The organism is Massilia agilis (genome assembly GCF_024756255.1).
Lineage (GTDB): Bacteria > Pseudomonadota > Gammaproteobacteria > Burkholderiales > Burkholderiaceae_D > Telluria > Telluria agilis.
This window is the reverse complement of sequence record NZ_JANUHB010000002.1, coordinates 1,131,505-1,186,915: the sequence shown is the minus strand read 5'-3', so window position 1 is coordinate 1,186,915 and position 55,411 is coordinate 1,131,505. Positions and strand designations below refer to the sequence as shown.

Annotated in this window: 59 protein-coding genes (2 of these 59 running past the window's edge); 19 read left to right on the top strand and 40 right to left on the bottom strand. The window is 64.5% G+C overall.

What is annotated here, in order from left to right:
• Positions 1–1,053, top strand: partial view of a methyl-accepting chemotaxis protein gene (locus NX774_RS12435; protein WP_258822490.1) — the 3' portion only. Its footprint begins 618 nt before the window's first position; the window shows 1,053 of its 1,671 coding nt (coding positions 619–1,671); the start codon falls outside the window, past its left edge; the stop codon is at positions 1,051–1,053.
• A gap of 697 nt (positions 1,054–1,750) precedes the next feature.
• On the opposite strand, the gene NX774_RS12430 is transcribed toward NX774_RS12435, so the two are convergent.
• From NX774_RS12430 to NX774_RS12415, 4 genes are all read right to left on the bottom strand, one after another.
• Positions 1,751–2,740: a putative phage abortive infection protein gene (locus tag NX774_RS12430; RefSeq protein ID WP_258822489.1), complete on the bottom strand. Its 990-nt coding sequence runs from the start codon at positions 2,738–2,740 to the stop codon at positions 1,751–1,753.
• A 75-nt stretch (positions 2,741–2,815) separates the two neighbouring features.
• Positions 2,816–5,035, bottom strand: a complete 2,220-nt coding sequence (locus tag NX774_RS12425) for a S9 family peptidase (RefSeq protein WP_258822488.1) — start codon at positions 5,033–5,035, stop codon at positions 2,816–2,818.
• 162 nt (positions 5,036–5,197) lie between these two features.
• Positions 5,198–6,598: an MATE family efflux transporter gene (locus NX774_RS12420; RefSeq protein WP_258822487.1), complete on the bottom strand. Its 1,401-nt coding sequence runs from the start codon at positions 6,596–6,598 to the stop codon at positions 5,198–5,200.
• Positions 6,599–6,770: 172 nt separating this feature from the next.
• Positions 6,771–7,661, bottom strand: coding sequence for a c-type cytochrome (locus NX774_RS12415; protein WP_258822486.1), 891 nt, complete (start codon positions 7,659–7,661; stop codon positions 6,771–6,773).
• A 201-nt stretch (positions 7,662–7,862) separates the two neighbouring features.
• Here NX774_RS12415 and NX774_RS12410 point away from each other — a divergent pair, with 201 nt between their 5' ends.
• The 10 genes from NX774_RS12410 (at position 7,863) to NX774_RS12365 (ending at position 17,357) form a co-directional block, all read left to right on the top strand.
• Complete coding sequence (locus tag NX774_RS12410; RefSeq protein ID WP_258822485.1) at positions 7,863–8,777, top strand: DnaJ C-terminal domain-containing protein; 915 nt, start codon at positions 7,863–7,865, stop codon at positions 8,775–8,777.
• Positions 8,778–8,789: 12 nt separating this feature from the next.
• On the top strand, positions 8,790–9,101 hold the full coding sequence (locus NX774_RS12405) for a chaperone modulator CbpM (protein ID WP_258822484.1): 312 nt from the start codon (positions 8,790–8,792) through the stop codon (positions 9,099–9,101).
• A gap of 90 nt (positions 9,102–9,191) precedes the next feature.
• Positions 9,192–9,788, top strand: coding sequence for a type 1 glutamine amidotransferase domain-containing protein (locus NX774_RS12400; protein ID WP_258822483.1), 597 nt, complete (start codon positions 9,192–9,194; stop codon positions 9,786–9,788).
• Positions 9,789–10,010: 222 nt separating this feature from the next.
• Positions 10,011–10,880 carry a F0F1 ATP synthase subunit gamma gene (atpG, locus tag NX774_RS12395; protein WP_258822482.1) on the top strand — a complete coding sequence of 290 codons (870 nt, stop codon included), beginning with the start codon at positions 10,011–10,013 and terminating at the stop codon, positions 10,878–10,880.
• 17 nt (positions 10,881–10,897) lie between these two features.
• Complete coding sequence (locus NX774_RS12390) at positions 10,898–11,332, top strand: F0F1 ATP synthase subunit epsilon (protein WP_258822481.1); 435 nt, start codon at positions 10,898–10,900, stop codon at positions 11,330–11,332.
• 79 nt (positions 11,333–11,411) lie between these two features.
• Entirely contained in the window at positions 11,412–11,774 is a 363-nt protein-coding gene (locus NX774_RS12385; protein WP_258822480.1) for a hypothetical protein, read from the top strand.
• Between the two features lie 201 nt (positions 11,775–11,975).
• The gene (dxs, locus tag NX774_RS12380; RefSeq protein WP_258822479.1) at positions 11,976–13,841 is read left to right on the top strand and encodes a 1-deoxy-D-xylulose-5-phosphate synthase; all 1,866 of its coding nucleotides are present in this window, start codon (positions 11,976–11,978) and stop codon (positions 13,839–13,841) included.
• A 22-nt stretch (positions 13,842–13,863) separates the two neighbouring features.
• Complete coding sequence (gene hpnD / locus NX774_RS12375; protein WP_258822478.1) at positions 13,864–14,691, top strand: presqualene diphosphate synthase HpnD; 828 nt, start codon at positions 13,864–13,866, stop codon at positions 14,689–14,691.
• 30 nt (positions 14,692–14,721) lie between these two features.
• A complete protein-coding gene (gene shc / locus NX774_RS12370; RefSeq protein WP_258822477.1) occupies positions 14,722–16,686 on the top strand; it encodes a squalene--hopene cyclase in 1,965 nt (654 codons plus the stop codon).
• Positions 16,683–17,357, top strand: coding sequence for a phosphorylase family protein (locus NX774_RS12365; RefSeq protein ID WP_258822476.1), 675 nt, complete (start codon positions 16,683–16,685; stop codon positions 17,355–17,357). Before shc ends, NX774_RS12365 begins: the two co-directional genes overlap by 4 nt.
• Here NX774_RS12365 and NX774_RS12360 read toward each other — a convergent pair.
• Both NX774_RS12360 and hpnN read right to left on the bottom strand, forming a co-directional pair.
• Complete coding sequence (locus NX774_RS12360) at positions 17,345–18,085, bottom strand: MlaA family lipoprotein (RefSeq protein ID WP_258822475.1); 741 nt, start codon at positions 18,083–18,085, stop codon at positions 17,345–17,347. The genes NX774_RS12365 and NX774_RS12360 overlap by 13 nt on opposite strands.
• A gap of 2 nt (positions 18,086–18,087) precedes the next feature.
• Positions 18,088–20,694 (bottom strand): hopanoid transporter HpnN, encoded by a 2,607-nt coding sequence (gene hpnN, locus NX774_RS12355; protein WP_258822474.1) that lies wholly within the window; start codon positions 20,692–20,694, stop codon positions 18,088–18,090.
• 108 nt (positions 20,695–20,802) lie between these two features.
• On the opposite strand from hpnN, the gene NX774_RS12350 reads away from it, so the two are divergent.
• Entirely contained in the window at positions 20,803–21,420 is a 618-nt protein-coding gene (locus NX774_RS12350) for an MlaC/ttg2D family ABC transporter substrate-binding protein (RefSeq protein ID WP_258822473.1), read from the top strand.
• Between the two features lie 102 nt (positions 21,421–21,522).
• On the opposite strand, the gene NX774_RS12345 is transcribed toward NX774_RS12350, so the two are convergent.
• Genes NX774_RS12345 through ispH form a run of 6 tightly spaced genes read right to left on the bottom strand, consistent with a single transcriptional unit; the run spans position 21,523 to position 27,988 of the window.
• Positions 21,523–22,515 carry a lysylphosphatidylglycerol synthase domain-containing protein gene (locus NX774_RS12345; protein ID WP_258822472.1) on the bottom strand — a complete coding sequence of 331 codons (993 nt, stop codon included), beginning with the start codon at positions 22,513–22,515 and terminating at the stop codon, positions 21,523–21,525.
• Positions 22,512–23,351, bottom strand: coding sequence for a hopanoid biosynthesis-associated protein HpnK (gene hpnK / locus NX774_RS12340; protein ID WP_258822471.1), 840 nt, complete (start codon positions 23,349–23,351; stop codon positions 22,512–22,514). The genes NX774_RS12345 and hpnK overlap by 4 nt, the downstream gene beginning before the upstream one ends.
• A gap of 7 nt (positions 23,352–23,358) precedes the next feature.
• Positions 23,359–24,789, bottom strand: a complete 1,431-nt coding sequence (hpnJ, locus tag NX774_RS12335; protein ID WP_258822470.1) for a hopanoid biosynthesis associated radical SAM protein HpnJ — start codon at positions 24,787–24,789, stop codon at positions 23,359–23,361.
• A complete protein-coding gene (hpnI, locus tag NX774_RS12330; protein ID WP_258822469.1) occupies positions 24,786–25,886 on the bottom strand; it encodes a bacteriohopanetetrol glucosamine biosynthesis glycosyltransferase HpnI in 1,101 nt (366 codons plus the stop codon). The genes hpnJ and hpnI overlap by 4 nt, the downstream gene beginning before the upstream one ends.
• 15 nt (positions 25,887–25,901) lie before the next feature.
• On the bottom strand, positions 25,902–27,032 hold the full coding sequence (gene hpnH / locus NX774_RS12325; RefSeq protein WP_258822468.1) for an adenosyl-hopene transferase HpnH: 1,131 nt from the start codon (positions 27,030–27,032) through the stop codon (positions 25,902–25,904).
• An 11-nt stretch (positions 27,033–27,043) separates the two neighbouring features.
• Complete coding sequence (gene ispH / locus NX774_RS12320) at positions 27,044–27,988, bottom strand: 4-hydroxy-3-methylbut-2-enyl diphosphate reductase (RefSeq protein ID WP_258822751.1); 945 nt, start codon at positions 27,986–27,988, stop codon at positions 27,044–27,046.
• A 169-nt stretch (positions 27,989–28,157) separates the two neighbouring features.
• Between ispH and hpnA the strand changes: the two genes are divergently transcribed.
• Positions 28,158–29,159, top strand: a complete 1,002-nt coding sequence (gene hpnA, locus NX774_RS12315; RefSeq protein WP_258822467.1) for a hopanoid-associated sugar epimerase — start codon at positions 28,158–28,160, stop codon at positions 29,157–29,159.
• 50 nt (positions 29,160–29,209) lie between these two features.
• Here hpnA and NX774_RS12310 read toward each other — a convergent pair whose 3' ends face one another.
• A complete protein-coding gene (locus NX774_RS12310; protein ID WP_258822466.1) occupies positions 29,210–30,199 on the bottom strand; it encodes a ferritin-like domain-containing protein in 990 nt (329 codons plus the stop codon).
• A gap of 124 nt (positions 30,200–30,323) precedes the next feature.
• Here NX774_RS12310 and NX774_RS12305 point away from each other — a divergent pair, with 124 nt between their 5' ends.
• The 5 genes from NX774_RS12305 (at position 30,324) to NX774_RS12285 (ending at position 34,837) form a co-directional block, all read left to right on the top strand.
• Positions 30,324–31,826 (top strand): amidase, encoded by a 1,503-nt coding sequence (locus NX774_RS12305; protein ID WP_258822465.1) that lies wholly within the window; start codon positions 30,324–30,326, stop codon positions 31,824–31,826.
• A 65-nt stretch (positions 31,827–31,891) separates the two neighbouring features.
• Complete coding sequence (locus NX774_RS12300) at positions 31,892–32,428, top strand: dihydrofolate reductase family protein (protein ID WP_258822464.1); 537 nt, start codon at positions 31,892–31,894, stop codon at positions 32,426–32,428.
• 35 nt (positions 32,429–32,463) lie between these two features.
• A complete protein-coding gene (locus NX774_RS12295) occupies positions 32,464–32,982 on the top strand; it encodes a TetR/AcrR family transcriptional regulator (protein WP_258822463.1) in 519 nt (172 codons plus the stop codon).
• Between the two features lie 998 nt (positions 32,983–33,980).
• Positions 33,981–34,364: a Rap1a/Tai family immunity protein gene (locus NX774_RS12290; protein WP_258822462.1), complete on the top strand. Its 384-nt coding sequence runs from the start codon at positions 33,981–33,983 to the stop codon at positions 34,362–34,364.
• Entirely contained in the window at positions 34,361–34,837 is a 477-nt protein-coding gene (locus NX774_RS12285) for a T6SS effector amidase Tae4 family protein (RefSeq protein WP_258822461.1), read from the top strand. Before NX774_RS12290 ends, NX774_RS12285 begins: the two co-directional genes overlap by 4 nt.
• Here the strand turns inward: NX774_RS12285 and NX774_RS12280 are convergent.
• The 27 genes from NX774_RS12280 to NX774_RS12150 form a co-directional block, all read right to left on the bottom strand.
• On the bottom strand, positions 34,834–35,316 hold the full coding sequence (locus NX774_RS12280; RefSeq protein ID WP_258822460.1) for a lysozyme: 483 nt from the start codon (positions 35,314–35,316) through the stop codon (positions 34,834–34,836). The two genes, NX774_RS12285 and NX774_RS12280, sit on opposite strands and share 4 nt — an antisense overlap.
• On the bottom strand, positions 35,313–35,789 hold the full coding sequence (locus NX774_RS12275; protein ID WP_258822459.1) for a hypothetical protein: 477 nt from the start codon (positions 35,787–35,789) through the stop codon (positions 35,313–35,315). The genes NX774_RS12280 and NX774_RS12275 overlap by 4 nt, the downstream gene beginning before the upstream one ends.
• Position 35,790: 1 nt before the next feature.
• Positions 35,791–35,991 carry a phage holin family protein gene (locus tag NX774_RS12270; protein WP_258822458.1) on the bottom strand — a complete coding sequence of 67 codons (201 nt, stop codon included), beginning with the start codon at positions 35,989–35,991 and terminating at the stop codon, positions 35,791–35,793.
• A gap of 11 nt (positions 35,992–36,002) precedes the next feature.
• Positions 36,003–36,458 (bottom strand): hypothetical protein, encoded by a 456-nt coding sequence (locus NX774_RS12265; protein ID WP_258822457.1) that lies wholly within the window; start codon positions 36,456–36,458, stop codon positions 36,003–36,005.
• Positions 36,459–36,926: a hypothetical protein gene (locus tag NX774_RS12260; protein WP_258822456.1), complete on the bottom strand. Its 468-nt coding sequence runs from the start codon at positions 36,924–36,926 to the stop codon at positions 36,459–36,461.
• The gene (locus NX774_RS12255) at positions 36,923–37,909 is read right to left on the bottom strand and encodes a hypothetical protein (protein WP_258822455.1); all 987 of its coding nucleotides are present in this window, start codon (positions 37,907–37,909) and stop codon (positions 36,923–36,925) included. Before NX774_RS12255 ends, NX774_RS12260 begins: the two co-directional genes overlap by 4 nt.
• Positions 37,906–38,967: a hypothetical protein gene (locus tag NX774_RS12250; protein ID WP_258822454.1), complete on the bottom strand. Its 1,062-nt coding sequence runs from the start codon at positions 38,965–38,967 to the stop codon at positions 37,906–37,908. The genes NX774_RS12255 and NX774_RS12250 overlap by 4 nt, the downstream gene beginning before the upstream one ends.
• Complete coding sequence (locus NX774_RS12245; protein WP_258822453.1) at positions 38,964–43,637, bottom strand: phage tail length tape measure family protein; 4,674 nt, start codon at positions 43,635–43,637, stop codon at positions 38,964–38,966. The genes NX774_RS12250 and NX774_RS12245 overlap by 4 nt, the downstream gene beginning before the upstream one ends.
• A 6-nt stretch (positions 43,638–43,643) precedes the next feature.
• A complete protein-coding gene (locus NX774_RS12240) occupies positions 43,644–43,808 on the bottom strand; it encodes a hypothetical protein (RefSeq protein ID WP_258822452.1) in 165 nt (54 codons plus the stop codon).
• Between the two features lie 82 nt (positions 43,809–43,890).
• A complete protein-coding gene (locus NX774_RS12235) occupies positions 43,891–44,139 on the bottom strand; it encodes a DUF1799 domain-containing protein (protein ID WP_258822749.1) in 249 nt (82 codons plus the stop codon).
• Positions 44,140–44,201: 62 nt separating this feature from the next.
• Positions 44,202–44,639, bottom strand: a complete 438-nt coding sequence (locus NX774_RS12230; protein WP_258822451.1) for a phage tail assembly chaperone — start codon at positions 44,637–44,639, stop codon at positions 44,202–44,204.
• A gap of 102 nt (positions 44,640–44,741) precedes the next feature.
• The gene (locus tag NX774_RS12225; protein ID WP_258822450.1) at positions 44,742–45,389 is read right to left on the bottom strand and encodes a phage tail protein; all 648 of its coding nucleotides are present in this window, start codon (positions 45,387–45,389) and stop codon (positions 44,742–44,744) included.
• Between the two features lie 109 nt (positions 45,390–45,498).
• A complete protein-coding gene (gene gp17, locus NX774_RS12220) occupies positions 45,499–45,852 on the bottom strand; it encodes a tail completion protein gp17 (protein WP_258822449.1) in 354 nt (117 codons plus the stop codon).
• Positions 45,849–46,370, bottom strand: a complete 522-nt coding sequence (locus NX774_RS12215; protein WP_258822448.1) for an HK97 gp10 family phage protein — start codon at positions 46,368–46,370, stop codon at positions 45,849–45,851. Before NX774_RS12215 ends, gp17 begins: the two co-directional genes overlap by 4 nt.
• Positions 46,367–46,666 carry a phage head closure protein gene (locus NX774_RS12210; protein ID WP_258822748.1) on the bottom strand — a complete coding sequence of 100 codons (300 nt, stop codon included), beginning with the start codon at positions 46,664–46,666 and terminating at the stop codon, positions 46,367–46,369. The genes NX774_RS12215 and NX774_RS12210 overlap by 4 nt, the downstream gene beginning before the upstream one ends.
• Positions 46,667–46,680: 14 nt before the next feature.
• Complete coding sequence (locus tag NX774_RS12205; RefSeq protein ID WP_258822447.1) at positions 46,681–47,289, bottom strand: head-tail connector protein; 609 nt, start codon at positions 47,287–47,289, stop codon at positions 46,681–46,683.
• 57 nt (positions 47,290–47,346) lie between these two features.
• Positions 47,347–47,769, bottom strand: coding sequence for a hypothetical protein (locus NX774_RS12200; RefSeq protein ID WP_258822446.1), 423 nt, complete (start codon positions 47,767–47,769; stop codon positions 47,347–47,349).
• 69 nt (positions 47,770–47,838) lie between these two features.
• Positions 47,839–49,290 carry a phage major capsid protein gene (locus tag NX774_RS12195; RefSeq protein ID WP_258822445.1) on the bottom strand — a complete coding sequence of 484 codons (1,452 nt, stop codon included), beginning with the start codon at positions 49,288–49,290 and terminating at the stop codon, positions 47,839–47,841.
• Positions 49,291–49,301: 11 nt separating this feature from the next.
• Positions 49,302–49,961 (bottom strand): HK97 family phage prohead protease, encoded by a 660-nt coding sequence (locus tag NX774_RS12190; protein ID WP_258822444.1) that lies wholly within the window; start codon positions 49,959–49,961, stop codon positions 49,302–49,304.
• Between the two features lie 9 nt (positions 49,962–49,970).
• Positions 49,971–51,194, bottom strand: coding sequence for a phage portal protein (locus NX774_RS12185; RefSeq protein ID WP_258822443.1), 1,224 nt, complete (start codon positions 51,192–51,194; stop codon positions 49,971–49,973).
• Complete coding sequence (locus NX774_RS12180) at positions 51,194–51,352, bottom strand: hypothetical protein (protein WP_258822442.1); 159 nt, start codon at positions 51,350–51,352, stop codon at positions 51,194–51,196. Before NX774_RS12180 ends, NX774_RS12185 begins: the two co-directional genes overlap by 1 nt.
• 2 nt (positions 51,353–51,354) lie before the next feature.
• On the bottom strand, positions 51,355–53,025 hold the full coding sequence (locus NX774_RS12175) for a terminase large subunit (RefSeq protein ID WP_258822441.1): 1,671 nt from the start codon (positions 53,023–53,025) through the stop codon (positions 51,355–51,357).
• Entirely contained in the window at positions 53,022–53,330 is a 309-nt protein-coding gene (locus NX774_RS12170) for a hypothetical protein (RefSeq protein WP_258822440.1), read from the bottom strand. The genes NX774_RS12175 and NX774_RS12170 overlap by 4 nt, the downstream gene beginning before the upstream one ends.
• 94 nt (positions 53,331–53,424) lie before the next feature.
• Complete coding sequence (locus NX774_RS12165; RefSeq protein WP_258822439.1) at positions 53,425–53,739, bottom strand: HNH endonuclease; 315 nt, start codon at positions 53,737–53,739, stop codon at positions 53,425–53,427.
• A gap of 6 nt (positions 53,740–53,745) precedes the next feature.
• Positions 53,746–53,946, bottom strand: a complete 201-nt coding sequence (locus tag NX774_RS12160; RefSeq protein ID WP_258822438.1) for a hypothetical protein — start codon at positions 53,944–53,946, stop codon at positions 53,746–53,748.
• A complete protein-coding gene (locus tag NX774_RS12155) occupies positions 53,933–54,148 on the bottom strand; it encodes a hypothetical protein (protein WP_258822437.1) in 216 nt (71 codons plus the stop codon). Before NX774_RS12155 ends, NX774_RS12160 begins: the two co-directional genes overlap by 14 nt.
• Before the next feature lie 481 nt (positions 54,149–54,629).
• Positions 54,630–55,229 carry a hypothetical protein gene (locus tag NX774_RS12150; RefSeq protein ID WP_258822436.1) on the bottom strand — a complete coding sequence of 200 codons (600 nt, stop codon included), beginning with the start codon at positions 55,227–55,229 and terminating at the stop codon, positions 54,630–54,632.
• 131 nt (positions 55,230–55,360) lie between these two features.
• On the opposite strand from NX774_RS12150, the gene NX774_RS12145 reads away from it, so the two are divergent.
• On the top strand, positions 55,361–55,411 hold the start of the coding sequence (locus tag NX774_RS12145; RefSeq protein WP_370660423.1) for a type II toxin-antitoxin system HicA family toxin. It continues 129 nt past the right edge of the window; only the first 51 of its 180 coding nucleotides appear in the window; it begins with the start codon at positions 55,361–55,363; its stop codon lies beyond the right edge, outside the window.

The following is a 55,411-nucleotide window of genomic DNA, read 5'->3' as shown; positions in this document are numbered from 1 at the left end:
GGCTATGTGGTTGCACGCTCCATTACGACGCCGGTTGCAACGGCTGTCGAGGTAGCAGAAGCGGTTGCCCAGGGCGACCTGACGCGGCAAATCCAGGTCAACAGCAAGGACGAAATCGGACAGTTGCTCGCCGCACTCAAGCACATGAACGAGAGCCTGGTGCAAATCGTGTCCGAGGTCCGTACCGGTACCGATACCATTGCCACGGCATCTGGCGAGATCGCTGCCGGCAACCAGGACCTGTCGTCGCGCACGGAAGAACAGGCCAGCTCGCTGGAAGAAACGGCGTCGTCGATGGAAGAGCTCACCTCGACCGTCAGGCAGAGCGCGGAGAATGCACACCAGGCCAACCAGCTTGCCGCTGCCGCATCCCAGATTGCCGGCAAGGGCGGGGAGGTGGTGGGCCAGGTCGTCCAGACGATGGCATCGATCAATGACTCTTCGTCCAAGATCCAGGAGATCATTGGTGTGATCGATGGGATCGCGTTCCAGACCAACATTCTCGCGCTCAACGCTGCCGTGGAAGCGGCGCGCGCCGGTGAGCAGGGCCGCGGCTTCGCTGTCGTCGCGTCCGAGGTGCGCAATCTGGCGCAGCGCTCGGCTGCTGCCGCGAAGGAAATCAAGGAGCTGATCAACGATTCCGTGGAACGGGTCGAGGACGGCACCAAGCTGGTGGGGCAGGCTGGCGCGACCATGCAGGAAATCGTCCAGAGCGTGCAGCGCGTCACGGACATCATGACCGAAATGACGGCCGCGACCCGCGAGCAGACCGCCGGCATCGAGCAGATCAACCTGGCGATCAGCCAGATGGATCAAGTGACCCAGCAAAACGCTTCACTCGTCGAGGAAGCAGCTGCGGCGTCGGAGGCCATGCAGGAGCAAGCCGGCAGCCTGGCGCGCTCGGTGAGCGTGTTCCGGCTGAATCAGGCAGCGGCGGTAACGCCCCGGCCAGCGGCCACCCGCACGCGTATTGCACCCCCGGTCTCCGCCCAGCCAGCAAAGCGGATCGCCGTCGCGCGGACTTCGAGGGACGAGGAGTGGGCCGAATCTTGAACCAACGGTAAGGAATCAAGCGCGGATCGATCTAAGCCGAGGACGGCCCCCAATAGCGACGAAAAATCCGCGAACCGTGACAGCCGATGTCAGCTCCAGGTCCAATGCCGCCGGCCTGCTTAACTGCAGCCGGCGGGCTTAACTGCAGCTTCTGATCCGAAGCGGCCGTTGGATGCTTCCTTCAGGTGCCCGGTCTGCGTGACTTCTTCTTGGCGAAACCCGGTCCTAACCGACGCTGACACAAGTTGCTGATAGATTTCCAACGATATTGGAAGCGCCATCGCAGGCTGGGGATGTTCTCTTTGCATACCGGCCTCACTTTCGCACGATATTGATCGAATCGGCCCGATACCAGCGCGCGACCGGGCGGTTTTCAAGCGAAACCGCTCGCTCGCATTCCGAAATCAGCCGAACCCTTCACGCTTTCTCGCGATTCGTTCGCTACACAAGAGTTAGATTCGGGCACCGAGTGTATCGTTCAATTTCGGCGCCGGGTCGTCTGTTTTCGCGCAAAGAGCGAGAGGAATCGCGCGGGAATCGTATGGTTTAGCAGCGATAACGGGCCAAATCGTGCGGTATCGTGCGTTAGTGGAGCTATTAGGAAAAACCCTATGCGCCCCTGCTATTAAGACGACCCGAGTGCATCGGAGCGGCACGGAGCAAGGGGCGCCGGGAATGCGCCAAATCCTGAACCCGGTTAATTTTTCACTGGCAGGATGGGCAACTGGGCATCCAGAAGATATTCGTGCACCTTCGGGTTCGTACCGAACGCCCCGGGTGCCAGCGGTGCGGGGACCCGGTGTTTGGCGGTTTCGCCAGGCGGGACGACGACGAGGTATTCACGAAAATATTTCCACTCGGTCGGCAGGTTCTCGTGATACAGCTCCTTCGTCGAGCGATCGTAGCGCAGGGGCAGGTGTTCCAGTAACCTGTAGTCGATGACGAGCTGCTTGAACTCGCCCCTGTCCACCATCCCGTCAAGGCAGTTATAGAAGAGCAGGGCAAGTTCGTTTGCCGACAATTGCGCTCGTACGATCGCCGTATAGGTCTGGATTGTCGACGCGTCGATCGATTCATGTTTCAGCCGGTCCGCCAAACGCAGAATCTGGTAGAGGTTACGGAAATAGTGGCCGAGCACATGGTTGTTCTCGACCTGCAGCCTTTCCCGGTAAATCTCGACGCGCGACGTCGTGTTCGTTTCGGCTTTGGCTATCCGCTCAAGGATCACGGCGAAGACGGCCCGTCCGTGCGCTTTCTCCGGCTCCTCTGGCGTGACACCCGCAATGCGCAGTAATTCGCGTTGCGCGGCGCTGTCAGGAATGATCTTTGGATCGAATACCAGCTCATCGACGATCTTGTTGTGCAGGTCGAGCAGGTTGAAAAACGTGGTCTCAAACCGCTGCAAGGTGGAGGTCGAGATAGTGGCTCGCTGCATCACGATGGTGACGGCGAGCCCGATCACCGTGAGGAACGCGAGAATCGGATTGAGCACCCCGCCGAAGAAATCGCCGAAGGTGCCCAACGGAGTAGTCACTCCCCAATGCCCGGCAACGTCAACGACGATCAAGGCCGCGATAAAAACGATAACGCCGATTGCGACGTAGAACAGCACGCTGGCAAGACGTTTCGTCGTGGGGTCGAGATTGTCGATCTTGCCGTTTGTGAAGAGCTTGTAGATTGCGTCCATCGAATAGTGAGATTGCGTTGATGCCGAGAAAACGGCCGCTCGAGGCGGCCGTTCAGGGGAAGGCAAGAAGCCTGCTTACTTTGCCTCGGTTCCTCCGAGGTTCTTCTTGAAGAACGCCTCGATCAGCCCATACACGTGCCGCTGCCCGGCGCGCGACGAAATGCCGTGCTTGGCGCCGGGGTAGGTCATCAGGTCGAACTTCACGTTGCGGTTGACGAGCGAATCGATCAATCGCGTGCTGTTGGTGAACAGCACGTTATCGTCGGCCATGCCGTGCACCAGCAGCAGCGGCGACTTGAGCCCGTCCAGGTGCGCGAACACGCCGCTTTGCTGGTACGCCTCGGGCACCGCCTTGGGCGTGCCACCCACGAACTGCTCGGTGTAGTGGGTGTCGTACAGCGCCCAGTCCGTCACCGGGGCCACCGACACGCCCATCGCGATCTTGTCCGACGCCGCCGCCAGCATGCGCAGCGTCATGAAGCCGCCGTAGCTCCAGCCGAACACGCCCACGCGCTTGGGATCGACGAAACTTTGCTTGGTCAGCCAGTCGATGCCGGTCAGCTGGTCCTCGACTTCGTGCTTGCCGAGCTGGCCGTAGATCACGTCGGTGAACTGGCGCTCACGGCGCGACGAGCCGCGGTTGTCCAGCGTGAACACGATGAAGCCCTGCTGCGCCATGTACTGGTTGAACAGCGAGCCCCACTGGCGCGTCACGCGTTGCGAGTGCGGGCCGCCATACACGAACAGGAACACCGGATAGCGCTTGTTCGGATCGAAACCGGCTGGCTTGATCATCGAGTAGTGCATCGTCTGCCCGTCGTGCGCCTTGATCGTGCCGAACTCGGTCGGCAGGTGGCTGGCCACGTACGGCGCGTACGGATGCTTGGCGTTGAGCTCGTTGTGTTCCAGCCACTCGACCATGCTGCCGTCCGGCTTGCGGATCGACACTTGCGGCGGCGTGGCCGGGTCCGAGAAGGTATCGACGAACAGCTTGCCGTTCTGCGCGAAGCTGTCCTCGTGCCAGCCGTCGGCCTTGGTGATGCGCACAGGCTTGTCGGCATTGCTGCCGTCCAGGTTCAGCGCGTAGGCTTGCTTGTCGATCACGGCGTCGCGGTTCGATGCCACGTACACCTTGCCGGCCTGCTCGTCCACGGCCAGCACGTTGTCCACGCCCCACTCGCCGCGCGAGATCGGGTGCAGCAGCTTGCCGTTCAGGTCGTACAGGTACAGGTGGTTGCGGCCGGTGCGCTCCGAGGCCCAGATGAAGGCCGGGCGGTTTTTCAGGAAGCGCAGGTCGTCATGGATGCTCACCCAGGTCTTGGACGTTTCGGTGAGCAGCGGACGCTGGGCAAGAGTGGCGGCGTCCACCGCCACCAGGTCCAGGCGCTTCTGGTCGCGCGTCTGGCGCTGGTACACGAGGGTCTTGCTGTCGGCGCTCCAGTCGGCGCGCACGAGGTAGATGTCCTTCTCGGGGCCGAGGTCCACTTTCTTCTGCTCGCCTGTTGCGGGCGAGACGATCATCAGGTCCACCAGCACGTTGGGGTCGCCGGCGGCCGGATAGCGCTGGTCGATCACGTCGGTGCGGTCGGCGTAGATCTCGAAGCGGCGCGCCACCGGCACCTGGGATTCATCGAAGCGCTTGTAGGCGAGCGCGGAATCGTCCGGCGCCCAGTAGTAGCCGGTGCGCTGGCCCATTTCTTCCTGCGCCACGAATTCGGCCTCGCCGTTGTGGATGGTGCCCTTGCCATCCGTGGTGAGCTGGCGCTCCTTTCCGGTGGACAGGTCGATCACGTACAGGTTCTGGTCGCGCACGTAAGAGACATAGCGGCCCTTCGGCGAGATCTTTGGATCGGTGACATTGCCCGACGCAACCTTGCGCGCCTGGTCCGGGTTGGCCACGTCCACCAGGTACAGGTCGCCCGCGATCGGCACCAGCAGCTGCTTGCCGCTGGGCGACCAGCTGTAGCTGATGATGCCCGACAGGCTGGCCACGCGCGCGCGTTCGCGGCGGGCGCGTTCTTCCGGCGACAGGTTTTCGTTGGGGACCAGTTTCTTGGAGTCGACCAGGCGGTGCATGGTCTTGTCCTTCATGTTGAATTCCCACAGGTCCATCTGGAACTGGTTGTCCTCGCGGCCGCGCAGGAAGGTCACCCGCTCGCCGTCCGGTGACACGCGCAGGTTACGCACGCCCGGGCCGGACAGGGACGGGTCGGCGTAGATGCGGTCGAGGGTCAGTTTTTCGGCGGAAGCGGGCAGGGCCGCGATGGCGGCCAGCAGGCAGAGAAGAAGGCGCATTGGCAGTGTCTCTTTAGTTAGTTTTGTGCAACCACGAGACGATACCAGAGAAGAGGTCGCAAAGCTGTAAATATGGATGCCGCGCAGCAGCAAAGTAGGGTGGGCACTTGTGCCCACGCGTTACCTGCTGCGTGACGAACGGCGTGGGCTCGAGAGCCCACCCTACGATATCGCCTCGGCCGCCTTGCGGGCCGACAGCCGCGCCAGGAACCACGTCAGCAACACTGCCGCGACCGTGAGCCCGATGACCAATGCGATCCAGAATCCCTTTGCTGCCAGCGGCGCGGCGGGTGCGGCCGGCGCCCATTGCGGGGCCAGGCCCAGCAGGCAACCCAGCGGCAGCGCAAACACCCAGAACGCGAGCATGTGGATCAGCATTGGCGGCCGGGTGACCTTGTAGCCGCGGATGGCCGAGGCGGCGGCGACTTGCGTGGAGTCCGACAGCTGGAACAGCGCGGCAAACAGCAGCAGGGTGACGGTGGTCGCCTGCACCGCGGGATCGGAGGTGTAGGCGCGTGCGATCTCCCAGCGGAACACCGAAATGAACGCCGCCGAAAGGAAGCCGAACGCAACGCACATGCCCACGCCCACCCAGGCGACGAAGCGCGCGCGCTGCGGATTGCCTTCGCCCATTGCCTGCCCCACGCGCGTGAGTACGCCGATGCCAAAACTGAGCGGCACCATGAATACCAGCGACACGAAGTTAAGCGCAATTTGGTGCGCCGACACCTGCACCACCCCGAAGCGCGCCACCAGCAGGCTGATCAGGCCGAAGGCGCTGACCTCGGCAAAATAGGTGATGCCGATCGGAATGCCGAGCTTGAGCATGGCGCCAATTTCTTCCCAGTCCGGCCCGTCCCATTGGGCAAACGGATAAGTCATGCGGTAGGCGGGCGCGGTGCGGATCCACCACACCATGGCGCCCAGCATCAGCCACATGCCGCTTGCCGTGGACACCGCGCAGCCGATCGCGCCCAGGCGCGGCAGGCCGAAGTGGCCGAACACGAGCAGCCAGTTGAGCACCACGTTGTAGAGCAGGCCAAAGATGGCGATCATCATCACCGGCTTGGTCTGGTTGATGCTGGTGGTGTAGCCATACAGCGCGCGGTAGCAGGCAAAGGCCGGCATGCCCACGCTGATCACATGCAGGAAGGTGGAGGCGCGGTCGGCGACGTCGCGTTCGAGCCCGATGTGGTCGAACAGCAGGGTACACAGGTTGGCGAACGCGCAGGCAATGAGGCCGATGAACAGGCCCTTCCACATGCTCTGGCGTACCGAGTGCGGGATCTTGTCGTAGCGCGCGCCGCCGATCTCGTGTGCGACCACGGTGTTAATCGCCATCATCGTGCCCATGACGGTGACCAGCACGATCGACCAGACGGATGCGCCGAGCGAGACGGCGGCCAGTTCCTTGGCGTTGACGTGGCCGGTCATCGCCACGTCGGCCACACCCATGCCCACCGTCGCAAGCTGGCCGACCAGCATTGGCCAGGACAGCTTCCAGAGCGTGGCCATTTCGGTGCGGATGGGTGTGGCTGGGGTGGTGATGGCGGTGTCGTTCATGACCGGTTCGGCGGGACGAAAGCCGCGATTTTACTGATTAATTGCTAAGGCTGCGTGACCAAGGCGGAACCCATAGTCCGGTTGCATAGCCGGCCGGTGTTTTCGACGCCGCCAGCCGGGAGGCGCAGCATGGGTCCCGGCGGTCGCCGGGACGACGTGCTTACAAAAGTGGCTAGCGTTGCCCGGCCTCGCGCGCCGGCACGCTCTTGACGTATGCATACAGCGCGCGCAGCTCCGTTTCGTTCATCTTCCCCAGCGAGCCGAACGGCATCACGGAGCTGATTGCGGTCCCGTCCGGACGGCGCCCCGTGCGCAGCATCGTGATGAACAGTTCCGGCGTGGCATACCGGGTCATCGCGCTACCCTTGCCGGGCGTCAGGTTCGCCGCCGCCGGCCAGGTTGGCGCGCCGCCCGGGATCTTGCCGCCGGAAAGTTGCGGGCCGTGGCAGCCGATGCAGGTGTTGGCCACGTAGGCGCCGTATTCCACCGTCACGTCGGCCGGAACCGGCTGCGGGGGCTGCTTCAGGTGGTCGATCTTTTCGGCCGCGTCCTCGATCACGCCAAAGCCGTACAGCACTTTCACCGGCATCGGCACGTCGATGCGCGCGCGCTCGCCGGCCATGGCGGGCATTTGCTGGAGGAAAGAGACGAGCGCGGCCATGTCTTCGTCCGTCAGGCGGTTGTAATCCTCGCTCGGCATCATCTGGACGGGATTGCCGTTGGGCTTCACGCCGTGGCGCACCACGCGGACCCAGTCGTCCAGTTTGTAGGCGCGGGTGACGCTGTTCTCGCCGCCGGTGATGTTGGGCGCCACCACGTACATGCCGCCGTCGCGCACCACCACCTTGCCGGCGCCATTGATGCCGTGGCACTCGGCGCAGCCGCGCGTGTTGTACAGGTAACGGCCCTGTTCGATGCGCGAGGCGTCGGCCGGCACCGACAGCGGTGGCAGCGGAAACGCCACCACGCGCGCCATTTTGCGCTCGCCGATGGCTTTGCCGACCACGGCGGTTACGACGCCCAACAAGGCCAGCCCGACCAGCAGGAAGCTGGTGCGTTTCACCCATTTGCTCATCTTGAAATTTCCCTGTTGGGACAAAATATTGATGACAGAAATTTATCACCTGTTTGCTGTTTGTTGATAGATAAAAGTAGACGACTTATCATTTTCGGTAGCTGGACTGCAACATCCCGGGCATGAACCGTGCGTAGGGGTGAGGCCGCCCGGCGTTACCATCAAGAGCACCGGATCGGGAGCGCGCGCGTGGAATACAAGGACTATTACAAGATTCTTGGCGTAGAACGGACGGCGTCGGCCGACGACATCAAGAAGGCGTACCGCAAGCTGGTGCGCAAATACCACCCTGATGTCAGCAAGCACAAGGACGCGGACGAAAAAACCAAGGAAATCAACGAGGCCTATGGCGTGCTGGGCGACGCGGAAAAACGCACCGCGTACGACCAGCTTGGCCAGGGTTTCCAGCAGGGACAGGAGTTCCGTCCGCCGCCGGACTGGGGCGCGCAACACGATTTTTCGGGCGCCAATACCGAGGACATCTTCGCCGACCTGTTTGCCAACCTGGGCCGGCGGGGCAGGGCGGGGCGCGCCGGCGGGCATACCTTCCAGATGCCGGGCGAGGACATCCACGCCGCCATCACCATCGACCTGGGCGATGCCTACAGCGGCGCCACCCGCGCCATCGGCCTGCGCGTGCCCGAGGCCGATGCGCAAGGCCGCATGGTGATGCGCGAGAAAACCCTGAGCGTGAACATTCCCAAGGGCGTCACGCCGGGGCAGCAGCTGCGCCTGTCCGGCCAGGGGCACCCCGGCATCGGCGGCGGGCCGCCGGGCAACCTGTACCTGGAAATCCAGTTCAACCCCGATCCGCGCTACCGGATCGAGGGCGCGGACGTGTACCAGAACGTGCCGGTCACGCCGTGGGAGGCCGCGCTTGGCGCGGGCATCGCCGTGCAGACCCCGTCCGGCCAGGTGGAGGTGACGGTGCCGCCCAACTCGCAGCCGGGCCGCAAGCTCCGGCTCAAAGGGCGCGGCATCCCGTCCGCCACGCCGGGCGACCTGTACCTGATCCTGGAAGTCGTGCTGCCGCCGGCAAACACCGAGCGTGCGCGCGAGCTGTACCAGCAAATGGCGCGTGACCTGGCCTTCAACCCGCGCTAAGGAGCAATGACGATGCAACCGAACCAACCGATCAGCGGGGTGCTGCTCGACGAAGTCGCCCTCACCCTGGAAGAGCTGGCGCATGCCGTCAACGTGGAACCGGAGTGGGTGGTGCGCCACGTGCAGGCGGGCGTGCTGGGCGGCGAGATTTCCGTGCAGGTGACCAGCTGGCGCTTTCGCAGCGGCGACCTGGACCGTGCGCGCCGGCTGCTGCGCATCGAGCGCGATTTCGACGCCAACGAAGAGCTGGCCGCGCTGGTGATCGACCTGGGCGACGAGATCCGCCGGCTGCGTGCGCGCATGCGCGCGCTGGGCGTGGAGTAAGCAGCCCAGCCGTTCCCATGCGCGCGCCGCGGCCGCGACTCACCTCCTAGAATTTGTCGAAGCGATTACCGACAACAATGGGAGGGTGACATGGAACAGCAACAAGCCAACGGCCAGGAACTGCAGGGCAAGCACGTCGCGATGCTGCTCACCGACGGGGTGGAGCAGGTTGAGTACACCGAGCCACGCAAGTTCCTGGAGCAGCACGGCGCGCAGGTCACGCTGGTGTCGCCAAAGGGCACGGGCAACGAGATCCAGGGCTTTAACCACCTCACGCCCGGCGACAAGTTCAGGGTCGAGATGGACGTGCGCGACGCGCGTCCGGCCGACTTCGACATGCTGGTGCTGCCGGGTGGCGTGGCCAACCCGGACCAGCTGCGCCTGTCCGAAGAGGCGATCAACTTCATCCGCGACTTTGGCGAGGAAGACAAACCGATCGCCGCGATCTGCCACGGGCCGTGGACACTGATCGACGCGGGCCTGGCACAAGCCAAACACATGACGAGCTGGCCGACGCTGCGCCAGGACCTGTCCAATGCCGGCGCCGAGTGGACCGACGAGCAGGTGGTGGTGGACGGCAGGCTGATCACCAGCCGCAAGCCGGACGACATCCCGGCCTTCAACGATGCCATGCTCAAGGAGCTGGTGGCGGTGACGGAAAACGCCAATACCGGCGCGCAGGCGTAGGGTGGGCAGCTGTGCTGCCCACGCGTCCAGACAGAGCTGGCGTATCGGACTGCTGGCGTAGGGTGGGAACTTGTGCCCACCCATGCATGCGCCGTGTGACCAACCGCGTGGGCTCGAGAGCCCACCCTACGCGTTATAGGACTTTGGTCCCATTGCGCCTAACCCCGATCGGCATGACGATGGCGCCAAGCCGCGCGGCACGCGGCGCTGAGGAGGCGCGTCATGGCTGGCTTCAAGGACATCCGGACCAAGATCCGGAGCGTCGAGAACACCCGCAAGATCACCAAGGCGATGGAGATGGTCGCCGCGTCCAAGATGCGCAGGGCGCAGGAGCGGATGCGCTCGGCGCGGCCGTATGCCGACAAGGTGCGCCGCATCGCCGGCCACCTGGCCGAGGCCAACCCCGAGTACCGCCACCCGTTCATCATCCGCCGCGACGAGGTGAAGAATGCCGGGCTGGTGGTGGTCACCACCGACAAGGGCCTGTGCGGCGGCATGAACACGAACATCCTGCGCAACCTGGTGGCCAGGATGCGCGAGCTGGATGCGGCGCACGTGGGCGTGTCGACGGTCGCGATCGGTAACAAGGGCCTGGGCTTCCTGAACCGGATCGGCGCGCGCGTGGTGGCGCAGGCCGCCCAGCTGGGCGACACGCCGCACCTGAGCCGCCTGATCGGCCCGATCAAGGTGCTGCTGGACGCCTACTTCGCCGGTGAGATCGACGAGGTGCACATCTTCTACACCCGCTTTGTGAACAGCATGACGCAGGTGCCGGTGGCCGAGCAGCTGGTGCCGCTCACGCCCGAAAAGCTGCGGCCCGAGCTGACCACCCACAGCTGGGAATACATCTACGAGCCCGACCCGCAGACCGTCATCGACGACCTGCTGCAGCGCTATGTGGAGGCGATGATCTACCGCGCGGTGGCCGAGAACATGGCGTCCGAGCAGTCGGCGCGGCGCATGGCGATGAAGGCCGCGAGCGACAATGCCGGCAACGTGATCGGGGAGCTCAACCTCCTGTACAACAAGAACCGCCAGGCCGCGATAACCAAGGAGATCTCCGAGATCGTGTCCGGCGCGGCGGCGGTCTGAACCTGCGGGAGGATGCGATGGCAACCGAAGCGAGAACGCTGCACGTCGATGTCGTGTCGGCCGAACAGGAGATCTTTTCCGGCGACGCCGAGTTCGTGGCGCTGCCCGGCGAGGCTGGTGAACTGGGCATCTACCCGATGCACACGCCGCTCATCACGCGCATCCGGCCCGGCTCGGTGCGCATCAAGCTGGCCGGCAGCGGCGAGGAGGAGCTGGTGTTCGTCGCCGGCGGCATCCTGGACGTGCAGCCGACCGCGGTGACGGTGCTGGCCGAGACCGCGATCCGCGGGCGCGACCTGGACGAGGCCAAGGCGAACGAGGCGCGCAAGCAGGCCGAGGAGACGCTGGCGAACCGTACCGCGACGGTGGACTACGCCAAGGCGCAGGCCGAGCTGGCCGAAGCAATCGCGCAGCTGGCGGCCATTTCGCGCCTGCGCGAGCAGCGCCGCTGAGCCATGCGGTGACGACCGGCGGTGACGACCGGCGGTGGCAGCGGTCCAAGCCTTATTGCCACTTGAAAGGGAAGTCATCATGACCACGACCGTCGTCGGCGTGTTCGAGGAGTTCGGCCCTGCGTTCTCGGCCAAGAACGAATTGATCGCGTCCGGTTTTTCATGGACCGCGGTCCAGCTCGTGCCCGACCACGAGATACCGCTGAGAGAGCGCAGCGCCACGCCGCACACCGATCCGAACTCGGTCAGCTTCAAGATGCAGACCCTGTTCACCGGACTGTTCGGCGCGCGCGATACCTCGCACAGCAATCTCTACGCCGAAGCGGTGCGCCGCGGCGGCTACGTGGTGACGGTCGATACGCATGACGACGCCGAGCGCGCGCGCGCCGAGGAAGGGCTGCGGCGCTTCAACCCGGCCATCGTCGAGGCGCGCGCCACCTGAGCGGCATATGGTGTGCTTGTTTCCCGCGTGCTTTTGCGTGCACGCTTGGGCTGGCGCGCGATGCCCGCATCGTGTGATCGTTCTAGAATGGGTGCTTGACTGGCCAGCACGCCCGCGGCATGCCGCCACATCCATTCCGGTGGCGGGGCACTGGATGCGCGGGCCGGCTCGCGCGCGGAGCATCGTGCGGAGGAAGGCGCAATGAATCTTCTCGAGTCAATCAACGATCCGGCGCAGCTGCGCAAGCTGCCTCCGGAGCTACTGCGGCCGCTGGCGGACGAACTGCGCCAGTTCCTGCTCAACTCGGTGTCGCAAACCGGCGGGCACCTGTCATCGAACCTGGGAACGGTGGAGCTGACGATCGCGCTGCACTACGTGTTCGATACGCCGCGCGACCGCCTGGTGTGGGACGTGGGGCACCAGACCTACCCGCACAAGATCCTCACCGGCCGGCGCGAGCGCATGCACACGCTGCGCCAGCTGGGCGGCATCTCGGGCTTCCCGCGGCGCGACGAAAGCCGCTACGACACCTTCGGCACCGCGCACTCGTCCACCTCGATCTCGGCGGCGCTGGGCATGGCGCATGCCGCGCGCCTGAAGGGCGAGCACAGCAAGGCGATCGCGGTGATCGGCGACGGCGCCATGAGCGCGGGGCTGGCGTTCGAGGCGCTGAACAACGCCGGCATCGATGAGGACCTGGACCTGCTCGTGGTCCTGAACGACAACGACATGTCGATCTCGCCGCCGGTGGGGGCCCTGAACGGCTACCTGGCGCGGCTGATGTCCGGCCGCTTCTACGCGGCGGCCCGCAATGTGAGCCGCAGGCTGCCGGGGCCGGTGCGCGAGCTGGCGCGCCGCATCGAGGAACACGCCAAGGGCATGGTGGTGCCGCCGGCCACGCTGTTCGAGGAATTCGGCTTTCACTACATCGGCCCCATCGACGGCCACGACCTGGACGCGCTGGTGCCCACGCTGCAGAACATCCGCGACCTCAAGGGCCCGCAGTTCCTGCACGTGGTGACCAAAAAAGGGCAGGGCTACAAGCTGGCCGAGGCCGACCCGATCCTGTACCACGGCACCGGCAAGTTCAACCCCAGCGTGGGCATCGTGCCGGCCCAATCGCGCACCACGTACACCGAGGTGTTCGGCGAATGGTTGTGCGACATGGCGGCGGTGGACCGGCGGCTGGTCGGCATTACGCCGGCGATGCGCGAAGGTTCGGGGCTGGTGCGCTTCGAGCAGCAGTTCCCCGAGCGGTACTTCGACGTCGGCATCGCAGAGCAGCACGCGGTCACCTTCGGCGCCGGTCTTGCGGCGGAAGGGATGAAGCCGGTGGTGGCGATTTATTCGACCTTCTTGCAGCGCGCCTACGACCAGCTGATCCACGACGTGGCACTGCAAAACCTGGACGTGACCTTTGCGCTCGACCGCGCCGGGCTGGTGGGGCCGGACGGCGCCACGCACGCGGGGAACTACGACATCGCTTTCGTGCGCTGCGTGCCGAACATGGTGCTGATGGCGGCGTCGGACGAGAACGAATGCAGGCGCATGCTGACCACCGCTTTCCACTATCCGGGCCCGGCCGCGGTGCGCTATCCGCGCGGCGCGGGGCCGGGAGTGCTTGTGGAGCGCGAGCTGTCGGCGATTGAACTGGGTAAGGGCGAGGTGCGCCGCCAGGGCAAGGACATCGCGATCCTCGCGTTCGGTTCGATGGTGGCGCCAAGCCTGGCGGCGGGCGCCGAACTGGGGGCGACCGTGGCCAACATGCGCTTCATCAAACCGCTGGACGTGGAGCTGGCCGTGCGGCTGGCGCGCGAGCACGCGCAGGTCGTCACGGTGGAAGAGGGAAGCGTGATGGGTGGGGCCGGGGCGGCGGTGGCGGAAGCGCTGGCCGCGGCCGGCGTGGTGAAGCCTGTGCTGATGCTGGGCCTGCCCGACCGCTTCATCCAGCATGGCGATCCGGCGCTGCTACTGGCCAGCGTTGGCCTGGACGCCAAGGGAATCGCCGCGTCGATCCGGCAGCGGTTCGGCACGGCCGAGCCGCGCCTCGTCGTGAGCAACGGGTGACCGGCCAGGGCAAGGGGTGGCCATGCACGCACAATCGCTTTCCATGGGCGCGGGCGCGCCGGCTGCGGCAGGCAGCTCGTTCTATCTCGCGATGCGGCTGCTGCCGGCAGCCAGGCGCGATGCGATGTTCTCGATTTACGGGTTCTGCCGCGCGGTGGACGACATCGCCGACAGCCTCGCGCCCGCCCACGTGCGGCGCGCAGGACTGGAGCAGTGGCGGCGCGACATCGACGACTGCTACGGCGGCCAGGCGCCGGCGGGGCTGCGTGCGCTGGGCCGGCACATCGAAGAGTACGACCTCGGGCGCGAGGACTTTTACAGCGTGATCGATGGAATGCTGATGGACGCCGGCGGCGAGCCGCTGTGCGCGCCCGACGCGGCAACGCTCGACCTGTACTGCGACCGTGTGGCCAGCGCGGTGGGCCGCCTGTCCGTCAAGGTGTTCGGCATGCCGCGCGCCGACGGCATCGCGCTGGCCCATCACCTCGGGCGCGCGCTGCAGCTGACCAACATCCTGCGCGATATCGACGAGGACGCCGCGCTGGGCCGGGTGTACCTGCCAGGCGAAGCGCTGCGCGGTGCGGGCGTGGCGCCGGGCAGCGCGGCCTGCATCGTGGACGACCCGGCGCTGCCAGACGCGTGCGCGCGCGTCGTGCCGCAGGTGCAGGCGCATTTTCGCCACGCAGAAGCGATTCTCAGGCACAGCCGCTGCCGCACCGCGCACATGATGAGCGCGGCCTACCAGGCGGTGCTGGCGCGGCTGCTCGCGCGTGGATGGGAGCCGCCGCGCGCGCCGGTCAAGGTGCCGCGGGTGCAAAAGATCGGCATCCTGCTGCGCCATCTGATGTGATTGCTGCCGGCGGTGCCCGCGTCCAAGACCATGCGCCATCCCGACTTTGCCACTCCGCTGCCAGCCGCCATCGCCCGGACCAGATCCGGCGCGGTGCAGCAGGCCGTGCAGCGGGCGCTGTCAGCGGTGCTGGCCGAGCAAAGAAGCGACGGCCATTGGGTCTACGAACTGGAAGCCGACGCCACCATCCCGTCCGAGTACGTGCTGATGGTGCACTACCTTGGCGAGCCGCCCAACCTGGCGCGCGAGGCGCGCATCGCGCGCTACCTGCGGCGCATCCAGAACCAGGATGGCGGCTGGCCGCTGTTCCATGGCGGAGCCTATGACCCGAGCGCGAGCGTGAAGGCGTACTTCGCGCTCAAGATGATCGGCGACTCGCCGCACGCGCCGCACATGAGGCGGGCGCGCGCCGCCATTCGCGCGCATGGTGGCGCAGAGCGCTGCAATGTCTTCACGCGCATGCTGCTGGCCCTGTTCGGCCAGGTGCCGTGGGCGTCGGTGCCCTGCATGCCGGTGGAGATTGCGCTGCTGCCTCGCTGGTTTCCCTTTCACCTGTCGCGGGTCTCGTACTGGACGCGCACGGTGCTGGTGCCGCTGCTGGTGCTGGCCGCGCTCAGGCCGCGCGCGCGCAACCCGCGCCGCGTGCGCATCGACGAGCTGTTCATCGAGGCGCCCGGCAGGCTGCGCCTGGCGCCGCGCGCGCCGCACCAGCGCCGGTTCTGGTACGGGCTGTTCCGCTCGGTCGATGCCCAGTTGCGGTGGGCGGAGCCGCAACTGTCCGCCTCGCTGCGCGAACAGGCGATCCAAACGGCTGCGGGCTTCGTTCGGGAGCGCTTGAACGGCGAGCATGGGTTGGGCGGCATCTTCCCTGCAATGGTCAACGCCTTGCTGATGTTCGAGGTGCTGGGCGAGCGCACCGGTGCGGCCACCGCACGCGATGCGGTCGAGCGGTTGCTGGTCGATCGCGGCGACGAGACCTACTGCCAGCCGTGCCTGTCGCCGGTGTGGGATACCGCGCTCATGTGCCACGCCCTGCTGGAGTGCGGCGAGCCGGCGGCAAGCGCCGCTGCCCGGCGTGCACTGGACTGGCTGCGCCCGTTGCAGGTGCTGGATTTGGCCGGTGACTGGAGCGAGCGCAGGCCCGGCCTGCGCCCGGGCGGGTGGGCATTCCAGTACGCGAACCCGGCCTACCCGGATGTGGACGATACGGCGGTGGTGGCAATGGCCATGCACCGGGCGATGTCGATGGACCCGGCGGCAGGCTACGGGGATGCGGTTGCGCGGGCTTGCGAATGGGTGGTCGGCATGCAAAGCCGCTGCGGCGGCTGGGGCGCCTTCGACGCGGACAACACCTGCCGCTACCTGAACAACATCCCGTTTTCCGACCATGGGGCCCTGCTCGATCCGCCGACGGCCGACGTGTCCGCGCGCTGCCTGTCGATGCTGGCCCAGCTCAACGCGGCGCCGGCAGCGGGCAGGCGCGCACTGCGCTGGCTGCTGCGGGCGCAAGAGAAAGACGGCAGCTGGTACGGGCGCTGGGGCATGAATTACGTCTACGGTACGTGGAGTGCCCTGTGCGCGCTGGGCGCCGCGGGCGTGGATGCCGGTGCGCGCCCGGTGGCGCGTGCGACCGCCTGGCTGGCGGCGGTGCAGAATCCGGACGGCGGCTGGGGCGAGGACGGCAGCAGTTACGCGCTCGACTACAGCGGGTACCGGCCCGCGCCCAGCACGCCGTCGCAGACCGCCTGGGCAGTGCTTGGGCTGATCGCGGCCGGGGCCATCGACCACGCGGCGGTGGAGCGGGGGATCGACTGGCTGGTCCGCGAGCAGCGCAACGACGGGCTGTGGGACGAACCCTGCCACACCGCAACCGGATTCGAACGCGTGTTCTACCTGCGCTACCACGGCTATGCACGCTACTTTCCCCTGTGGGCGCTGGCCCGCTATCGCAGGCTGAAGCAGCAGGGCAGCCGCAACGTGGGCCTGGGGATGTGAGCCCGGCCGCCCGCCATGTGATCGCGGTATGCGGCCTTCATTTCGAAGCTGCGATCGCGCGCGGCCCCGGGGTGCAAACCTTTTGCGCAACGGGCTCCGCGGTCGCGTTGCTGCCCGAGCTGGCGCGCGCAGCGGCTGGCGGCGTGGGCATCATCAGCTTTGGCTGCGCAGCAGGCCTCGATCCCGCGCTCGCGCCCGGCGATTGCCTGCTCGCGGACCAGGTGCTGTGGCCGGGTGGCTCGCTCGTGCCGGACAAGCGCTGGCTGCGCGCGCTGCGCGAACGGCTGCCGGCGGCGCACGGCGGCGTGCTCGCATGTGTGGATGATCCGGTGACCAGCCGCGAGGACAAGTCGCGGCTGTGGAGCGCCAGCGGTGCGCGCGCTGCGGACATGGAGTCGCACCACGTCGCGCGCATCGCGGCCCGGCACGGGCTGCCTTTCGTCGCGCTGCGCGTGGTGGTCGATCCGGCCACGCGCAACCTGCCGCCGTGCGCCATCGCCGCGATGAAGGAGGACGGCGGGATTGCAGCCGGCCCCTTCCTGCGCTCGCTTGCGGCGCATCCGGGCCAGGCAGGGGCCGTGTTCACACTGGCGACGGACGCACGCGCCGCGCGCCGCGGCCTGCTGCGCGCCCGCGCGCTGGCCGGGGCGCTATTCGCTTACTTGCCTTGAGGCTGCCCTGGCGCGGCCTCGCGCTCGTACTGAGGCAGCTCATCTTCCTGCCCGCCGCGTTCCTGCGCGCGCCGGTGGCCGAGCCAGGCGTCGCGCGTGAAAAGGTACTTGTCCAGTGCCGCTTCTTCCAGCAGGTTGGTGGCGTTCAGGTAGCGTGCCCGCGTGCTGATGAAATCGATGCCCCACAGCGTATTGCGCGTGGCTGGCTCGGTCTGGTTCACGGGCGCCATGTACTGGTCCACGCCGAAGCCGGCGGCGTCGCGGAAGGTGCTCGGGCCGAACAGCGGCAGCACCAGGTAAGGCCCGGAGGGCATGCCGTAATGGGCGAGGGTAAGGCCAAAATCCTGGTCGTGCCGCTGCATGCCGGCCGGCGTGGCGATGTCGATCGTGCCCAGGATGCCGAAGGTGGTGTTGACCGCCACCCGCGCCAGGTCCTGCATGCCGTCGGAGATGCGCAACTGCAGGAAGTCGTTGAACATCACGGTCACGTCGCCCAGATTGGCGAAGAAGTTGTCGACCGCAGTGCGCACCGGCTGCGGCACGACCTTGTTGTAGCCCTTGGCGACCGGCTTGGCGACGGCGCGGTCGAGCGCGTCGTTGAAGCGGTAGGTCGCCCGGTTGAGCGGCTCGAGCGGATCTTGCGGGTTGCGGTCCGGCCCCGTGGCGCAACCGCCAATGGCGAGGAGACCGGCCATGGCGAGTGCGCCGGCACTGCGGTTCTTGTTCATCACTAGCTCCTTGGTTTGGCTCGCGGCTTGCCCATCAAGATGGGCTGGAAGAACACCGCGCCGATCAGCGTGCACCCGAGCGCGAGCACCAGCAGCTTGCCCATGCTGGCGGTCCCGGGATGGTTGGACAGCCACAGGCTGCCGAAGGCCGTGCCGGTGGTGGCGGCGGACAGGATGATCGCCTGCGTCAGCCCGTGCTGCAGCAGCTCGGTCGCGCCGCCGCGCCAGGCCATCACGTAATAGATTTTGAAGGCGACGCCCACGCCGAGCAGCAAGGGCAGCGCGATGATGTTGGCGAAGTTGAGCTTGATGTTGAAGAGGACGCACAGCTCGAGCGTGAACAGCAAGGACACCAGCAGCGGCACCATCGTGAGCAGCACGTCGTCCAGGCGGCGGAAGGTGATCCACAACAGTACCGTGATCGCCAGCACCGCCAGCACCGCAGCCTGGATGAAGGCCCGGATCACGACGCCGGCCGCGTTGAGCACGGAGATCGGGCCACCGGTTGCGTCCGGGGCCACGCGCTGCACGGCGGCAGCGAAGTTGCGCAGCAGGGTGTCGTCGCCGCGTTCGACCCCTGGTGGCTTGCTCGGGGCTATTTCCAGCAGCGCGCGGCCGTCGCTTGCCACCCAGTTGCGCCGCAATTCCACCGGTACGCTTTCCAGGGTCACACGTTGCGGATGCAGCGCCTGCCGCAGCGATGCCAGTGCAAGCCTGAGCGGATCGGCCAGCGCGTGCTCGGCGCGGTCGCGCGCCTGGGGCGGCGCCTTGGCCAGTGCGGAGAGGCCGTCGGCAAGGCGCCGCGCCGGCTCTTCGCCAGCTCCCGGGTAATCCAGTGCCGCGTTGCGCAGCGCGCGCGCCGCCGAGCGCAGTGCCGACACCCGCTCGCTATCGCCGGCCGCTTGTGCCGGCACCTGCGCCAGCACCGGATCGAGGGTCGCTGCCAGCGCGGCGATCAAGACCTGCTTTTCGTCCTGCCGGTCCGGCACGAAGCTGGCCAGCGTCATCACGCCCGAGACTTCCGGCAGCTGCGCCACGCGCTCGCCGAGCGCGCGCGCCGCGGCAAGCGTGGGCGCGAGCACCTGCACATTGTCGATGCCGATCTCGCCGCTGCGCGTGAGCGAACGCAGCGTCTTCATGGACTCGCTCGACGGGTCCTTCAGGTGCAGGGGATTGAAGTCGAAATGCAGGTGCCACAACAGCGGCACGCCGGCCAGCACGACCGCGAGGGTGCCGTACAGGAGCCCCTTGCGATGGGCCTGGAACGCGTGGTCCACCGGGGCCAGCCAGCGGTAGCCCGGCATGGCAGACGCGCCCGGCGGATTGAGTACCTTGATCAGCGCCGGCAGGACCGTCAGGCAGGTGGGGAAGGCGACAAACAGGATGCCCACGCCCGCGATTTCGCCCAGTTCCGCCACGCCGCGATAGGCGGTGGGCAGGAACGCGAAGAAGCCGATCGCGGTGGCCACCGCGGCGAGCGTGAGCGGCAGCGAGATCGTGCGCGATACGGCCAGCAGCGCGACCTGCGTGTCGCCGATCTCGAGCAAGCGTGCGCGAAAGCGCATGCCGAACTGGATGCCGAAGTCCACGCCGATCCCCACGAACAGCATGGCGAACGCCACCGAGATGATGTTGAACGAACCGACCAGCAGCAGGCCCAGTGCGGCCGTGAGCGCCAGGCCGCCGAGCATGGTCAGGAACACCGCCGCCACCAGCTTCATCGAGCGCAGCGCCAGCCACAGGATCAGCAGGACAAACGCGGCCGTGACGGCGCTGCTGGTGGTCGATCCCTCCTGCACCGACGAGAACTCCTCGTCCGACAGCGGCACCGAACCGGTGAGGCCCACTGTCGCGCCATAGCGGCGCGCGAGCTGCAGTTGGCCGGCCGCGGCGCGGATCGCATCGGATGAAGCGGCGCCCGGCTGCAGCTCGTCAAAGCGCAGCACCGGCACCACCTCGACCAGGCTGTGCACGCCGCCCTCGGGTGCGCCAGCGTCGGCCATCGCCCGCCACGACAGCGCTGCCGGGCGGCCGACCAGCACCGTGTCCACGACATCGGCACTACGGTCCAGCAGCGGTGCCATGTCGGCCAGCTTGAGCTGCCCGGTTTGCAGCGGCGTGAGCAGCGTGACCGCCAGCAGGTTGGACAGGCCGCGCAGGGACGGGTCATGGGCGAGCGCGTTCAGCAGCGGCCGCGCGTCGGTGAGTCGCTGGCCGAGAGCGGCGACCTGCTCCACCGGAAGAAACAGCAGGCCATTGTTTGCGAAGAACTCACTGTCGGCGCCCAGGCTGACCGAGCGGAACAGCGCCGGCTGTGTGCGCAGTCGAGCGGCCAGCTCGCGCGCGGCCTGCGATGCAAACTCGGGCGCAGGGGCGCGCACCACCACCAGGGTCGTGTCGGCGCGCTGGGGGAAGGCGGCACTGATCAGCGCGTCGCGCCGCGCTGATTCGGCTTCTGGATTGAGCAGCTTGCCCACATCCGTGTTGATGGCGAAATGGCGCGCGACGAACACGCTGCTGGCGGCAACGAGCACCACGAATACGCCGATCACCAGCCAGGCATGGCGGATCGAGGTGTCGATGGTTTTGCAAATGGCGGTGGTCAGCATGTGTGCGGCGAACACGGGCACGACAAGCCAGTTAGACCAGCGAACGCGGCTCGCGACTGCGACGGCGCGCGCTATACTTGGCCGCATGCCGTTCGCGGAGGGATCACCATGAAACCTTACGTCTGGATACCGGTGGCGCTGGTTGTCGCCGCGCCCCATGTCCAAGCCCAGCAGAACGAAAGCCGGCCCGACCGGATGGTGCGGGCCACCATCGACGGCGTGATGGCGGCGATCGACAACGACCCGGTCGCCGCCAAGGGCGACGCCGACAGGATCTACCAGATCGTGCAGCAGAAGTTCCTGCCCAATACCGACTTCATGCTCACCACGCAGTATGCAGTGGGCAAGGAGGCCTGGGCCAAGGCGACGCAGGCGCAGCGCGACGCGCTCTTCAAGCAGTTCCAGACCTTGCTGGCAAGGACCTACGCTACCCAGCTGATGCAGATCCGTGGCCAGCAGACGCAGTTCAAATACCCGCCGATGGCGGCGCTGCCGTCCTCTGCAACGGATGCCGTGGTGCGTACCCAGGTGGTCAGCGGCGGCGACACGATGCCGATCGACTACCGCGTGCACAAGACCGACGCCGGCTGGAAGATCTACGACATCAACATGATGGGTGCGTGGATGATCGTGGTGTACCGCCAGCAGTTTGGCGGCCAGCTGGCAAAGGGCGGGATCGATGGGCTGATCAAGTACCTGGCCGCGCACAACGAGGCCAATGCGTAGGGTGGGCAGCTTGTCTGCCCACGCGTTCAAACAGACGTTGGGTAGCTCGCAACCGGGACATTCTGGCGCTGGTTGAACGCGTGGGCGGGAGACCCGCCCACCCTACGATCCCGCCCTGCGCGCGCGCAGCTGGCGCGTCTCGACCCACTGCCACGACAGCAGGGCAGGCACGCCGAACAGTGTCTCGCGCATGCGCTTGACCAATGCAAGCGACAGCGCCACGTCGCCGCCAACACCGGCAAGGTAGCCGAACAGGACCACGGCCGCTTCCTGCACGCCCAGCCCGGCGGGCACGAGGAATGCGGCGTGGCGCGTGGCCTGGGTCAGCGCCTCGATCGCCACCGCCGCGGTGACGTCAACCGGGTGGCCGAGCAGGTGGAGCGCGAACCAGGTCTCGAACGAGCCGACGAGGTAGCCCGGGAACTGCCAGCCGAGCGCCCGCAGCAGCCTGCGCGGCTGGTCGAACAGGTGCGCCACCTGGGCGTCGAGGCCCACCCCGTCGAGCCTGAGTGCGATCTGGCTGCGCTTGCCCAGCAGCCGCGCGGCCAGGCGCTGGATGTGCGCGAATACCGCGCCGCGGCGCAGCATCCAGTACGCCAGCAACGGCAGCGGCAATGTCAGCAGCAGGCTGGCGGCAATCAGCCAGATGTGGCCCAGCTCCGACGCAAGGTGCACGATGAGCAGCAAACCAACGCCGCTGAAAACATACAGCACCGCGATCGTCACCATCACTTCGACGATGATGGTTGCGGCGATGGCCGTGCTGTCGGACAGGCGCAGCCGCACGAGCCGGATCCCGACCACTTCGCCGCCGATGCCGACCGACGGCAGCAGCCGCGCCACAGCCTCGCGCACGGAGGCCACCCACAGCAGGAAGCCGTAGCTGGCGTGTCCCGCGCGGTTGATCGGCGCCAGGAGCACGCGCCATGCCTGGGTGTCGAAACACAGCGGGACCACGTGGAATGGCACGAGCCACAGCAGCGGCCAGCCGGCGCGCCGGAACGCGGCGACGATCGCGGGCCAGCCCTCGTACAGGACCAGTGCCGTGAGCAGCAGCAGGCCGGCCACGCCGCCCAACACCACCAGCCGCTTCATGGCGCATGGGCCAGGTCCGCAAAGCCGCCGAACCGAAAGCCGTGCTGGCGTAGCATGTGGTGCACGCGCAGGACACGCGGCGAGGTGAGCGCCGCCAGCTCGTCCGCATGGCGGTAGCCGGGCGCGGTACGCGACACCGCGCTGCCGGACTGCGTGGCCGGGTGCAGGTAGATCTCGCCGATGCCGTGCGCCGGCAGGTGCGACAGCGCAGCCAGCAATGCGTGCTCGTCGAACCTGCCGGACTGGCGGATGCCGAGCGTGTAGTCGTTGTGCGCGATGCCCGCTGCCGCAAGCCGCCGGGCGAGCAGGGCCAGCCACGGCGCCAGCCATGCCGGCGTGTGCGCCTCCCGCGGCAGGCGGATGGCGCGCAGGCCAAACGGGCGGCCGATATCGATCAGCATCGACAAAATCGTGGGATGCAGGTGAAAGTGCCGGTGCGCGTTCACGTGGTCGAGCGCCAGGCCCGAGGCGGCAAAGGCTTCGAACTGCGCGCCGATCTCGGCGGCCAGCTGGCGCCGCACCGCCGGCAGCAGGAAGAAGCGAAAGCCTTCGCGCACCATCCGGGTGCCGAAGTTGCCGTCGGCGTCTACGAGGTCCGGAATGGCGCGCGGCGGCAGCGTCGCGCGGCCATCGGCCAGCACCAGGTGCAGCCCCACGCGCAAGCTGGGGTTGGCTTTCGCACGCGCGATCGCGTCGGCGGCGGCTGGTGCGCCGACCATGAGGCTGGCCGTGGTCAGCACACCTTCGCGAAAGGCGCGCTCCACCGCCAGGTTCACGCTCACGTGGAGACCAAAGTCGTCGGCCGTGATGATCAGGCCAGGACCACGCGCGGCCACCGTTTCCTCACGAGTGGGTCGCCCCGTGCGAGCGCAGGAAGTGGAAGAACTCGACGCCTTCGCGCAGGCGGCGGCGCGTCATGTCCCAGCTGCCCAGCATCTCGCTGACGATCTCCCAGATCTTGGCGGGCCGGAAGTAGAAGCTCTTGTAGAACGCCTCGACGCCGTGATAGATCTCCTCGCTGGACAGGTGCGGGTAGCTGATCGCCGCAAGCTGAACGCCGCTTTCGTTGACCAGGTTGATCGTCCTGTTGGGCGGGATCCAGTCGTTCTCGACCGCCTGCTCGTACAGCCGCGTGCCGGGATAGGGCGCCGCCAGCGATACCTGGATCGTGTGCGGGTTGATCTCCTTGGCGAACGCAATCGATTTGGCGATCGTCTCGCGCGTTTCGCCCGGCAGGCCCAGGATGAATGTGCCGTGCACGGTGATGCCGAGCGCCCTGCAATCGGCGGCAAAGCGGCGCGCGATGTCGGTGCGCAGGCCCTTTTTGATGTTCAGGAGGATCTGGTCGTCGCCGGACTCGTAGCCGACCAGCAGCAGGCGCAGCCCGTTATCCTTCATGACCTTCAGCGTGGAGTAGGGCACGTTGGCCTTGGCGTTGCACGACCATGTCACACCCAGTTTGCCGAGCCCGCGCGCGATCTCCTCGGCGCGCGGCTTGAAGTCGGTGAAGGTGTCGTCGTCGAACATGATCTCCTTCACCTCGGGCATGTTCTCCTTGATCCAGCGGACCTCTTCCAGTACGTTCTGGGGCGAACGGGTGCGGTAGCGGTGGCCGCCAACCGTCTGCGGCCACAGGCAGAAGGTGCAGCGCGAGCGGCAGCCGCGCCCGGTGTACAGCGACACGTACGGGTAGTTGAGGTAGCCGATGAAGTAGTTGTGGATGTCCAGGTCGCGCTTGTACACGGGCGAGACGAAGGGCAGCTCGTCCATGTTTTCGATCATTGCGCGCGGCGGGTTGTGGCAAATGGCGCCGTCCTGCGCGCGGTAGCTGATGCCATCCACCCGCGCCAGCGGCATGCCCTGGGCGATGTCGCGGCAGGTGTAGTCGAACTCTTCGCGCGCGACAAAGTCGATGGCGCGGCTCGCGCGCAGCGATCCTTCGGCATCGACGGCAACCTTGGCGCCGACCATGCCTACCAACGTGGCGGCATTGCGCTCCTTGAGCAGTTCCGCAAAGCGCGCGTCCGCGGGGAACGATGGCGTGCTGGTGTGCAGGATGACGAGTTCGTAGTCGCTGGCGATGGCGAGTGCTTGCGCGACCGACAGGCCATCGGCGGGCGCGTCGAGCAGGCGGCTGCCGGGCACCAGCGCGGCGGGCTGGGCCAGCCAGGTGGGGTACCAGAACGAGCGAATCTCGCGTTTGGCCTGGTAGCGGGAGCCGGCGCCGCCGTCGAAACCGTCGAAGGAGGGCGCTTGCAGGAACAGGGTCTTCATCGGATCGGTCCTCTCGTCAGGTGCGGGCGTGGCGCGGCGTCGATCGGCACCGCCTGGCGGCGCCAGCGCGTGGTCGCGCCGGCAAAGCCCGCGCACCAGGTTGCGAGCAGCAGGCAGTCGCGCAGCGGCGCGTAGAGCACGAGCCGTGGCGCAGGGCGGCGCAGGTGCAGCGCGCAGCGTGCCACGCCAGCCAACAAGGCCACGGGCCAGCTGCCTGGGCTCAACCACAGTCCGAGCGCGATCATGGGAAAGGTGAAGGTGATGAACGAGAACGCATAGCCGGCCGGGTTGATCGAACGGATCGTCTGCATCCAGCGCCGTTCGCGTGTCCATAGTTGGGCAAAGCTGTGCTCGACCACATCGGTGGCCACACAGAGCGGCGACAGCACGGTGGCCAGTCCCAGTTCGCGTGTGAATGCGCCGAGCCAGTAATCGTCCGCCAGCCGGTCGCGCAACGCTTCGAAGCCGCCGATCGCCCGCAGCGTGTCTGCACGCAGCGCAATCGTGGCGCCGAAGCCGAACGCCGTGCTGCCGAACGCGCTTGCCACGCGCACGGACGGCGCGAACCAGGTGTCGATGAAGAGCGCACCCATGCGGCTCCAGAAGCCGCCGAATGCGCGGCCACGGTACAGGCAGGTGACGATGCCGGTGTGCGCGTCGGCCAGCGGCGCCGTCACCTGCGCGAGGTAGTCGGTTGGCACGGCGATGTCACTGTCTGCAATGACGAGCCAGGGATGGCGTGCACGCCTGGCCATATTAATCAGGTTGCTCACCTTGAAGTTGGTGCCGTACGTGCGCGCGTCCACCACCAGGGCAATGTCGCACGCGGGATAGCGCCGCGCCAGGCGCCGCACAACGTCGATGGCGGGATCGTTCGGGTCGCGCACGCCGAATACGATCTGGTACTCGGGCCAGTCCTGCTCGCACAGCAGCGCAAGGTTGGCTTCCAGGCGCGGCTCGGCGCCACAGAGCGGTTTCAGTACCGTCACCGGCCGCGGCTGCGCTGGCGTGCCGCGCCACGTGCGCGGACGGCACAGCAGCGCGGTGAGCGCGTACAGCGTGGCCACCAGGATGAGGATGCTGCCGAGCGTGGCCATCGTCGTGTTGTTCCTTCAGGCGCCGTTCGCGCGGCGCCCGCGAATCTCGGCCACCTTGATCGCGACGTGGTGCGCGTGGACGTACTCGGCCGGCCGCTGGCCGTCCAGCGCAATGTCGGGCGCCATTTCGCCGCTGGTGCGCACGCCGGACATGGCGACCCGGCACGCGCTGAGCGGACGCCTCATCGTGTCCATGACGGCGGTCGCTTCGTAGCCGCTGTGGACCATGCAGTTCGCGCACTTTTCGTAGTGCCCGGTGCCGTACGCGTCCCACTCCGTCTCTTCCATCAGTTCGCGGAAAGTGCGCACGTAGCCTTCGCCCAGCAGGTAGCACGGCCGCTGCCAGCCGAACACCGTGCGCGCCGGGTTGCCCCACGGGGTGCAGTGATAGGTCTGGTTCCCGGCCAGGAAATCAAGGAACAGGCTGGACTGGCTGAACGACCAGCGCCGCCCGCCATCGCCCAGCCGCAGGATGTCGCGGAACAGCTTGCGGGTGGCGCCGCGCGCCAGGAAGTGCTGCTGCTCAGGCGCGCGTTCGTAGGCGTAGCCGGGCGAGACGGTGATGCCATCCACGCCCATGGCCTTCACCTCGTCGAAGAAGCGCGCCACCCGGTCGGGCTGGGCGTCATTGAACAGCGTGCAGTTGATGTTGACCCGAAAGCCGCGCTCCTTGGCATGGCCGATGGCCGCTACCGCGCGCTCATACACGCCGGGCTGGCACACCGAGCGGTCGTGCATCTGGGCGTCGCCGTCCAGGTGCACCGACCAGATGAAGAAGGGGCTGGGGTGGTACTGGTCCAGCTTCTTGTCCATCAAAAGCGCGTTGGTGCACAGGTACACGAACTTGCGGCGCGCCACGATGCCGCGCACGATCTCGGGCATGTCCTTGTGCAGCAGGGGTTCGCCGCCGGCGATCGAGACCACCGGCGCGCCGCATTCGTCCACCGCGTCCAGGCACTCCCGCGTGGACAGGCGCTGGTCCAGGATCTCGCTTGGGTAGTCGATCTTGCCGCAGCCCGCACACGCGAGGTTGCAGCGAAAGAGCGGCTCGAGCATCAGCGCGAGCGGATAGCGGGTCTGCCCCGAGAGGTGCTTGCGCACGATGTAGGCGCCGACCAGCGCTTTTTGCAGTAGCGGGATCGCCATGCCAAGCCTCCTCAGGGGGACGCGGCCTCAGGGGCGCCGGCCAGTTCGGACGGCAGCCGGAACTCGATGTGTTCCTCCAGCCCGTCCATCGACGACACCTCCACCGGGCCGAGCTTGCGCAGCGCGGCGATCACATGCTCGACCATGGCCTCGGGCGCTGAAGCGCCGGCCGTGATGCCGACCACACCTGCATCGCGCACCCATGCCGGGTTTAGCTCGCTGCCATCAGCCAGCAGGTGGCTGGGAATGCCGCTCTCCGTGCCGATCTCGCGCAGGCGATTGGAGTTGGAGCTGTTGGTGGCGCCGACGATGAGCAGCACGTCCACCTGCTTGCACAAGGCGCGCACCGCGCGCTGGCGGTTTTGCGTGGCGTAGCAGATGTCGCGCACGTCGGGGCCGACGATATCGGGAAAGCGCCGCTGCAGCACGGCGATCACGTCGCGCGTGTCGTCCACGGATAGCGTGGTTTGCGTGACGTAGGCAATCGGCGTATTGCCCGGCAGGTCCAGCTGTTCGGCCTCCTGCACGTTCTGCACCAGCACCACGCGCCCGTCGATCTGGCCCATCGTGCCTTCGACCTCGGCGTGGCCCGCGTGGCCGATCAGCACCACCACGCGCCCGGCGGCGGCGTACTTGCGGCCCTGGATGTGCACCTTGGTGACCAGCGGGCAGGTCGCGTTGAGCACGTGTAGCTCGCGTGCCGTCGCATCGGCCTCGACGAGCCGGGCCACGCCGTGGGCGCTGAACACCGTCACCGCCCCGGCCGGAACCGCGTCGAGCTCGTCGACGAACACCGCGCCCTTGGCCCTGAGCCCGTCAACGACCGCCTTGTTGTGCACGATCTCGTGCCGCACATAGACGGGCGCGCCGTACTTTTGCAGCGAGCGTTCGACGATTTCAATGGCACGCACGACACCGGCACAAAAGCCCCGTGGCTGCGCCAGGAGCACGCGCATTGGCTGCGCGCCATCCTTGCTTTGCTGCGGCATCCGGATTCTCCAGCCTAAACAAGCTTTGATGCCTGTTTTTCGTGCAGGTTCGTACTGCCCAGTTTCACGCGCGTGGTGTGCGGCCGTGCGCGCGACTCAAGGCTACAATCGGCCGCATCGCAACAGGGAGCCTGCAATGGCAAGCCAGGACCGGGTGCTGGTGACGGGCGCGAGCGGCTTTATCGGCTCGGCGGTGGCGCGCGCGCTGCAGGAGCGTGGATACCGCTTGCGTCTGCTGGTGCGCGGCACCAGCCCGCGCCGCAACCTGGCGGGCCTGAGCGCCGAGATCGTCGAAGGCGACCTGCGCGACGAGGCCAGCGTGGCCCGCGCGCTCGACGGCGTGCGCCATGTGTTCCATGTGGCGGCCGACTACCGGCTGTGGTCGCGCGACCCGGCCGCGATCGAACGCACCAACGTCGAGGGCACGCGCAACGTGATGCGCGCGGCGCTGCAGCGGGGCGTGGAGCGCATTGTGTACACCAGCAGCGTTGCCACGCTGCGGGTGGATGCGCAAACGGTGGCAGCGACCGAAGACGAACCGCTGGCCGCCGCGCAGGCCATTGGCGCCTACAAGCGCAGCAAGGTGCTGGCCGAGCGCCTGGTCGAGCAGATGGTCGAACGCGAGGGCCTGCCGGCGGTGATCGTCAATCCGTCCACGCCGATTGGCGCGCGCGACGTGCGGCCCACGCCAACCGGCCGCATCATCGTCGAGGCGGCGCGTGGCCGCATGCCCGCCTTCGTAGAGACCGGCCTGAACGTGGTGGACGTGGAGGACGTAGCGCTCGGCCATGTGCTCGCGCTCGAACGCGGGCGGGTAGGCGAGCGCTACATCCTGGGCGGGGACAACCTGAGCCTGCGCGAGCTTCTTGGCGAGATCGCTGGTCTCACCGGGCGCCGCGCGCCGCGTGTGCAGTTGCCGGTGGCGCCGCTGTTCCCGCTCGCGCGCGCCGCCGAGGCGGTGGCGCGCATCACCGGCCGCGAACCCTTCCTGACCACGGACGGGCTGAAGATGTCGCGCAACCGCATGCATTTTTCGTCAGCCAAGGCACAGCGCGAACTGGGCTACGCGCCGCGCGCCCACCAGCACGCCTTGCGGGCCGCGCTCGACTGGTTCGCGCGCGAAGGCTACCTGGAGTGAGCGCCGCCCGCGATGACGGCTGCGCCGCCGTGATGCGCTGCGCGGCCCTTTCAGCCATCCTTGCGCATGCACTTGAGCGCGAGCCGGGCGAGGCGGGGCATGGTCGTGGGGCGCAGCAGCCGCGCGTCGTATCCGGAAAAGCGGCGCGCGTTCTCGGCCAGGCACAAGGCCAGCAGGTCGCGCACCTTGATCGCACCGTCCGTGACGGATTTTGCGCCACGGACCGTGAAGTTGTTGTCCTGCGCCTGCGCATTGCCCTCGGCATCGATCGAACGTGCAAGGCCGATGCGCTCCCAGCCCAGGAAGGCCCACACCGCCAGCACCTTCAGCTCGAAGCGGGCGCGCCGCCACCACGGCAAGCGGGCACGGTGCCATGCCGCCCAGTTCGCAAACAGGAGGATGTGCCGGCATTCCTCCTGCATTACGGGCTCGAAGGTCTCGACCAGCTCGGGCGGGAACAAGCCGGAGCGTCGCGCCGCTTCGAACAGGCCGAACGCGAAGAAGCTGTCGATGCATTCGCTGTAGCCGGTGACGAGATAGGCCCACTCGGGGTCGCTCGGGTACTCGTACGCGGCCTCGGGCGCGAGCCGGACGCCGTAGGCGCGCACCATGTTCGACAGCACCTCCTTGTGGCGGTTTTCCTCCCACGCGTTCAGGGCCAGCGCCTCGCGCATGTCCGCGTCGCCCAGCGTGCGCGCGTACGCGGCCATGCGCAGGCGCGCCTTGCCCTCGGTCTGGACCGCGATGTCCCAGATCGGCAGCGAGACGATGCGCTGCAGGGTGGCGGCGTCGAGCTTGGGCCAGTCGAGCACGGCCGGGCGATAGGGGTTGAAGGTATCGCGGAACATGCGGCAGACCTCGCGGCGGTGGCGCTCGGTGCCGGGCTTGAGCTCGTCCTGGACGTCGCTGGTCCAGGCGCGGGCGCGGCGGCTTGCGTCGGCCAGTGCCGCCCCGGCGGGCGGGCGCGCAGCTTGCGGCGGCGGGCGAAAGCCAGGCACCAGCTCGACCACGTCGAATCGTTCCAGGGTCTGCTCGTTCATCGGGAATGCGCTGACAGCATGTGCGGGTAAGAGCGTCGCCGGCGGCGGGGAGTTCCTGCACATTTGTCTTGACAAGATGTCGTGTCGGATATTTCATTGCAGGCAATCAACATCAGGGCCGCCTATGAAATTTGCCGAATACCTTGCCTGCGACGCCACCGAACTTGCCCGGCTGGTGGGCTGCGGGGACACGTCGCCGTCTGAATTGTTGGACCTGGCCCTGGCGCAGCACCAGCGCGTGCACGGACAGGTGAACGCGATCTGCTTGCTGATGGAGCAGGAGGCGCGCACCCAGGCCCGTGCCCCGGCGCCGGGACCATTCGCGGGCGTGCCCTTTCTCATCAAGGACGGCGGGCACCACTATGCGGGAATTCCGACCAGCTTCGGCAGCCGGTCCATGCAGCGCATCGTGCCCCAGCAACATTCCTCTGTGGTGCGGCGCTACCTGGAGGCAGGACTGGTCATCTTTGGCAAGACCAACCTGCCCGAGTTCGCGCTCAAGGGCGTGACCGATCCGACATTGTTCGGGCGCACCAGCAATCCCTGGAACCTCGACCACACGCCGGGCGGATCGAGTGGTGGGGCTGCGGCTGCGATCGCCTCGGGCATCGTGCCGATGGCGGCTGGCAATGATGGCGGCGGTTCGATCCGCATTCCGGCGGCGTGCTGCGGCTTGTTCGGGCTGCGCCCCTCGCGCGGGCGCGTGTCGTCCGGGCCGGCGACGGCGGAGGTGTGGTTCGGTGCGTCGAGCGAAGGGGTGTTGTCGCGCAGCGTGCGCGACAGTGCGCGGGCGCTGGATCTGCTGCAGGGGGTCGAGCCGGGCGATCCGTTCGTGATCGCGCCGCCCAATGGTTCCTATGCCGAGCTGATGCGGCGCGAACCGGGCAGGTTGCGCATTGGCTTCACGACGCGCTCGCCGATCGGGTCAAGCGTGCACCCGGAGGCGGTGGCCGCAGTGCGCAACGCGGCGCAGCTGCTGGCGAAGCTGGGGCACGAGGTGGAGGAGGCCGAGCCCGACATCGACGGGGCGGCGCTGGCGGCAAGCTACCTGCACATCTATTTTGGACAGGTGCCGGCGGCGGTCGCACCGGCCAAGGCGGCCGGGGCGACGTCGGCGGACCTGGAGCTGATGACGCGCTTGCTGGTGTCCATGGGATCGGCGGTGTCGGCGCCCACGCTCACGCAACAGCTCGGCCAGTGGAATACCTTTGCCCGCGCGCTGGGCGAGTTTCATTCCCGGTATGACTTGCTGTTGACGCCGACGCTGGCGCACCCGCCGGTGCGGCACGGCACCGGGGATCTGCCGGGCGGGCAGAAGGCGGTGCTGGGGTTCCTGGAAATGACCGGCTTGCTGGGCGTGCTGGCGCGGCTCGGCTTGCTGGACAAGGCCGTCGATGGCATTGCCCAGGAAAGCCTGCGGTACGTGCCGTTCACGCAGCTCGCCAACCTGACCGGGACGCCGGCGATGTCGGTGCCGCTGCACTGGACTGCGGACGGGTTGCCGCTTGGCGTGCAGTTCGTCGGACGTTTCGGGAGCGAGGATGTGTTGTTGCAGCTGGCGCATCAGCTGGAGCAGGCACAGCCGTGGTTTGGGCGCTTGCCGGGCTGGGTGGAGGGCGCCGGTTAGCGGAAAGTTCTTGGATTCGGGCAGCCTCCTGATAAAATATACGGTGTATAAATAAGGGGGCAACGATGACGACTGCGCATGTATTCATTGCCATCAGCCTGGATGGCTTCATCGCCCGGCCGAACGGTGACATCGGATGGCTGTTGCAGAGGGACGATCCCGCCGAGGATCACGGCTACACGGATTTCATCGCCGACAAGGACGTGATCGTGATGGGGCGGGGAAGCTTCGAAACAGTGGCGGCCTTCGACCCGTGGCCCTATGAGCTGCCCGTCATCGTCCTGTCGAGACAACTGACTGGCACCGCCGTGCCCGCGCATCTGGAGGGTAAGGTTCGGTTCTGCGCTCTCGCCCCTCAGGAGCTGATGGAAGAACAGGCTCGCCAGGGCGTTCGCCGCATTTATGTGGACGGCGGGCAGGTGGTTCAGTCCTTTCTCAAAGACAGACTCATCGATGACATGGTGATCACGACGGTGCCGGTCCTGATCGGCAGTGGGAGGAGTTTGTTCGGAGAGTTGGCGCAAGACGTGGATCTGGAGCTCGTGGCCAGCCGCAGCTTTCCTTCAGGATTGGTGCAGTCCACATACCGCGTGGTGCGATGAGTCGGCCACGCGGGCGCCCGGCGCATGGAAGCGGCGTGGCGCGAGACGATATCCTCGCCACCGCGCTCGCGATGCTGGATGAGGGCGGAGGGCAAGGGTTGACGATGCGCTCATTGGCGTCCCGGCTGGGCGTGACGCCGATGACCCTTTACCACCATGTTGAAGACCGCGCCGGGCTGCTGCGGGCGCTGTCGGACCGTGTGTATGGCGAGGTATTGGAAGTGACCGGCGACGCGCGTGACCCGATCGCGGAGGTGCGGGCGCTGCTTGTTCGGTATCACGATGTCGTTGGTAAGCACCCTCAGCTGACACTGGCGATTTTCTCCGAGCCGCAAGCGTTCGCGGGAGTGACCCGTCAGATCACTGAACGCCTGGATGCGATGCTGGCCACGGTCACGCCGGATTTTGTGCTGTGGCGGGACATTTTGGTCGATCACGCGCATGGCAGTGGCCTGGCCATTGTTTCGGGCCGGGGAGATTGGCTGCAGGTGGATGCTTTGCGGGAACGGTATGCGCAGGCGTTGGATCGCTTGTTGGGGATGTTGGTGCGGTGACGACTCACACGCTTTTCTGGAAGCGGCTCCGGCGGGGTATAGACAGGAGGCGTAAGGCAAAAAATCGCTGCGCGATTTTTCTTGAATGGGCGAATTGGAGAGGGCTTGCGCTTGCAAGCGCAAGCCCGTTCGCGGGCTCGCCGCATGCGGCTCGAAACCCCCGCTCACCCCTCGTCCGTGCCGGACGAGGATTCAATTCCTCAGCTTCACGGCTGCTATTCAAAGACAAAGGGCCCGCCGGCTACGCCGACAGGCCCTTTGTCTTTGAATAGAGTGGTGGAGGCGGAGGGAATTGAACCCTCCGCCTTGAGAATGAGAGCATGGGACAAACTGGCAAAATGCTGTCATTCTTCTTGGAAACATTCATCTGCTGACCCTAGGTTCCAGCTTCACTGACCACTCTTGGAAATAGCCAGGGCCACCGAGACCGTCGGGGCGCTGGATGCCGTGAAACAGCATCTTCTCACCGTGCATGGTCACTAGGCGAGCATCGCGGAGTATCGGATACAGCGGAGCATTCACCGAGCTGTCGGGGTCGTTCAGATTTAGCTCGCAGATGCCGCTAACCTGGGCCAGCGTTAATTCTCCCACCTTGCCCGGATCCGCGGCTATTGCCTGGTCGGATCGGCGCCGGCCGCGCTCGCATAGTTGTTTGGCTCTTACGTACATGACGGGAGTGTAGCAGGTTGACCTGTGTCACCTCCTGCAGCATGGAATGGTTCTACGCTTCATGCATGAGAGCACTCAGTCCATCCATCCTTAGCCGCCGGGACGTCAAGACAGCTCGCCTGGTAGACCTCGCACTCGATGCCCAAGGAATTTGCGGGACTCGGGCGGTCTCCGCGATGCTCGCTTGCGCCGGGATCAGTATTGAGATCGCCGTCAGGGTGATGTCCGACCCAGGCAGGCGGCGGGGGTGCGTCAAGCGGACTGTTGTGCCGCCGCAGTAACTCAGTCCGGTAGTTCTGGATCATGGGTATTCCAGAGAAAGGAAACCCATGCGACACATTTCATTCTTCATCGCGGCAGCACTGGCCGCGCACGCGCATGCCCAGCTGGCAGCCGTGTCCCCGTGGATGACCGGGGAGCGCCTTCTTGAGCTCGCGAAGTGGCCGGACGGCGCCCGCGATAATCTCGACCTGACGCCCAGGCAGAACCTAGCACAGCAGCAGGCAAAGCTATACCTGCATGGCGTGCATGATGCGACCGAGGGAAAAGCATGGTGCTATAGCGCCGAGACGAGGCCCAAACCGGCTGTGCTTGAATCCGCTGCCCTTGATGCCCTGCGATCCATGCCGCCCAGCCAGCTCAAGCGGAACGCTGCTGATCTGGTCGTGCAGGCTTGGGCGTCAGCGTGGCCATGCCGCGGCGGGAGGTCATGATGACGCGCTACTTCGAGAACCTGCGCATCCAGTTCCCGGCTAAGGCAACGGTGGGCAAGGCGGCGCTGTACAACCTGATAGGCCACCCGGAGAAGATCGCGGATCACAATTGGGACAACACGTGCGCCATTCGCCTGAGCTTGGCGCTGGTGCGCTCTGGCATGAAGATCGAGCCCGGCTACCTGACCATCGAGACAGGGCCCTACAAGGGAAAACGCATCGAGTCGCGTCAGCGCGAGCTATCCGAGTACCTGCGCCGCGTCTGGGGGATGCCGGAGTTCTACGCTGGCGGGGAGCAGGCGCGCAAGGGGATCGGTACGCGCCGTGGGGTGATCAGCTTTTTTAGCCTGTATGGCGGGAGTGACCGGCAGGGGCATATCGACCTGGTCGGGCCCGATACCTACGGGGATGCTGCCTGCTCAGATGACTGCTACTGGCAGTCGGCAAAGGTCTGGTTCTGGCCGCTGCGTTAAGCTGCCATGTATGCCGCAGCTTCAAGCTGGCGACGCAGCGTGAGGCCGCGCAGCACCCGGCCGCCGGCCTTGTTCCACAGTCCGAACGACGCGGCAGCGCGCTCGTACTCCCTCGACTTGGTCAGGCGGCAAACGGAACTGGCAGCAAACGCACCGAGGCCGATGTTGTAGGCTAGACTCACGCACGCTGCTACACGCTTGGGCGGCTCCAGGTGCAGCTGTGGGCAGCGTTTGACGACACCGAGCAGGACGATGGCTATGCACCGATCGCGCCGCCTGTCGGCCTCATCCTGCGTCCAGATGGTGTCTTCCGTCACGCCCTCTGTCTCACCCCAGCCGCACGTCCACGGCTTTCCCCATTCATGCCAGTTCGCAGCTGTGCGCGGTACGCGGTGCCATTTAGGGTCCGGGTACGCCTTGAGGCGACACTGTTCTGACGGTTCGATTAGTGCCCGCGCCTCGGTGATGGCGTCGTTCATTTGCGCTGCCTGTTGTCGAAAACGCGGCCAACGAACCAAAACGCGAGGATTCCGGACAGCGTTGCCCGGTCGTCGGCGTCCCAGCTTTGCAAGATGGCATGCCATGCGTCGGTTTGCTGGAACGCGAGCACGATGGTCGCAAGTTTCACGAGCCCGAACAACAGCAGGAAGAAGTAGGTCGTCGCCGGGCGAACTAAGAAGTTGAGCGCGTCCGCCCAGCGCACGCCAGTCAACTGCATCTGCCCGGCCAGCGCCGCCTTCTGCGCGTCCAGCAGCGCGCCGACTTCGGCAATATCACCTTGCAGGCTGATCGTCTCGCGCTCGTCCTGGCCCTTGAAGCGCTGTAGCTCAAGCTGCTTGTCCATCATGGCGAGCTCGTGCTTGTTATCGGTGGCCTTGTTCCACAGGCCGATCAGTTCGGGCAACAGGCGCATGACACCGCCGCCTAGCAAGGAAATGAGGGTCATCAGCATGTCATTTCCCCTGCATGCGCGCATCGGACTCCCGCTGCTCGCGCCGGTCCTTGCGGTACGCATAGATTGCATTAAGTGCGAACGTCATCAGGGCCGTAGCGATACCGATCAGAACGCCCCAGTCGGTAAGGGTGAGGGATGCACCGATCGAGGTAACGGCGCCGGCATAGCTGCTGACTTCGGGAGCGGTGAGATTTTTCATGGGGTGGCCTTTCAGGGCGTGGGCAATAAAAAACCCGCCGAAGCGGGTTGGAGAAACGTCAGGGTCGAATACAGTGTCGCTGGGTCGTACCGCCAAGGGTCGGGCAGACCGAGAGCAGCAGCCACCGATTCGGAGCAGAACCATTTACGCTTGTCGTCACCGATGCCGCCTACTACGAAGTGCAGATTGCCGAGCAGGTCGTAAGGCTGGCCAAGATGCGATGCGTACCATGCCCATGCCGCCTCCTCTAGGTATCCAGGAAGCTCTACAAAGTCCCAGCGTACTGGATCGAAGTCGATGGCCTTAAAGCGTACGCCTCCATCCATGTACGACGAGGAGGCAGCCAAGCCATTGGCGAATATGAGCTCCACATGCGAATAGGCGCTCTTGCACCACCAGCGTACTAGCCGGTTGTACAGACCCGGCAGGCCGGCATGGGTGCCTTTATAGAAGGCGGCGCGTAGCATTTACTTAGCCGCTGCGGCGATGAACAGCTGGTCGAGCGCGACATCATCCAGCCCGAGTTGTGCGCCCAGCAGTATGACAATCTGGCGGTTGCGCTCCACCGAGCTCGAGTAGTCCCACTCGATACGGGCCTCTTCCTTCTGCGGGCTGGCCAGCGCGTCGATGGCGCTATCGACGTTGGCAAGCAGACCGGCATCCAGCAGGGCCAGCCGCGCCTGGCGCATCGTGACCTGCTGCGGCACGGCTGGCGCAGCAGGCGGTGCCGGCGGCAGCAATTCGACCCCATCTCCGGCTGCATTGGCCTGGTAACGCAGCCAGTTGGCGCGCGTCTCTTCATCAACCGCCACGAGGCGGCCAAGGTGTGCTGCCGGAGGAACTTGGTAGCAAGATTCGACGAGCGCGAGCGTTTCCGGGTCATAAACCACATAGCCAAACGCCTGCGGCCCCTGTTGCTCAATGGTTTCCGTCATGACAGTTTCTCCACAAATACCTCAGAAAAGACCTCCACCAGACCGGTTACGCTGGCTCCAATGCCCAGGTCGTTGGTGGTGGCTGCAGGGGCGACATAGTGGCGCAGCTCGAAGGTTTTCGCTGCAGTCAGCACCACCTCGACCGGTGCCACGAACGAGCGAGTCTGCGCCGACGATGAGGCGAACTCACTCCCACCCACATAGGCAACGGCATCCGTGACGTTGTAGATATAGGCCTGGTGCCTGGCAGCGCCGCAGCACGGTGCATTGGCCTGCATTCGGTAGGTGCCGGCGGGCAGCGTCCACTGGTTACCTGATACCGTCGCCCCGCTGATCGTGTTGCGCCTGGTGGTATTCAAGGTGCGGGTGTTGACACCACCGGTGGAGGTGCCGCCGACGCTGTTAGTCGGCTTCTCGTCGCGCAGGTGCAGCACACCCGTGACCAGACTCGGGGTATCGCCCTTATCGCCGGTGCGCTGAAATTTCAATATGAGCGCGTCGCCGGTAGCGAATGGGTTGGCGCCGGAGATGCCGACGTAGCTGACGGCAATGTTGCGGTACCCGGCGGGCGCTGCACGCCCGGTGACGTTGAAGGCGATGAACTTGGTGGGGTCGGCGGCCTTCTCGATCCGCAGTTGGCCCTTGACCGCGCTGGTCGAGGCATCGAAGCTATCGAGCAGCGGTGTGTAATCGACGCCGTTCGATCCCACCAGGTCAAGGCGCAGTGTCGTCGTAGAGCTCTGCGTAGCGTTATCGAATCGGATCTTTCCGGCGCCCGGATCGGCATCCGTCGTGGTCGCGTCGAACGTATAGGGAATCGCGTACGCAGTGCCAGCCGAATAGGCGTTCATGCTTGCCGCCGTCGCATCCATCTCCGCAACGATTGCGGGAAGCGCGGCGAATACATTTTCGGTATCGACATCCAACGTGTCGGGTCGCGCCTGGCTCGGCAGTTGCGCCGGCATCTTCGAGGTGATCGTCATACGAATCCTTGGATCTTGATGTTGATGAGTGAACCAGCTGGCGACTTGAGAACGGTACGGTAATCAGAAACGAAGCCAAGGGCTGTCAGCAGGCCGCCAAACTTGTTGGAACCAACGTCTGCATAGATGCCGAGCGGCTGTGTTGTATAGATATCGAGCACTCGTGTCGCTTCCTCGACCACGTCGTTATCTACCATCACATCGGCAGTGATCTCCTTGGCATCGCGCCGCTTGAGGAAGGTAGTGCGACCGAAGTCGTCCGTCGTGATCTTCGAATATCGTAGGCCACGAATCTCCGGCTCCCACTGCAGCTTGCCAACCTTGTAGGTTCTGCCGATGAGAACCTCACCAACGCTCGCAGTGCTTCCAGCCTTGGTAATGGTCAACGTAATCAGCCCTTTGGAGTAGAACGGTAGCCCTTCAAAGACCGCCGAAGTCTTGCGTTCCACTGGCTTAAAGAACCAGTCAGTGAACGTGCGCTTCTTTATCCGAAGGTCTTTGGTTTGCTGGTACCGCGCAACACCGTTCTCGTCTACCATCGAGACCCGCACGTCGTTCGCATCTATGTTCAAGAGTTCAAGGGCAGATGCGAATTTCCCGGGACGGAAAACGAAAAAAAGGCGATCCGGTCCACTAGAGGTCGAGCCCACAATAAGGTCAAGGCAAGCGCGCTGATTAGTCGCGCCGAGATCAAGCCAGGCTGGTGCAGTACCACTGCTGTTGGTCTCAGGAGGCTTGTTGGTACTGGCTTGCTGGGCCTCGTAGACGCGATGTAAGCGAACGCACTTGTCGCCAACAGCGTAGGCCGTCGCCGCGCTCCATGCTGGTGCGTCATTCTCTGGCAGGTTGGAGTACACAAAGGCGCCGGTAGTGCTCACAACATCCGTTCCATCGATTGCTACCCACGGAGCCGCATCAAGGTTGCTTGGGTCGTAGGTAATCGCCACCTGCCCGGCCGGTACCGTCACCAGCGTCCCAGTGCTGTCGTACACGTTCTTTGGGGATGGACGGGCAATGCCACCATCAGTCGTCAAGTCGTAGGGTGCGATTACTTTCATGCCTGGGCTTCCAGTTCTCGACGGTTCATGTCTTCGTTGGTTACTGCGGTTCGGTTGGTGTAGCTGGCGATGCGCTGCAATGCTGGGACCATTTCGGCTTTCAGGTTACGAAGCTCTTGGATGAGCTCGCGATTATCAGCGGCTGGACTGGAAAGCCGGCTCAGGAGGCTTGCGGTCTGCGATGCATTGAAGATTCGCGCGGGGCCGGTGGCCTCGAGCTCCGGACCCCTCTCGCCAACGATTCTCAGACCGCCCAGGAAATCACCGCCGCTAGCAAAGGCGGGAATGCCCATGCGGCTCTTGTACTCTGGTGAAGCAATGATCGACGCCTCGATGTCTGCCATCGAAGCGCCATTCCCGAGGAAGAAGTTCTTCCCGGCCGCGTCCAGAGGACGGCCAAGCAGGGTTTGATACATTTGCTGTAGTTGAGCTTCGGGCGAGGTATAGATCGAGTTCTGCACAGCGCTAATTGGGACCCCGGCGGCAATCTGCTTGAGGAACCAATCAAGCCCGGCTGAATCTGGCGCGCGCCCGAGGGCCGACTGGTAGGCCTGATTGATGGCCTGGGTAGCGCCAATTATCGGGTTCGTTTGGGCGGATAGGATGGCGCCACGCAGCCCTTCGATTGCCTGAACCAGAGTTAGGCCGTTGGCGTTGATCCCCTTCAGCTCGTCGATTGCCTGCTGCTGCTGGGCGAGCATGTCGTCGATCGCCTTGAGCTGATCTTCCGCTGCTTTCAGCGCCTTCTGTTCGACCGTCAGCTGGTCGTCGGTAACATCGCCCAGGGCCGCAATGTCGTTTTGGGTCTTGTACAGGTCACGCAGGTAGTCGGTGTAGGTCGAGAACTGCCCTGATGAGTCCTGCGTCGCGTTCCCAAGCGCCTTTTTCAGGGACTCGGTCTGTACGTCGGACAGGAAGCCGCCGGCCTTCATAATCGCCAGGTCCGCTCGGATCTCGGCTTGCGCGGCCGCGCGGTCGTATGCCTTCTGCTCCGGTGTCTTGTAGCTGTCGAAAGCACTGTGCACGGCTTGGGATAGGCCGAGCAGCCGATCTACCGCCGCCTGGTGCGCATCGACGGTCTTCTGAATGGCAGCTTTGTCGCGCTCGGCCACCTTCTGCACGACCGAGTAAGCGCTATCCACGTTCCCAAGTAGGCCGCCAGCCGCGTCTTTCATCGCTTGGATGGCATCCGCGGTCCACTGGATCTCAGGATGCACCTTGGCAAAGGCGTCGGCCAGCTTCATCATCGCGGCGAACTGGTTGGCGCCAGCCTCGGTGGTAAGGTCGAGCGCATCGACAGTGGCCTTGAATTGCTCGCGGGTGGTCACGCACGACAGGCCTAGGCTGGCCATCGCGGCGTCGAGCGCTTCCTGCACCGGCTTCAGGCGCTCGGCCTCAGTCAGGTAGTTCTGGGCATAGGAACTGGTCAGCTGGCCGAGCGACTGGGTGCCGCCGAACAGGCCGACCAGCCGCTCGCGCGCTGCGGCCGAATCCATTCCCAGCGATCCGAACACCGCCAGCGCCGACTTGCCCAGCATCTGGGCCATGGTGTTGGTGGCGTCGAAGTCGCCGGCCAGGCGCTGCAGCGTGGCCGATGCGCTCTCGCCCGATTTGCCGAACTGGTCCAGGTTCGGCACCAGCTTGTTCGCAATCTCATCGGACAGGCCGGTGAAGAAGTCGGTGATGGCCTTCTCATTTGCAGCCTGGTCCTTTCCTAGCGCGATGTCGAAGGTCTTGCTGTAGCCGTCGAGCATGCCGGCGGACAGACCGATTGATTGCGCCATGTTCGCAGCGGCGTCTTCGATCGAAGCGAATCCCTGCGTGAACTGCTTGCTGACGGCGGAGGAAAAGGCGCTGACATCGGTGCCGTTCTTATCGCTACGGAACCAGCCGCCGTCCTGATGCCAGCTGGAATAATTCTCTCCCATCAGCCCGGCGGCCGACAGCGTTCCGCGCATGCCGGCGCTGGTGACCTGCTTGTCGCCCATGCCGAATGCCTTATTCCACAGAGATGCACCAGCCGCGATACCAAGCGCGATCGGGCCCAATGCGCCTATGCCCATGCCGATGCCGGAGGCGATGCCGGCCATCGAACCGCTGCCGATCAGCGAGCCTGCAGCGCCCAGCGATCCGGCCAAAGTGCTCGAACCGGTGAGCCAGCCGGCGCCAGCCATCAGGGAGCCGCCGACGCCGCCGGCGCCGAATGCCGAGGCCAGCCCGGCTGCACCACCGAGCCCGGTCGCGGCGCCGCCCAGCACCGGGGCGCTGGCGGCGATCTCGCCCGCGATTACCTGCTGGCTCACGCCGGTGAAGGCACCGACCAGCTGCACCACGAACGGGCGCGCGAACATCTTGTGCAGCTCGTCCGCGACGGAGGTCTTGAAAGTGGTGACCAGCGACTTCGTGAACGAGTGCCAGCCCGCCTCGCCGTTGTTGAGCATGTCAGCGAAACCTTGTTTGAAGATCTGGTCGTAGTCGCTGACGGCCTGCTTGAACTGGTCGTAGCGCTGCTGGCGGCCGGCGCCGCGCATCATCGCGTCGCCCAGGTCGCGCAGGGCCTGCGCCTGCTCTCGGTAATTGGCAGCCAGTTCGCTGGACGGGTCGAGTGCCTCCAGCGCGGCCGCTGCCTCTTCCTTGAGGGCGGCTGCGTTGTCCAGTCGTGCGGCGTGCAGGTCGGCCACTTGGGTCTGGCTCAGGCCGATTTCTTGGTTGTACTGGAATTGTGCCTCGATGGTGGCTATGAGCGAGTTGCGCTCAGCCGTGGCAGCTACGATCCCGCTGGTGTACAGCGCCATCGACGCCTGCAGGCGTCGCTGTTCAACGAGGGCCAGATCATTGTTACGCTGCTTTGCGCGGTTGGTGCGCTGCTCATCAAGCACGTCGAGCTGCCCGCGCAGGTCAGCTAGCGTCTTGTCGCTGTTGGCCTTCTTGCGCGTCTCAGAAATCTCATCCTCGATCAGCTTTTTCTTGCGGTCGAAGGCGGCTAGCTCCGCGGCAGCGGTCTGGTTGATCGCATCGGCCTCGCTGATATCGCCAAGCGCCTTCCGGGCAGCCACGCGGGCAAGTTCGCGCTGGGTCAGCACGTCCTGCACCTGGTCGAGCCGCTGCAGCTTGGCGATCCGCGCATCGATCTGGTCGTTGAAGATGTCCGAGTATGCCTTGCGAATATCTGCCAACCGCTTTTCGATGTCGGCCTGCGACAGATGCGCGGCCGCACCCTCGTTGCGGGCCTTCGTCAGGTCTCGCTCAAGTTGCGACGAGCGGCTAAGGTACTTGTCGCCCTCCGCCAACCACTTGTTGCGCGCCTCGGTGATCTGGACGGCATCGCCCTCTGCCTTGGCGGATTCGCGCTGTGCCTTGCCCTTGTCGTGGATAGAATCGATGGCGCGCTTGTTAGCATCGAGCTCCGCCTGGTATTCCGCGACCGTCGCAGTCAACCCACGCGCCCGGGCCCGGCGCTGGTTTTCCTCCAAGCCAGCACGGTCAGCCAACAGCGAGTTGATCTGCTCAAAATCGGACTTAGTGCGGCCACCGAACAGGTCAATCGTCCAGTTGGCAGCGTCAGCGGCGTACATCTTCAGGCCCAGCCACGCCTTCTCCCAACTTTGCATCGTCTGCAGCACCCGGTCTTTCTGGCGCTCGATGCCGTCAGCATAGGCCAGCTGTGCTACGTTGGCGGCTTCCGTCGCCTTACCCTGGTCCTGCAGCGCCTTTACCTGCGCATAGGTCGCGGCAGTGATGAAGTGGTACTTTTCGTTGATCTTTTCCAGAGCAGCCAATGGCGTCCGGCCCAGCTCGGCAAAATCATTTGCCGTGTCATTGATGCTGCGCCCAACCGTGTCCTGCACTTGGACCGCAAGCAGACCGAACCGCTGAAGATTTTCAACCGCGACTTGACCGGTACCGACGAGCGCGTTCAATGCATCGCCTGCAGCGCCCTTGGATCCGGTTATCTGCCGTATTTCAGATGCAGCGGCGGACATTTGACTGACGGTTGCGCCGACAGCGTTGTTGGTGATGGCCAGTTCGCGCGAGTAGGATGCTGCCTCGTCGGATCCTGACTTGTAGGCAAAGGCAACTGCGGCAATGGCTGCGGCTAGGGCCGTGTACGGGGTGACCAGGCCCATTAGCGATGAAGCAACGCCGCGTGCAGCAGCCGGGATGCTGCCAAACATGTCGCGCAACTGCGATCCCTGCTGCATCATCACCATGACCGGAGATTGTCCACCGGCCAACTGCACAGCGATGTCGCTGAGTTGGGCTGGCACTAATCGCATGGCGTTTGCCACCTGGGCGGAAGACGCGCCAGTTTGGTTTTGCGCCTGCTGAACGGCTCGCAGTTGGTTCAGGTAGGGGGTCAGGACGTTCGGGTCTACTCCGCGCTGGCGAGCAAGGACTTCGAAGTACTGCGCGTTGGTGCGCGACCCTGCCTCCATCTGTGCGGTAGTACGCTGGATCGAAGCAATCAGGCTACGCTGAGCTGCCTCGACGTTGCGGGCAGCGGTACTCGCGCCATTGCCGATGCCGGCAACGGCCTGCTCGGCACGATCACCCTGGCGTTCGACGGCATTGGCCATCTGGCCGGCCTGCTGGCCGATCTCGGCAAAGCCAGTGCGGGTCTGCGTGGTATCGACCTCGGCTACCAGCTGAATTCGGCGCTCTTCAGTCATGGCTGACTACCTCAATGCCGCGATCACAGCGGCTATACCGACCAGAAGCACGCCGAAAGCAGCGATGGTTTGCGGCAGGTAAACGACACATAGAGCACGAAAGCTGTCCTTCGGCGCCAGTTGTCCTTTAATTTCCGTCATGATTTGTGTACTATGCTTTTCAACTTTCATCGGCTAATCTCGCTAGTCGGTGGAAATAAAAAAGCCCTGTACGCGGGAACGTACAGGGCTTTTTGCTTAGATGCTTCGGTGTTCAATCGGCCTCGGCCATCACAGCCAAGGCTTCGTGCTCCATCGTTCTGATGTCGCTTTCAAGATGGTCGTATTCATCCGGACCCAGCTGCATACGGTCCATCTTGTGGAAGAGGGTGTTGTAATCGAGTCCCACCGGCCCCCCGGCGCCAACACGCCACTGGGTCTGTAGGTCGCAGAATAGGGAGAAGGTTGGCCAGTTCTCCGGCCAGACCTCGACAGGCTCACCGGCGAAGTCTTCTGGGCTCAGACCCCACTGGCCAAGTTTTTCGGTGGATGGTAGCTGCGCGTACAGCGCGCGGGCTACCGCTATCAGTTTCCCAGCCGGCCCTCGTTGATCGCTCCGCGGTAGGCTTCCATGATGGACGGAATCGCGGCCGGCACTTCATCCGCCAGCTGTTCGACCGCGGTACGGTCAAACTTCTCGTCCAGGTTCCAGCCCTCGACGGAGGCCATGATGAAGTCGACGCTGCCGGACAGGCCGAATTCAAGCAGCTCCTTCTGGGTTGGCATCGGTACGGTGCCATCCTGCTCGAGTTGGGCTTTCGCCTTGGCAGCGTAGGCGTCGGCCTGCGTCTTAGCGGTAGCCTGTAGATCGTCGATGAAGCCGGCGAACTCGCGCCGGGTACGGTACTTGTAGGTCACTTCGATGCAGCCGACTGTGCCATCGACCATCGGGAAGCTCACCGTATGTTTGAACGATTTAGGGCGGGCGCCCAGCTTGATCTTCACTTTCTTTTCGTCTGCCATGGTTGTTGTCCTTGCGGTTATGATGAAAAAGCCGCGTCAGGAGCTACCGGACGCGGGGAAAAGCCCGCCGCCATCCAGTCGGCAGCGGGCCGGCAGGCCGGATCAGGTCGCGTAGCGGACCGGCATGTTGAGCAGCGCAAAGCTGGCCTTGACAGCCATCACCTGGCCCTTCGCCATGGTCGGCGTCTCGTTGAAGCTGCAGTAGCCGTTTGCCAGGAGCGGGCCACCGTTCGGCAACGTGGCTTTCACTGCCATCAGGGTCTGGGCGATGCTGGCCGCCTTGAGGACCGCATGGTGTGGCAGGGTCGGGTCGTCGCCAATGGTCAGGGCCAGTGACATGGCCGAAAAGCCGTTCGGCAGGTTCACGTCTACCTTACTAGCGATCGGGGAAACGGTCGTGTACTGCGCATCGCCGCCGCTGGCATCGCAGGAGAGCACCTGCGGGATGTTCTGCCAGGTGCTGATTTTGCGCACCGATCCGATGCCGGCGCCGGCCGGGAAAAGGGTGGTGCTGGTGGTGTCGAATCCTTCCAGGGTAACCGAGGTCGCAGCGGCGGCCTTCACACGGAAGACACGCAGATTTGCGTTGTCCCAGCCGCTGGTAAATTCGATGAAGTCACCGATAGCGTAGGTGTTGGTGGCGGTCGTCAGAACGCATTCCGTTGCGTTGCTTGCGGCGGACACGGCGATAGCTGCGGCGTAAGCCGAAGCAACCGCGTACGTGGTGCCATTCGGGAGACTCAGACTCATGATGGGCCTTTCAGATTAAAAAAAGCCCTCTCGGGCTGTGACACCCTTGCGGGCATGAAAAAAGCCGCCGGGATCGCTCCGCGGCGGCTTCGGTTACCGAGACTGACCGTTATCGATCAGCCCAAATGCTCCAATCCTGTCGGGCGCCGTAGAGCTCCATGTCCGGCTCACTGGCGTCCTGCGATTCGCCCTGCGGTTCGGCCTTCAAGTCTGGTGAGGCGAGCAGGGCACTTTCAATGGCCTGAATCAGCGCGTCAGATTGCGCGGGATCCTCGGCCCAGGTATTGATCTGGCAGAGCGCATTACGCTTGTCGGCCAAGGTGTTATCCATCCACACCAGCGAGTTACCGCCGATGCGCTGGTAGGTCACGTACGGGCGCGGTGCGTCGAACGGCGCCACCGTCCGATAGATGTTCGGGCAGATCCCTCGCAGCAGGGAAGTAAGCCGTTCCTCGAGCGTCATTGCATAGCCTTCATCAGTTCATCGGCAGCCGCCGCCTCAGCCTGGGGGAACTTCACTACTGCCCGGCGCACGAATGCTTGTGCCGGAACCTGCTTGGGCGCCGGAAGGGGCACGTAGTAGGCGTCCTTCACTGCCTGCGATGCCGTCCGGGGCGGCTTCTTCTTGCCGCGCATTTCCGGCCGAACGGCAGTGTAGAAATTGCCGTCCTTGCCCAGGTATGTCACGTAACGCTGAATATGGCCAAACTCGACCAGCTGGCCGTGGGGCGCCTTGCGGTGGTTCCAGCTAACGTGGTACGTCGCCCGGCCTTCCCCGCTGTTGTCTTGCGAGTACACCTGGTAGATGCTGGCCAAAAGTTTGCCCGTCCTCTGCCGAATCGCCGCAACGTTCCGCTCTACCTCGTCGTATAGCACTTGCGATGCTGCCTGCGCTGCTGGCCGGGCCGCAGCCTCGGCCTTGTCGCCCAAGTCATCAAGCAGCCGATCGAGACTGCCCATATCGACTGCAAGAAAGCTCACTTGATGCTCTCCAGCGTCAAATCGACGTACCCATCGGCGCGGTTCGGGAGCTGGGCCGTGACCTTGTACTTTGCGCCAGCGTATTCAACTACCATCCCTTCGGTAATGTCCGTGCAGTAGCGCAGACGGGCGGACCCGCGCGCCACGCTTACCTGGGCGTCGGCGCGCACCGTCTCAAGCCCGCCGAGCATCCTGACGTCGGCCCATGCCGGGCGTACCAGTTCAAGGCTCGTCGTTGGCTGGCCAACCGAGCCGGTCCCAGCCACCTTTCGGTAAACCCTTACCCTGTCCCTCATCTGCCCAGCACGCATCAGGCCCCCCACACCCGGTAAGCATCCAGCAGCCTATCAACGTGCGGCAGCTCCGCGAGCGTCACGCCGGCCGCAACTGATTCCCGGTTCTCGTATAGCATTCCGATCCGGAGCAGCATCCACGCTTTGATCTCCTGAGGCACGGCAGCAGCGCTTGCATAACCGCACGCGAATCGGATCAACACTGCATTCGGCTGGCAGCGCGCGGCAGGCCAGGTCGTCCCATAGGCAGGTACGACCCGGGCAGGGGCGTTGTAGTCGTCTACCTGGCGCGCAGAGTCGTCTAGCGTTTGCTGCACGCCAGCGGTGTCAACGTATTTGATGCTCTCGATGCTTACCAGCGGTGGCATCGGAATATCGATCGCGGCCTGGTACCGCCCCAGCGAGCGGTAATCAGCTGCGCAGGAACGGGGAAACTCATCCAGCGCCAGCTCCCACGCCTGAGACATGAGTGCGCGGCCGGTAAGGCTTTCCACCGACTGACGGGCGGCAGCGATCAGGGACGTGATATAGGCGTCATCGTCGGTGCCTTCCACGCGAAGATGGGCTTTGGCCTCGTCCAGCGTGATCGGCTCCGCGGTGGGCGCGGTGATGAGCTTCAAAGCCATTCGAACTCGCACGAAAAAGGGCGCTCCGCAGAGCGCCCGTTACGGGGATGCTGGCTATTACGCCGGCGGATTGGCGGTCGGCGCCAGTGCCGGGAAGCCCAGGACGGCGATGGCCGAAATCAGGCCGGCCGAGGCGTTGTTTGCAGGGGTGATGGTCAGGCGGGTGTACCGCTTCGCGCCCTTGTAGCCCAGCTTGAAGCACTTGTTGTCATCCGCAAAAGTGAAGCTGGCCAGCGCTTCGGTCCCGATCAGGTCTGCATCGGCCACCGCGGCCGCATCGCTCATGTTCGCCTGGTCGCCTTCTTCCAGCAGGGTGGTAAAGGTGGCATCAGCATCCACGAGGGCGCCGGAAACGATCACATAGGTGAGCGAGTCGAAGCCCTGGCGATCGATCACTTGGCCCACTTGGGCGGTATTGTCAGGGACGGAAACCGGCGCGATGGCCAGTTTCGGGGAAATCAGGTTCATCAGGTCTTTCATGTCTTTGTCCTTGGATGGAGGTTCAGTGAGCGCCACCCGACGGTGGCGCTTTCAGGGCTCAGTACGCGATCAGGCCTCGCACTTGAGCAGCTTCACCGCCTGGAAGTTGGCGATGCCGCCACCCACGCGCTTGCGGGCGAGGAAGCGGACGTGCGGGAAGGCACTGGCCGCATCGCGCAGAACGGCGATGCCCTTGCGGTCGATGACGTAGTACGCACGCTTGAAGTCACCGAAGGCTACCGGGAACGTGTTGGCCCCCAAGTCCGGCATGAAGTCGTCGGTAACAACGCCGTGACCAAGCAGCTGACCGGCGACACCGTTCAGCAGGCCGGACGGCGCCCACAGGTAGATACCGTTGCCGTCCTTGAACTTGCGGATTGCAGCCAGCGTTGCGTCGTTCATCGTCCAGACGGCATTGGCTCGGAACTGGCGCTTCAGCGAGTGCTGCAGGTCGATCAGGCGGTCGCTCGGGTTGGTCGCGGCGAAGGCGGCGGCGCCCCCGGACTTCACGTAGCCAACCTTGCCCCATTCCCAGCCGTCGTTTTCGACCATGCCATAGGCTAGCAGGCCGCGCGGGCCGTTGATACCGTCGCCGTCGATGAAGTCAGACCCTTCCATTTCGGCGAATTCCATGCCGATTTCGTCCTGCAGGTCGCTTTCCACGTCCTGCACGGCATCTTCCAGCGCTTCGCTGGTGATGCGCTGCTCGGAAATGTAGGTGCCGGCCTTGAATTCCAGCTCGACCCAGCTTGGGCTGTTGCCGTTCGTCGGCGTGGTGTTCTCACCGCCACGTTTGGCACCCGAAGTGCCGGTGACCTTCACCAGCTTCTTGTAGCTGGCCTGGCCAATGGAGCGGACGGTGGCGATCTGGCGCATGGAGCTGTAGCTGCCGATCACGCGATCGATGCCTGCTTCCATTTCTTCGCCCACCAGGAAGCCGCCTTGGCCAGCATTGCCCACGTTGATGGCTTTGAGCTGCTCAGCCGATAGACCCTTGAGGTCTTGGCGAATGTACTGGCTCATGGCAGCTTTGTACTCGGCGTAGCCGTCGGCCGACAGGGGAGCGAACGACTTGCCGGCTTCGATCGCCGCGGCTAGTCCCTTGGCGTTGAACGCCTTCAGCACAGCAGCTGCTTTCTGTTCACCCTCCGACGACAATTGCGGACGCTTCGACTTGAGAGCGATTTCCTTGAGCTCGTCGCCGGCCTGCTTGAGGTCTTTTTCCATTTCGGCCAGCTTGGCTTCGAGATCGGCCGTACCCTTGCCTTCCTCGATCGCCTTGAGGCGGGCATCGTTGGTCTTTTTGTACTCTTCCCAGGCGCCGCCTTGCTTTTCGAGCGCTTCTTTCACGCCTTTCAGGTCGATTTCACCAGCGAACGGCATCATGCCGGCAGTCCCGAGCGAAGCGAAAACGTCGTGGGGGATGAGCGGGTGGCCCATCAGTGCAAAGATCGCGAAGATCGAGAGCAGGGCGATGAGGCCGATGGTCAGCTTGCGCTGCATGTTCAGGTTGCTTTTCATGTTCAGTCCTTTCAGGAGTTGGTGGTTGGTTCGGTGAACTTCACGATCGAAGCCACCAGGTCGCCCAGCTCGTCGCCAGACTCCCTCTGGCCCGACAGGGACTTGAAGCGGCCGATGAAGGCCGCGGCCTGCGCTTTGCTGAGTCCTGCATCCCGCAGGAACTCTTCCGCTTCGCGCACGGTTTGGATGGCGTCGATGGCGCTCTTGACGGAGCTGATCTGCGCCGAGGGATTTGCCGGGAAGGTGACGATGGAAACCTCCCACAGGTCGACCTTTTTCAGGGTTCGCACGCCCGTTACCCTGTCATAGCTATCTTCGCGGACCGCATAGCCGATGGAAAGGCCGTTCACAGCCTTGGCCTTCATTAGCGCCCGGGCCTCGCGGGCACGCTGCACATCGTCCACGAGCAGCTGGCCCTTAACCCAAAGACCAGCCGCCTGTTCTTGCATCTCCAGGTACGGCCCAATCGGCTCGCCCGAACGGTGCTGCCACAGGATCGGGGGCAAACGGCCCGATGCTTTCCATTGGGCGAGCGACTCAGTGAAGGCGCCAGGTGCAACGATGTCGTTGTCCAGATCGACGTTTCCGAAGATGCTGCCGAAGCCTTCGAAGACGCCATTCTCCTGCACCGCCTTCACTTCGAAGGGGCGCTCGATGTACTTTATTTCCATGATTTCCCTTTAATTAGGGGGATTCGATACGGCAGGCTTGCCTTGTAGCGGAGGCAGCTTGGAGGCTTCGCCACCCATTGGGTCCAGATCCTCGAGGGCGCGGATTTCATCCTGCGTCATGAACGCCGGCGAGCCGCCGGAGCCGAGGGCCTTACCGTAGTACTCGCCGCGGTCTTTGGCGGATGCGGCCATCAGGCCGTTCGTGATGAACTTCCAGTAGTAGCCCTTGGCGCGCTCGGCATCCGTCAGTAGGTTGACGTTTGCCGAGTCCTGAACACGCTTGTACCAACGGCCTTGGGTGCGCACCTTATGCGCGTTTTCCATCACCTCCGCACTGGCGTACGTGTTTGCCTTATCGCCGGTGTAGCCGATGATCGACGGCAGCACGCCAAAGAACCGGCAGACCTCCTCAATTTGCTGGTCACGCATTTCCTTATGCTGCGCATCCACGCTGGTCATTGCTGTAGAGAGCCACTTGGCGGCACGGTCGAGCACAAGCGGAGCGCCGGTATTGCCAGCGCCGCCGGCTTCACGCTTCAGCCAGGCAGCCAGCTTGCTGTGCTGGTCCGGTGTGAGCGTTCCTTCGACCGAGTAGACGCCCGAAGGGCGTACACCGTTGGCATGAAGAGCCCCGGCACTTTCCTCGAGCGCCAGCGACAGACCAAGAGCCTCTTTTGCCACGTACAGCGTGTCAATCCCAAGGAAACCGTCCCAGCTAGGACCGCGCACGTGCCAGATCTGAGCCGCCGGAATATCAACTTCCCCGCCAGACTTTCCGCGCACCTTGTAGCTTATGCTCCAGTCCTCTTTCTGCTCGGCCTTCACCTGACTTGGGTTCAGCAAAATCAGCTCACCCACGGCGCCGCGGTACATGTTCTTGAAGACGTAGGCGTTGCCCAGACTGGCATGCAGCCCGAGCGTTTCCATGAATTCGAACGAGGTCTGCCAGCCGTTCGGCTTCGCAGTCAGCAGGTCGTACATCTTGTGGTCGCGGGCTACACGCTTTCGCGGCAGGCCTGCGTCCTCATAGTCCTGCATCAGCTTGAAAGGCACCTGCGCCAGCCCTTGAGAGATCTCGCGCATGCAGGCCATGGCCGCGGAGACCTTCCAGATCGTGTCGCGATTGACGGTAGGTCCAGCCTTGGAGCGGCCTCCCATATCCATCAGCTCAATCCAGCGCTCCCACACGTTACCGGTGCTCTTGCGCTCGACCGCGCGTGCCAGGATGCCCATTACTTATCGCCCCGCGCCAATATGACACCGCCTGCCAGAGCAAAAGCGCCGCCCACGATCCAGCCCGCCGGCATGGATACCATTCCCGCGCCGAATGAGATAGCAGCGGCGCCAGCCAGCATCAAAATGTCGGGCAAATGCGCAAACAGCTCTTTCATTGCTACTCCCAAAAGGACTGCCCACCGCCAGCCGGGTTAAGGGCCATCAGCGAGGCCGCGTTAAATGCCGCCATCAACGGGTCGATCTTTGCCGAGCCCGATGCCTGCTTAGTGATCAAGATCGCGTTCCCGCGCGGCTCCACACGGGCGTTACCGACGCACCAGGCCATCATGGGCCGCCCACCGTGCACCAACTCCCGGCCGGCAACCTTGCGTTCCGTGGTCTTGATCGCGCTACCAAGGCGCCAGCCTTGCGAAATGCCGACGATCTGTTCCATCGTGAAGTCGCGCCCTGGCGCGGTAAGTTCATCCACAATGTCACCGATGCCAGCGGCGTCCACGCCGATTGACTTCTCTTCCGGAAGCAGGCCGGCGTCCCGCACGCGGCAGACCACATCGGCCACCGCTACCACGTCATCGCCTGGCTGCTTAACGAGTGTGAGGTCACCATCCTTCGCAAAGTCCAGCAGCTTGCTCGCCACCTCTTTCCGCCGCTCGAGCACGATTTCATGTGCCCAGGCGTGAGCCCACAGCAGCCAGCGCCGAGTTTCCTTCTCACGGCCGATCACGACGAAGCCCAGCAAGTCATCCAAGCCGCCGCCATCGATCCCGACCACTGCGACCTCGCAACGATCGAGCAGGGATTCCAGCGTCAGCCCCTTCTCGCCTTGTCGCTCCCAAAAGTCGGCGCCGGCCCAGCGGTCAGAGCGTAGGTTCAGACCGATCTCCACATTTAAGTGCTTGGCCAGGAACTCCTTGAACTCCTGTTCGCCGGTCTCCTTCGCCTGGCTGTACAGTTGGGTAATACGCTCGATATCTACTGAAGCGCCCCAGTTCGGGTTCGTGATGTAGGCGTTCTCGAGGTCCCGATACGCTCCGCCCTCAAGCATCGCGGGCGGGAACTCATAGATCACCGGAAGAAACTTCTTATCTACGATCTTGCCGTCCCGAACCTTGCGGGCATAGTCCAGCTTCGCCTTGAATACGCCGGCGGGCGGCTCGGCAGATTGTGTCGTCGCGTAGATGACAAAGCCCTCAGGCCGGGACGCTAGACCACCGGTCGCCTCGAGCAGCATGTTTGATGCCTTGGCCTGCTTTCCAAATTCGTGGAGCTCGTCCACGAACACGAATGACGCCTTTTTCCCGGATACCGTGTCACTATCCGCAGCTACCACTTTCAGGGTAGCCTCGGTCTCCCTGTGGGTAATCGTCCGGAAGTAGTCCTGCACCTTCAACAGCGCAGACAGCTCCTCATCTGCCTTGATGAAATCGCGGATCGGCTTGTAGCTGTTGTCCGCGATCTCCTTAGTCGGACTGAGGATCAGTAACTCAGCCGATTTTCGCCAGTTCATCAATAGGGCGCAAAGCATGATTGCCGCGGCTATCGTGGACTTCGCGTTTTTTTTGCTCACCATGAGCATGAATTCGTTGATGTGGCGCCGGCCGGTTTCCGGATCCTCGGCGCCGAACACTGCCCGAACGAAGTTCCGCAACCAGGGAAGCGAGGCATCACCGAGCAGTGGCTGACCCATTACGTCGGTCAACCGAAACTCACTGCACATATCCCACGCCTCGTCCGCCACGGATGGGAACAAGGGAGGGCAAACGATCAAGCTCTCCCGCTTGACGATCCGCGATTCCCAATCGGGACATGCAGTAGTCCAGTCGTTCACTTAACTGCCTTCCCATCGGCGGCGGCAAGTCGAGGCATGCCACGCCGACCGAACTTTCCACCGGCCGCTTCCTTTTGAGCTGCCTCGGCATCGTCCTTCGCTTTGCCGCCTTCGCCAAGCTTCTTGTGCATGAAGGGCAGGGCTGCGGTCGCGGCTCGCACCTGGGCGACGTTTGCCTCAACCTCGCCCAGCCATACCGCTTTCAAGAAATCGAGCGGGTCAGCTAGCCCTGTCGCTGCTGGTTTTTTTGGTTTGCGACCGGCCCCAGGACGGGCGCCGCCGCTTCGTCCTTTAACGCCGGCCATTTGATTTCGATTTGATACGGGAGGGATTTTTTTGCGCGTGAGAGACCATGCGGTGTCGGCCCGAAGGGGCCCAAAGATCGGATGCCCCCCCTGGTCAGCCTCCGCCGGCGCGGCGAGCCGCTTCAGCCGCCGTCTTGGCCTCGTGGTGAGGCGTGCACAGCAGCTCCTTATTATCGTCGTCGTCGCTCCCGCCTTCCCATAGAGGGCGGATATGGTCAACGTCTACGCCTAGGGTCACCTTGCCCTCGCGCTTGCATGCCTGGCACAGCCCGCAGTCGCGCGCGCGGATCCGCTCCCGGTCCTTGACGCCGGCATACCCACGCTTGCGCTCGACCGCGACGTTGGGAGCCGCCTGAATGCGCGAGAGGTTGGCGGCCTGGATACGGGGCTTGAGGGTGGTGACGCGCATCGAGGCTCAGACAGGTTGTTGTTTCGCGCTACCGAAGACCGCAGCGTGCAGCCAGTCGAGCGGCTTGGCCAACCAAGGGCAGTACAGCTCGGCCGATGCACCGATGCCTTCACTGGTCGCTTCGGCCTGCACAGTACGCGTGCGCATCCACCACTTGCGGGCATACCACGACAGGGCTTCACCGACTTTCATCTCAGCTTTGTTCATGCTCATTCCCTCCCAGGTTCGCCACAGGAACCAGCCGTACCAGTGCCGCCAGCCCCATCCCGCTCGTCCCGTAGCCCTTGGCCAGTAGGATGCTCATCGCCTCCGCGCTCTCAGCCTGACGCTGGGCGATGGAGCTCAACATGGCATCGTTCTCATTCATAACCGCGCGCACGATCGCGCTGGCGTATTCGGCTGGCGTCATGGCGCATGTCCAAAAAAAGGCCCGGCACCAAGGCCGGGCCGAGTACCGCCAGAACAGGCGGCGGGGACACTGAAACTACAAGAGGGGGTGTGCATACCGTGGCTCGCGGAACGGACAATGCCCGGAAATCCCACCACAAGAACTCCCTTGCCTAGAGCAGCAGACTGAGCATCGGGACCACAATAGGATCAACAGCCTGTCAACCAATATGCAAACTTACATAAAACGCATTTGCCGCTTTGCCAAGCACTACCGGCCAATCTTTTCCCTGATACACGACGTAGCGTTGCTCATCGCGTGGGTGTACACGCATGGTCTGAGCTAGTACCAAAGCAAAAAGCCCGCTGACCTTTCGGGGCGGGCTTTACGTTTCTTCCGGAGACGCCGGGGGCTCCCATCGGGAACCCTGTCTCGTCTTTGTATCGACGGAAATAAATTGTCAGACAGGATTTTGCTCTTATGCTTTCGCACTGTCAACGTACTATCGCGATTCCTTCTCGGCCGCGGCGAATATCGCCTTTTTCTCATCATCGTTCAGAGATGGGAGGCCATAAGGACAGATGCGAAGGGCTTCTTTCACTATCGTTGCGCACCGTCTTGTAGTGGCCTTCGTCGGCATGGCTGTTACGCTGGATATAAGGCTGTCTACTGGGCCCAGGTACCGGGCCTTTGCGAGGTCAACCGTGGCGCTTGCTTGGTCGGCATAAGCTTGAGCTGCGCATGCAGCGGCACCTTCCGTACCTAACCGATAGGCTTCCGGCGTCGTGGGCGGGCATCGTTCAGAAAGCGATTGGAGGTCAAGAACAGCGCTTCTATATGCCTCTTGTAGATTTGCATTGAAAAAGTCACTTTCGGCAATGACGCCGGCAATTGAGACCAACGTTATCAAGCCGAAGGCCCCTCTACACATCGGGTCTCTGAAACTCTCCAGCAGACCGCGGAGGATCGCGTACCCCGCCAAGACCGCAAAAAGGGACGTGGACAATGCGTATATCGGATGACCTTGATAGAGCAAGATCGCGGAACTCGCAAGGCACAGCAGCAGGGCAGCTGCCGCGAGCCAGTATTTTGCAAAGCTCATGTGTTCCTCTAGGTAAGTCTCAACAGCATAACGTTTCCACATGGCAACAGTCAACAAAAATGCTTACGAAAACTCTTGCTAGTGTAACCAATTTTGATTACAATTATCTCATCAACTGAACGAAAGGAGGTGTGGTGAAACAAAGTGAGTTTGTCAGGTGGCTCCAGCAGTACGGCGCGACG

What these genes read in the sequence shown, in the direction of transcription:
- NX774_RS12385 (WP_258822480.1), top strand. Translation starts at nt 11,412, where the DNA reads ATGACCACGACCGTCGTCGGCGTGTTCGAGGAGTTCGGCCCTGCGTTC.
- NX774_RS12200 (WP_258822446.1), bottom strand. Translation starts at nt 47,769, where the DNA reads ATGAAAGACCTGATGAACCTGATTTCCCCGAAACTGGCCATCGCGCCG.
- NX774_RS12155 (WP_258822437.1), bottom strand. Translation starts at nt 54,148, where the DNA reads ATGACGCCAGCCGAATACGCCAGCGCGATCGTGCGCGCGGTTATGAAT.
- NX774_RS12245 (WP_258822453.1), bottom strand. Translation starts at nt 43,637, where the DNA reads ATGACTGAAGAGCGCCGAATTCAGCTGGTAGCCGAGGTCGATACCACG.
- NX774_RS12205 (WP_258822447.1), bottom strand. Translation starts at nt 47,289, where the DNA reads ATGGCTTTGAAGCTCATCACCGCGCCCACCGCGGAGCCGATCACGCTG.
- NX774_RS12170 (WP_258822440.1), bottom strand. Translation starts at nt 53,330, where the DNA reads ATGGCCGGCGTTAAAGGACGAAGCGGCGGCGCCCGTCCTGGGGCCGGT.
- NX774_RS12265 (WP_258822457.1), bottom strand. Translation starts at nt 36,458, where the DNA reads ATGCTACGCGCCGCCTTCTATAAAGGCACCCATGCCGGCCTGCCGGGT.
- NX774_RS12390 (WP_258822481.1), top strand. Translation starts at nt 10,898, where the DNA reads ATGGCAACCGAAGCGAGAACGCTGCACGTCGATGTCGTGTCGGCCGAA.
- NX774_RS12160 (WP_258822438.1), bottom strand. Translation starts at nt 53,946, where the DNA reads ATGAACAAAGCTGAGATGAAAGTCGGTGAAGCCCTGTCGTGGTATGCC.
- NX774_RS12420 (WP_258822487.1), bottom strand. Translation starts at nt 6,598, where the DNA reads ATGAACGACACCGCCATCACCACCCCAGCCACACCCATCCGCACCGAA.
- NX774_RS12360 (WP_258822475.1), bottom strand. Translation starts at nt 18,085, where the DNA reads ATGAACAAGAACCGCAGTGCCGGCGCACTCGCCATGGCCGGTCTCCTC.
- NX774_RS12195 (WP_258822445.1), bottom strand. Translation starts at nt 49,290, where the DNA reads ATGAAAAGCAACCTGAACATGCAGCGCAAGCTGACCATCGGCCTCATC.
- NX774_RS12405 (WP_258822484.1), top strand. Translation starts at nt 8,790, where the DNA reads ATGCAACCGAACCAACCGATCAGCGGGGTGCTGCTCGACGAAGTCGCC.
- NX774_RS12250 (WP_258822454.1), bottom strand. Translation starts at nt 38,967, where the DNA reads ATGAAAGTAATCGCACCCTACGACTTGACGACTGATGGTGGCATTGCC.
- NX774_RS12190 (WP_258822444.1), bottom strand. Translation starts at nt 49,961, where the DNA reads ATGGAAATAAAGTACATCGAGCGCCCCTTCGAAGTGAAGGCGGTGCAG.
- NX774_RS12260 (WP_258822456.1), bottom strand. Translation starts at nt 36,926, where the DNA reads ATGACGGAAACCATTGAGCAACAGGGGCCGCAGGCGTTTGGCTATGTG.
- hpnD (WP_258822478.1), top strand. Translation starts at nt 13,864, where the DNA reads ATGCACGCACAATCGCTTTCCATGGGCGCGGGCGCGCCGGCTGCGGCA.
- hpnI (WP_258822469.1), bottom strand. Translation starts at nt 25,886, where the DNA reads ATGGCCACGCTCGGCAGCATCCTCATCCTGGTGGCCACGCTGTACGCG.
- NX774_RS12185 (WP_258822443.1), bottom strand. Translation starts at nt 51,194, where the DNA reads ATGGGCATCCTGGCACGCGCGGTCGAGCGCAAGAGCACCGGTAACGTG.
- NX774_RS12225 (WP_258822450.1), bottom strand. Translation starts at nt 45,389, where the DNA reads ATGAGTCTGAGTCTCCCGAATGGCACCACGTACGCGGTTGCTTCGGCT.
- NX774_RS12300 (WP_258822464.1), top strand. Translation starts at nt 31,892, where the DNA reads ATGACGACTGCGCATGTATTCATTGCCATCAGCCTGGATGGCTTCATC.
- NX774_RS12275 (WP_258822459.1), bottom strand. Translation starts at nt 35,789, where the DNA reads ATGCTGATGACCCTCATTTCCTTGCTAGGCGGCGGTGTCATGCGCCTG.
- NX774_RS12350 (WP_258822473.1), top strand. Translation starts at nt 20,803, where the DNA reads ATGAAACCTTACGTCTGGATACCGGTGGCGCTGGTTGTCGCCGCGCCC.
- NX774_RS12240 (WP_258822452.1), bottom strand. Translation starts at nt 43,808, where the DNA reads ATGAAAGTTGAAAAGCATAGTACACAAATCATGACGGAAATTAAAGGA.
- NX774_RS12150 (WP_258822436.1), bottom strand. Translation starts at nt 55,229, where the DNA reads ATGAGCTTTGCAAAATACTGGCTCGCGGCAGCTGCCCTGCTGCTGTGC.
- hpnA (WP_258822467.1), top strand. Translation starts at nt 28,158, where the DNA reads ATGGCAAGCCAGGACCGGGTGCTGGTGACGGGCGCGAGCGGCTTTATC.
- shc (WP_258822477.1), top strand. Translation starts at nt 14,722, where the DNA reads ATGCGCCATCCCGACTTTGCCACTCCGCTGCCAGCCGCCATCGCCCGG.
- NX774_RS12285 (WP_258822461.1), top strand. Translation starts at nt 34,361, where the DNA reads ATGATGACGCGCTACTTCGAGAACCTGCGCATCCAGTTCCCGGCTAAG.
- atpG (WP_258822482.1), top strand. Translation starts at nt 10,011, where the DNA reads ATGGCTGGCTTCAAGGACATCCGGACCAAGATCCGGAGCGTCGAGAAC.
- dxs (WP_258822479.1), top strand. Translation starts at nt 11,976, where the DNA reads ATGAATCTTCTCGAGTCAATCAACGATCCGGCGCAGCTGCGCAAGCTG.
- gp17 (WP_258822449.1), bottom strand. Translation starts at nt 45,852, where the DNA reads ATGACGCTCGAGGAACGGCTTACTTCCCTGCTGCGAGGGATCTGCCCG.
- NX774_RS12180 (WP_258822442.1), bottom strand. Translation starts at nt 51,352, where the DNA reads ATGAAAGAGCTGTTTGCGCATTTGCCCGACATTTTGATGCTGGCTGGC.
- hpnN (WP_258822474.1), bottom strand. Translation starts at nt 20,694, where the DNA reads ATGCTGACCACCGCCATTTGCAAAACCATCGACACCTCGATCCGCCAT.
- NX774_RS12345 (WP_258822472.1), bottom strand. Translation starts at nt 22,515, where the DNA reads ATGAAGCGGCTGGTGGTGTTGGGCGGCGTGGCCGGCCTGCTGCTGCTC.
- ispH (WP_258822751.1), bottom strand. Translation starts at nt 27,988, where the DNA reads ATGCGCGTGCTCCTGGCGCAGCCACGGGGCTTTTGTGCCGGTGTCGTG.
- NX774_RS12400 (WP_258822483.1), top strand. Translation starts at nt 9,192, where the DNA reads ATGGAACAGCAACAAGCCAACGGCCAGGAACTGCAGGGCAAGCACGTC.
- NX774_RS12305 (WP_258822465.1), top strand. Translation starts at nt 30,324, where the DNA reads ATGAAATTTGCCGAATACCTTGCCTGCGACGCCACCGAACTTGCCCGG.
- NX774_RS12270 (WP_258822458.1), bottom strand. Translation starts at nt 35,991, where the DNA reads ATGAAAAATCTCACCGCTCCCGAAGTCAGCAGCTATGCCGGCGCCGTT.
- NX774_RS12430 (WP_258822489.1), bottom strand. Translation starts at nt 2,740, where the DNA reads ATGGACGCAATCTACAAGCTCTTCACAAACGGCAAGATCGACAATCTC.
- hpnH (WP_258822468.1), bottom strand. Translation starts at nt 27,032, where the DNA reads ATGGCGATCCCGCTACTGCAAAAAGCGCTGGTCGGCGCCTACATCGTG.
- hpnJ (WP_258822470.1), bottom strand. Translation starts at nt 24,789, where the DNA reads ATGAAGACCCTGTTCCTGCAAGCGCCCTCCTTCGACGGTTTCGACGGC.
- NX774_RS12280 (WP_258822460.1), bottom strand. Translation starts at nt 35,316, where the DNA reads ATGAACGACGCCATCACCGAGGCGCGGGCACTAATCGAACCGTCAGAA.
- NX774_RS12165 (WP_258822439.1), bottom strand. Translation starts at nt 53,739, where the DNA reads ATGCGCGTCACCACCCTCAAGCCCCGTATCCAGGCCGCCAACCTCTCG.
- NX774_RS12290 (WP_258822462.1), top strand. Translation starts at nt 33,981, where the DNA reads ATGCGACACATTTCATTCTTCATCGCGGCAGCACTGGCCGCGCACGCG.
- NX774_RS12255 (WP_258822455.1), bottom strand. Translation starts at nt 37,909, where the DNA reads ATGACGATCACCTCGAAGATGCCGGCGCAACTGCCGAGCCAGGCGCGA.
- NX774_RS12425 (WP_258822488.1), bottom strand. Translation starts at nt 5,035, where the DNA reads ATGCGCCTTCTTCTCTGCCTGCTGGCCGCCATCGCGGCCCTGCCCGCT.
- NX774_RS12210 (WP_258822748.1), bottom strand. Translation starts at nt 46,666, where the DNA reads ATGAGGGACAGGGTAAGGGTTTACCGAAAGGTGGCTGGGACCGGCTCG.
- NX774_RS12230 (WP_258822451.1), bottom strand. Translation starts at nt 44,639, where the DNA reads ATGGCAGACGAAAAGAAAGTGAAGATCAAGCTGGGCGCCCGCCCTAAA.
- NX774_RS12310 (WP_258822466.1), bottom strand. Translation starts at nt 30,199, where the DNA reads ATGAACGAGCAGACCCTGGAACGATTCGACGTGGTCGAGCTGGTGCCT.